Raw genomic sequence first — 53,104 nt, forward strand, 5'->3', positions numbered from 1 at the left:
CGCAGCCCCTTCTGGCCTCTTCACGCGCAGTGAGGGGGATGAACATCCTCACGTAAATTCAGCCGGCCTTTCTCACGGGCCGGTGCCGCTCCGCGCGATGTCGCGGCAGCGGTCCATCAGGAAGAGGTTTGAACCTATGAAGAAATCCGTATTTCTCGGCACCGTGGCCCTTGCCGGCCTGGCGTCCGTGGCCGCTTCGGCTGCGACGCTGGACGACGTCAAGGCCCGTGGCACGCTGAATTGCGGCGTCACCACCGGCGTTCCGGGCTTTGCCGAGCCCGATTCCGACGGCGTGTGGCAGGGCTTCGACGTGGCCGTGTGCCGCGCGGTCGCCGCTGCTGTCCTCGGGGACGCGGACGCCGTGACCTTCGTGCCGACCACCGGCAAGACGCGCTTCACGGCGCTGGCCTCCGGCGAGATCGACATGCTGGCCCGGAACACGACCTGGACCTTCTCGCGCGACACGGACCTCAAGTTCGATTTCGTCGGCGTGAACTACTATGACGGTCAGGGCTTCATGGTCCCCGCCGATCTCGGCGTGTCGTCTGCCACCGAACTCGACGGCGCCACGGTCTGCATCCAGACCGGCACCACGACCGAGCTGAACCTCGCGGACTTCTTCCGCGTGAACGGCATGTCCTACGAGCCCGTGCCGATCGAGACCGGCGCCGAGGCCGTGCAGCAGTTCCTGGCCGGTGCCTGCGACGTCTACACCACCGACCGTTCGGCCCTGGCCGCGCAGCGTGCGGGCTTCGAGACGCCCGACGACAGCGTGATCCTGCCCGAGGTGGTCTCCAAGGAGCCGCTCGGTCCCCTCGTGCGCCACGGCGACAGCGAGTGGGCGGACATCGTCCGCTGGACGCTCAACGCGCTGATCTCGGCCGAAGAGCTGGGCGTGACCCAAGGCAATGTCGAGGACATGGCCGCTGCACCGGGCGACAACCCGGAGATCAACCGTCTCCTGGGCACCGAGGGTGAACTGGGCGCCATGATCGGCCTCGACCCCGCATGGGCCAAGAACGCCATCGCGGCCGTCGGCAACTACGGCGAGGTGTTCGACACGAATATCGGCGAGTCCACGGCCATCGGCCTGGCCCGCGGCCTGAACGCCCAATACACCGAAGGCGGGCTGATCTACTCGCCGCCCTTCCGGTAAGACATCGACCTGAAAGGGCGCGGCGCAGGTCGCGCCCTTTCTTCTTCCACAGACGACTAGAAACCCGCGGGTGCGGGAAACGGGGCGACATATGACCCCGACGGGCCGCAGGGGTCCAAGTGCCCGCCGGGACACGGGGAAAGCCAATGACGACGATAACCGATCCGCCGAAGGCGGAAGGATTCCGTTTCGGGCAGCTGATCAACGACACGCGGTACCGGAGCTACACGTTCCAGTTTATCGCCCTGGTCCTGCTGTTCGTGTTCTTCGGTTGGATGATCCGCAACGCGATCAACAATCCCGTTCTGCAGCAGGTCGGCATCAGCTTCGACTTCCTCCAGGCCCCGGCCGGATACGACATCAACCAGCAGCCGATCGAGTACACGTCGCAATCGACGCATCTGCGCGCCACCATCGTCGGCGCGATCAACACGATCATCGTGGCGCTCCTGGCCTGCGTGACCGCGACGATCTTCGGCGTGATCGCGGGCGTGCTGCGCCTGTCGAACAACTGGATCATCTCCAAGCTGATGGCCGTCTATGTCGAGATGTTCCGCAACATCCCGGTTCTGATCTGGATCATCATCATCTTCACCGTCGCGGCGAACACCTTCCCCGCGATCTCCGATTTCCGGCTGCCGCGCGACGGCTCCGACCCCGAGCGGTCGCTGCTCTTCGGGATGTTCGCGGCGACCAACCAGGGCGTCTTCATTCCGCGCCTGACCTTCAGCGGTCAGGGCTGGCTGATCGCGGCGATCGTCGCGGCGTCGATCCTCGGCGTGTTCGGATGGCGCAGCTACGCGCGCAAGCAACTCTATGATCATGGCCGCGAAGTTCCGACGTTCCTGCCGTCGCTCGCCATCCTGATCTTGCCTGTCGTGCTTGCGCAGCTTGTGCTGGGCTTCCCCGTCGGCCTGGAGAATCCCGAGATGGGCCGCTTCCGCTTCGAGGGCGGCTTCCTGCTGCGACCGTCGCTGATCGCGCTGTGGTTCGCGCTGTCGATCTATACGGGCGCCTTCATCGCCGAGAACGTCCGCGCGGGCATCCTCGCGGTGTCCAAGGGCCAGACCGAGGCGGCCGCCGCGCTGGGCCTGCGTCCCGGCCGGATCATGTCACTGGTGGTTCTGCCGCAGGCGCTGCGGGTCATCATCCCGCCGCTGATCTCGCAATATCTCAACATCACCAAGAACACGTCGCTCGCCATCGCGGTGGGGTACATGGACCTGACGGGGACGCTGGGGGGCATCACGCTGAACCAGACGGGCCGGGCGCTGGAATGCATCCTGCTCCTGATGGCGTTCTACCTGACGTTCAGCCTCGCCATCTCGGCGATCATGAACGTGTACAACAATTCCGTGGCCCTGAAGGAGCGCTGAGATGTCCGACGCACACGCACATTCCGTCGCCTTCGTCCGCGAGAGCGAGATCCCACCGGCACCGCCGCCGGTGGCCGAGACCGGGGTCGTCAAGTGGGTTCGCGAGAACCTCTTCTCGGGCTGGTTCAACACGATCATGACCATCCTCGGCGTCCTGGTCGTCTGGTACCTTCTGTCGGGACTGGTCCCGTGGATCGTGAACGGCACCTGGACCGGCGAGGACATCCGCGATTGCCGCGAGCAGTTGCAGGGCAGCGGCGGGGGCTGCTTCGCGGTCCTCACCGAGCGCTGGCCGCAGCTTCTGTTCGGGTTCCAGTATCCCGATTACCTGCGCTGGCGGCCGTCTCTGGCCTTCGCACTCCTGTTCCTCGCGGTGCCGCCGGTCCTGTTCTTCAAGCTGCCGCGCTGGACGCTGATCGCGACCGCCATCTACCCGTTCCTCGCCTACTGGCTGATCTGGGGCGGCACGGCGCTGTCGCCGATCTTCGTCGCTCTGGGCATCGCGCTGGGCTACATGATCTTCACCCGCGTCGAGCGTCAGGGCTTCGTGCTCGGGCTCCTGGCCGGGGTGGCGACCTTCCTCCTGACGCTCTGGGTCGGGGGCTTCGTCATCGACGCCGGACGCGACTTCCTGGCGATCGAGGCCGTGCCGTCGCGCCAGATGGGTGGGTTCATGCTCAACATGATCCTCGGCGTCGTTTGCGTGTCGCTGTCGCTGCCGATCGGGATCGTGCTGGCGCTGGGGCGGCAATCGCGCCTGCCCATCGTCAAGGGCTTCTGCGTCATCTTCATCGAGTTCATCCGCGGCGTGCCGCTGATCACGCTGCTCTTCGTGGCGAACGTGGTGCTGGCCTACTTCCTGCCGCCGAACTCGAACTTCGACCTGATCGTACGGGTGATCATCATGATCACGGCCTTCTCCTCGGCCTATATCGCCGAGGTGATCCGGGGCGGTCTCGCCGCCCTGCCGAAGGGGCAGTACGAGGCGGCGGATTCGCTCGGGCTCGACTATCCGCAGGCGATGCGGCTGATCATCCTGCCGCAGGCGCTTAAGATCTCGATCCCCGGCATCGTGAATGTCGCGGTCGGTCTCTTCAAGGACACGACGCTGGTCTCGGTCATCTCGATGTTCGACCTGGTCGGCATGATCCGGGGCCCGATCCTCAGCTCGACCGACTGGACGGGCGTCTATTGGGAGCTCTGGGCCGCGGCCTGCGTGCTGTTCTTCGTCGTCTGCTACGGCATCTCGCAATACTCGCAATGGCTCGAACGCCAGCTGCGCACCGATCATCGATAGGAGGCCGACATGGCTGCATTGGACACCAACCCGCAGGGCATGACCGTCTCCGACGAGGTGGCGATCGATATCCAGAACATGAACAAGTGGTACGGCTCGTTCCACGTGCTGCGCGACATCGACCTGACGGTGCAACGGGGCGAGCGGATCGTCATCTGCGGACCTTCGGGGTCGGGCAAGTCGACGCTGATCCGTTGCATCAACGCGCTCGAGGAGCATCAACAGGGGTCGATCGTGGTCGACGGCACGCCGCTCTCGTCGGATCTCAAGAATATCGACAAGATCCGGTCCGAGGTCGGAATGTGCTTTCAGCACTTCAACCTGTTCCCGCATCTGACGATCATGGAGAACTGCACGCTGGCGCCGATCTGGGTTCGCAAGATCCCCAAGCGCGAGGCCGAAGAGACGGCGATGCACTTCCTCGAGAAGGTCAAGATCCCCGAGCAGGCCGACAAGTATCCCGGCCAGCTTTCGGGGGGCCAGCAGCAGCGGGTCGCCATCGCGCGCTCGCTCTGCATGCGGCCGCGCATCATGCTCTTCGACGAGCCGACTTCGGCGCTCGATCCCGAGATGATCAAGGAGGTGCTGGACACCATGATCCAACTCGCCGAGGAGGGGATGACCATGCTCTGCGTGACCCACGAGATGGGCTTCGCCCGTCAGGTCGCCAACCGCGTCATCTTCATGGATGCAGGCCAGATCGTCGAACAGAACGAGCCGGAGGCCTTCTTCAACCACCCGCAGAACGAGCGCACCAAGCTCTTCCTGAGCCAGATCCTCGGGCACTGAGCCCTACGCCGCCGGGACGCCCCGGCGCCGACCAGACCGCGCGGGCGCTTCGGGACACCGGGGCGCCCGCTGCCGTTCGGGGGTCGGAGAGCTGGCTTGCGGGAGGGGCTTCGGGCGCGGGTGATGCGCTGGGCCCGCCGGGGTGCCGAACGACGCGAAGCGCCCGTCCGCGCGCGTCAGGTCCGGCCGACGCCCATCAGCGCGGCGGCCCGCTCCTCGCGCGTCAGAACCTTCGGGGTCACGGTCGGCGTGGTGCCATCGGCCTCGAAGAACGGGCTGTCCTTCCAGTGGCCATTCAGGTTCTTGGCGGCCATCCGCACGAGCATCTTGCCGACCATCTTCGGCATCCCCTTGTGCGTCGCCTTGCCGTCCGGGGCGGGGATGAAGGCCTCGGCCACGACGGGGCCCGCCTCGGTCGCATCATCCAGCCGGTCGGCATTCACGCCGACATGCACGAAGCGCGCCTTGGTCGGCGTGAAGAACAGCGGCGTGTCGCAGCAGGTCGCGTACCAGCGGAGCGCGCCCTTGGGCGACAGGCGCATGATGCGAAGGTTCTCGCCGCCCTGGGTGATGCGGATGCGGTCCTGCGCCGTCTGCAGGATCTCGACCTTCTCGGGATCGGCGAGGCCCAGATGGGTGTAGGCGGACCGGCAATCCGCGCAGTGGCACGCGATATGGGTGTAGTCGGCAGGCGAGACCTCGGCCACAACGCCCCGGAGTTCGCCGCAGCGACAGGCGAAGCCGAGATCGGGCATCAGACCGCGACGTTGGGCGAGGGCGGCGGGACGTCGGCGGTCTCGACCGCGCGCAGCTTCGGCTTGCGGCGCTTGGGCGCGGCCTTGCCGGAATTGGCGTCGATGAAGTCGAGCACGAGGGGCCGGATGTTCCGCCGCCACGAGCCGCCCGCGAAGATGCCGTAATGCCCGGCCTCGGGCTCCAGATAGCTGGCCTTCTTGTCGTCGGGCAGGCCGGTCAGCAGATCGAGCGCCGCGACGCATTGGCCGGGGGCCGAGATGTCGTCCTTGCCACCCTCGACCGTCTTGACGGCGACGCGGGTGATCTTGCCGATATCGACCTGGTGGCCGTCGACGGTGAAGCGGTTCTGCGCGATCTCGAGTCCCTTGAAGATGCGCTCGACCGTCGAGAGGTAGAACTCGGCGGTCATGTCCATCACGGCGAGGTATTCGTCGTAGAACTTGTTGTGCCGGTCGTGATCGCTGGCCGTGCCTTCGGCAACGTTCATCACCTGGTCGGCGAAGGCCTTGGAATGGGTCTCGGCGTTCATCGACATGAAGGACGCGAGTTGCAGCAGGCCCGGATAGACCATCCGCCCGACGCCCGGATATTTGAAGCCGACCCGCTGGACCATCGACTGCTCGAGCTGGCCCATCGTGACGCGGCGGCCGAAATCGGTGACGTCGGTGGCGGCGGCATCGGGGTCGATGGGACCACCGATCAGCGTGAGGGTCGAGGGCTGGGCGTCGGGGTCCTGCTCGGCCAAGAGGGCCGTCGCGGCCAAGGTCAGGGGGGCGGGCTGGCAGACGGCGATGACGTTGATGTCGGGGCCGAGCGCCTTCATGAAATCGACGAGGTAGAGGGTGTAATCCTCGACGTCGAACTTGCCGGCGCTGACGGGGATGTCGCGGGCGTTGTGCCAGTCGGTGATGTAGACATCCGCGTCAGGCAGGAGCGAGACCACCGTGCTGCGCAGGAGCGTGGCGTAATGGCCCGACATCGGTGCGACGAGCATGATGCGGCGGGCCATCGGCGCGCGACCCTGCACGTTGAAGCGGATCAGGTCTCCGAAGGGACGCGAGACCTCGGTCTCGACGGCGACGATGTGGTCGCGCCCGTCTTCGCCGGTCAGGGGCGGGATGTTCCAGTCGGGTTTGACGATCATGCGCTCGAAGCTGCGCTCGGTGACCTCGCCCCAGGCGGCCATCCACTGGAAGGCGGGGTTCGGGATCAGCGCGAAGGCCGGATAGCTGGCCATCGTGCGAGCCGTGGCCCCCAGCCATGCGTTCGTGTTTCGGGCGGCTTCCATCATGTCGTAGGCGGCCATGAAGCGCATGGGGTATTCCCTCGAAGAACGGCGCGGCATGGATTTGGACCCTGCCGCATTGGGTCCGCAGACCCAACGTGCTAGGTCTTGCGGTGTTAGCATGTGCAGCATGAACGCGGAAGGCAAGCGATGACGAGCGAAGATGGTGCGAATGCAACGAAGCGTGACGAAACGGACGGGGGCGCGCTGGAGCGCATGAACGCCAATCTCGCGCGCATGGACGAGCTGACCAAGCGGCTGGTCGGTGCGTTGTCGCAGCGGCAATCCTCGGACCAGGGATTGCAGGGGCCGGGACCGGAGCTCTACGCCAAGGCGATGGCGGCCTACTGGGCCGAGCTGGCCAATAATCCCGGCAAGCTGATCGAACGGCAGGTCGGCTATTGGGGGCAGGCGCTGCGCCACGCGATGGAGGCGCAGGGCGCGCTGGCCCAGGGCAAGCCCGCCCCGGCGCCGGACGACCTGCCGAAGGACCGCCGCTTCGCCAACCCGCTCTGGGACGAACATCCCTACTACAACTTCCTCAAGCAGCAGTACCAGATTAGCGCCTCGGCCATCCGTGACACGGTATCGGAGCTGGGGGGGCTGGACGCGGCCGACAAGCGGCGGGTCGAGTTCTTCAGCCAGCAGATCGTCGATCTCTTCGCGCCGACCAACTTCCTCGCGACCAACCCCGAGGCGATGCAGCGCGCCGTCGAGACCGAGGGCGAAAGCCTCGTGAAGGGGCTGGAAAACCTCGTACGGGACATCGAGGCCAATCACGGCGACTGGCTGGTGACCCTGTCTGACCCGGACGCGTTCCAGGTCGGCGGAAACATCGCGGCTACCGAAGGGTCGGTCGTGTTCCGCAACCGGATGTTCGAGCTGATCCAGTATGCGCCGACGACGAAGCAGGTCCATGCGCGGCCGATCGTTCTGTTTCCGCCCTGGATCAACAAGTTCTACGTCCTCGACCTGAAACCGCAGAACAGCCTCATCAAATGGATCGTGGACCAGGGCTACACGCTCTTCGTGGTGAGCTGGGTGAACCCCGATGCGAGCTATGCGGATGTGGGCCTCGAGGACTACGTGACGGACGGCTACCTGACCGCGATCGACGTCGCCCGCGAGATCACGAAGCAGGACCAGGTCAACGCGATCGGTTACTGCATCGCCGGGACCACGCTGGCCGCGACGCTGGCGCTGATGGCGCGGCGGGGCGATACCTCGGTGGCGTCCGCGACCTTCTTCACGACGCTCGCGGATTTCAGCGATCCGGGCGAGATGGGCGTGTTCCTCGACGACGATTTCGTCGACGGGATCGAACGCGAGAGCAAGCAGAAGGGCTATCTCGACAAGTTCTTCATGGGGCGGACGTTCAGCTACCTGCGGTCCAACGATCTCGTCTACGGACCCGCGATCAAGTCCTACATGCTGGGTGAGGCGCCGCCCGCCTTCGACCTGCTCTACTGGAACGGCGACGGCACCAACCTGCCCGGCCCGATGGTCACCGAATACCTCCGCAAGCTCTGCCTCGCCAACGAACTGGCGACGACGGGCTTCTCGCTTCTGGGCGAGGACGGGCTGACGCTCGGGGACGTGACGGTGCCGCTGGCCGCGATTGCCTGCGAGACGGACCACATCGCCCAGTGGAAGGGCGCGTGGCACACGGTCGACAAGATGGGCTCGGACGACAAGACGTTCATCCTCTCCGAGAGCGGGCATATCGCAGGCATCGTGAACCCGCCCTCGAAGAAGAAATACGGCCACTACATCAACGACGAGGGGCTGGAGGCCGAGACGCCCGAGGACTGGCTCGAGAAGGCCGTCTACCACGAAGGCTCCTGGTGGCCGCGCTGGGAGGAATGGGTGCGGCCGCGTTCGGGCAAGAAGGTCGCGGCGCGCAAGCCCGGCGGACCGAACCACCCTGTGATCGAGGCCGCGCCGGGCCAATACGTGAAGTCAAAGGACCGCGCGGCCTGAGGGCTGGCGCGGGCCGAGTCGCGTGGCGAGATGTTCGTTTGGCGGATGTTTTTCGGTCGGGCGATCGGTAGGATGCATTGGCGTTGGGCGGTCAGCCGGACTCGAAACCTAAGAAAAATCTATTAAAGACAACGCTTTATAAGCGTTCAGCTCGCGAGGCAGGCGTCTGGGCGGCGTCCGGTAAAGACGTCCGAAATTTTATGCTGCAGTGCAGCAATCCACCCTTGCAATGCCGCGATGCAGCATGTATATCCTTTCGCAGACGCAGCATGGACCGGTTCGAAGATCGGTCGCTGGCGCCAGAGACACGCGAGGAGAACCACATGATGACCAAGACGCAAGATTTCACCAAGTACATGTCCGACATGATGGGCATGATGCCGGTTGACACCGGTGCGATGACCGAAGCCTTCAAGACGCAGGCCGCCTTCGCCGAGAAGATGTCCGCCGTGGCCCTGAACGCCGCCGAGCAGTCGGCCGAGATCAGCCACAAGTGGACCCGCGAGACCCTGAACAAGATGGCGCCCGTCGCCACCGTCAAGGACGAGCCGGCCGACTACGCCAAGTCCTTCACCGATTTCGCTTCGGCCTCCGCCGAAGTGGCTGCCGAGAACATGGCCGCCTTCGCCGAGATCGCCAAGAAGGTCCAGATGGACACCGTCGAGCTGATGATGGCCGCCGGCAAGGAAGCCCAGGAAGACGCCACCGTGGCCGTCAAGAAGGCGACCGCGCAGGCCACCTCGGCCACGAAGAAGGCCGCGTCCAAGTAAGGACGTCGCCGGTCGAACGACCGTGAGGGGCGGGTCCGCGAGGGCCCGCCCTTTCTGCGTCCGCATCATGGAGCCCTCCGCCTTACGAAGCGGCAAGGTCCGGGTCGGACCTTTTCGTTTGCGCTGCGCTGCGGAACCGCTACGCTGCACTGCACCCAACGGAGGTCGAGCGATGTCGGATGACACGAAGCCGCTGCTCATCAAGCGCTACGCGAGCCGACGGCTCTACAACACCGAGACCAGCGACTACGTCACGCTCGAGGACATCGCGGGCTTCATCCGCGCGGGGCGCGAGGTGCAGATCGTGGACCTCAAGTCGGGCGACGACCTGACGCGATCCTACCTCCTCCAGATCATTGCCGAGCACGAGTCCAAGGGCGACAGCGTGCTGCCGCTGGGCGTGCTGACCGACCTCGTCCGCTCCTATACCGGGGCGGCGCAATCGGTGGTGCCCGACTTCCTCGCCTCCAGCTTCGAGATGCTGCGCTCGGGCCAGTCGAAGATGCTCGAGAACATGACGGCGATAAATCCGATCGCGCAGATGCCTGGCTTCAAGGCCATGCAGGAGCAGCAGAAGGCGTTCTTCAAGGCGATGACCGGCGGTTGGACCGCCCCGGTCGAGGGCGGCGCAGCACCCGGCGAGCTGCCCGCCGAGGGCAGCGACGCGGCACCGCAATCGAAGGAAGAGCTCGACGCGATCCGCAAGCAGCTGGCCGAGATGCAGGCGATGCTGTCGAAGATGAACAAGTAGGCCGGGACGCGGCGGCCTACTGCGCGGGGACGTAGCGCTCCATCACGATGCGCACGGGGCCGCTCTGGCCGTCGCCGACCATCCGCAGCGCGAGAAGGTACTCGCCGGGAAAGAGCTTGGTGACGAGCTGCGCGTCGAGCCCGTTCGGCCCGTCATCGTTGCGCCCCATGTCGCGGCCCGCCCGGTCGAAGAGGCTGACCGCCGGGTCGAGCCCGTTGCCCAGTGCCTCGATCAGCACCAGCCCGCCCTGCGCCACATTCAGGCTGAACCAGACGGCCTCCGTGGTCGCCTGCGCCTCGGTCACGAGTACGGTCTCCAAGATACCGATCTCGCGGATCGGCGTGTCGTCCGAGGGGCCGGGGGCCATGTTGCCCGCCGCGATCTCGCGCCGCCGCTCGGCATCGGGATCGAAGGACAGGATCTCGACGAACACGTCGTTTTCCGAGCCGTTCAGGTCCTCCACCTCGAGGCAGTATTCGCCCGGCGGCAGCGGGTCCGTCATGTCGATCCGGCTGTTGAGCCCATCGGCATCGTCGTTCTCGGCCAGAAGCCGGCCCGTCCCGTCGCGCAGCCGCAGCACCGGATCGCCCGTCTCGCTCACCCCGGTCAGCGTCAGCGAGAGCGGCTCGGCCAGCGACAGCGCCCAGGCCGGGGTCACGCCCGTCGGCCCGCCCGCCGACAGCCCGTCGGCGAGATCGGCGGCGGTGATCCTTTCGGCCAGTACGGCGATGTCGGGCGCACCGCAGCCGCCCGACGCCTCGCCCTGATAGGCCGGGGTCGTCTCGGCCGGAGCGGTCATGGCCGCCTGGTCGGCGCGTCCGACCCGGAGATCGACCTCGGTCACGCCGGATTCGTAGCTCCGGGCGGCGAGGCAATAGGACCCCGGCTCCAGCGACATCTCGGCCCGCGCGGCGAAGTCGCCGCCGCCGTCGTCATCCTCGCCGACCTGCGTCCCGGCGGCGTCGAACACGGTCACGTACGGATCACCTTCGGGGCGGGCGGCGACCTCGACCCGGATCTCCGCGGGAGCCGACAGGGTGAACATGCGCACGAGATGGCCCGCGATGGGAACCGCGCCGCTGCCATCGAAGGGCGCGTCGGCGGTGGCGATGTCGGAGCCGTCTGCGGTGCCGCCGAGCCATTCCCCCACGAGGCTGATCCCGCCGCAGATCGGCGCCTCCTGCGCCTGCGCGGGCAGGGCGGCGGCAAGGAGAAGGGCGGCGGCGAGGCGGGGCATCAGGTGTCTCCGGCGGTGATTGGGGCTGTGGGCCGAGCCTAGGCCCGGGCCGGGGTGCGGTCCAGTGGGCCGAGGCGCGTCGACCGGGACCGGACCGGTGGGGCATGATGTGTTGGCCTTGTCGGCGATCGTCAGGGTCATGGCCGGGGGGCGCGAACCTAGGCAGGCGCCCGCCGCTAGAAGAACGCGATCCGGCAATCGGTCAGGGGATAGGTGCGACCGTCATCAACAGTGAAGCGGCGGCCCGCGATCTTCGCAAGCGACCAGCCATGGTGTCGCGCCCCGGCGGCGATATCCTTCCGCCAACCGTCGACATCTAGATTGGTCACGAGACAGTGATAGACGACGCCGTCCGGTGTCTCGACCGAGCAGCCATGCTCCGACGCCCCGCCCTCGCGCGCATGGATCGGATCGCTTGTCGTCGTCAGCTTGGTGAACGCGTCGCGGGGCGTCTCGCCGGGCGGGACTTCGAAGAAGATGTACTCATTGCGTGGCGTGTCCGTCATGCGACGGAGGCGCGGATCGAGCGGCGCTCGACCGGTCAGGCCCCGCAGCCATTCCAAGAGCCCGTTCACGGCGCATTCCCGCGCCGCGCGGCGGCGTACGATCCGACGGTCGGATCGGAACGGCGGCGTGTGGGGGACGGGTCGAGGATCATCGTCATCCGTCGCACGTGTGGTTCACATGAAAAGGGGCGACCCGCAGGCCGCCCCCGTCCGATATCGCGAGCGTCGCGGTTCACTCCAGCGCGGCGTCGGTGATCACGCTGGTCCACGCGCCCTCGGGCTGGGCGGTGATGACCGGGTCGGAGCCGCCGGCCAGCAAGGTGTCGACGGTGCGCTGAAAATCGGCCTCGTCGAGCGCGCCGTTCGAGCCGGCGGTGAGCTTGGCGATCTCGCCCATCATGCGAAGCTGGTGGGCTTCGGACTGGGCGCCCGTCTCGTCGTTGTCGAGCACGATGCCCGCGGCCTCCTCGGGGTTCTCCTCGGCGTATTTCCAGCCCTTCATCGAGGCGCGCACGAACTTGGTCATCTTCTCGACGAAGGCCGGGTCCTCGAGGTTCTCTTCCAGCACGTAGATGCCGTCCTCGAGGGTCGCGACGCCCATGTCCTCGTATTTGAAGGTCACGAGCTCGTCTTCGGAGATGCCGGCATCGAGGACCTGGCCGTATTCGTTGTAGGTCATGGTCGAGATGCAGTCGGCTTGACGCTGGAGCAGGGGATCGACGTTGAAGCCCTGCTTGAGGACGGTGACGCCGTCATCGCCGCCCTCGGTCGGGATGCCTTCCTGCGACATCCAGCTGAGGAACGGGAACTCGTTGCCGAAGAACCAGACGCCGATGGTCTTGCCGCGGAAGTCCTGAGGGCCTTCGATGCCCGTGTCCTTCCAGCAGGTCAGCATCAGGCCGCTCGTCTTGAAGGGCTGGGCAATGTTGACGACCGGCAGACCCTTTTCGCGTGCCGAAAGCGCCGAGGGCATCCAGTTGAGCATGGCGTCCGCGCCGCCGCCGGCGAGGACCTGCGGCGGGGCGATGTCGGGGCCACCCGGAAGGATCGTGACGTCGAGCCCTTCCTCTTCGTAGAAGCCCTTGTCGAGTGCCACGTAGTAGCCCGCGAACTGGGCCTGCGTGACCCATTGCAGCTGCAGCGTGACCGTGTTGTCGGCATGGGCGTCGGCGAAGGCCGCGCCGGTGGCCGCGCATACGATGGCGGCCGAAGCGATGAGATGTTTCAAGTCGTCGTCTCCCTGTTATCAGGCGGGGGTGTCCCGCCCGGCCCGCCTTTAGCGACGGGATCTCTGCGAAGGATGCCAGAAGGTCATCCGTTTTTCCAACATGGCGATGAGGCCGTAGCTGAGGCTTCCGACCAGCGCCGCGACGGTGATGGAGGCCCAGACCATCGGAAGGTTCAAGCGACCGACCTCGGTCGAGATGCGGAAGCCCATGCCGACGGTCGGACTGCCGAAGAATTCCGCGACGATGGCGCCGATCAGGGCGAGGGTGGTCGCGATCTTGAGGCCGTTGAAGATGAAGGGCAGGGCCGATTGCAGGCGCAGGTGGCGCAGCGTCTGGCCCGGCGTCGCACCATAGGTGCGCATCAGGTCGCGCTGCATGGCCGAGTTGTCCGAGAGGCCCGCGACCGTGTTCACGAGGACAGGGAAGAACACCATCACCACGACGACCGCCGCCTTCGATTCCCAGCCGAAGCCGAACCACATCACGAGGATCGGCGCGGTTCCGACGATGGGAAGCGCGGCGACGAAGTTGCCCACCGGCAGGAGGCCGCGGCGCAGCAGGTCCGAGCGCGCCACGAGAAGCGCCGCGCCGATGGCCGCGCCGCAACCGATCAGCCAGCCGGTCAGCGCGCCCTTGAGGACGGTCTGCACGAAATCGGCCCAGAGGATCGGCAGGTTCGCGGCGATGGCACCCGCGATGAGGCTGGGCGCGGGCAGGATGACCGTCGGCACGTCGAAGAGGCGGACCGTCGCCTCCCAGAGGACGAGAAGCGTGACGCCGAAGAGGACGGGCGCCACGAGGTCGGCCGCGCGGCCGCCATGGCGCACGAGGGCCACGTTGGCCGCCCAGAAGAGCGCCCAGAGTGCCAGCAGGACGGAGACCCGGAGGTCCACAAGGAGCGCCAGCCCGGCGAGAATGAGGAGGGCAGAGGGCCCGCGGGGGAAGGTGGCGAGGCTCATCGCGCGATGCCCATGCGGCGGAGCGTCAGTCGCTCGATCCCCGCGATCAGCATCACGAGAAGGGCGGCGACGATCGCCGCGCCGAAGAGGGCCGACCAGATCTGGACCGTCTGGCCATAGTAGCTACCGGCCAGAAGCCGCGCGCCGAGGCCGCGCACGGCTCCGGTCGGCAGCTCGCCGATGATCGCGCCCACGAGGGCCGCGGCGACGGCGATCTTGAGCGAGGCGAAGAGATAGGGAAGCGAGGTCGGCAGGCGGAGCGACAGAAGCGTGCGCCCGGCCCCCGCGTTCCATGTCCGCATCAGGTCGAGATCGGCAGCCGAAGGCGCGCGGAGGCCCTTCACCATGCCGACGGTGACCGGAAAGAACGACAGGTAGGCCGAGATGATGGCCTTCGGGATCAGCCCCTGGATGCCGATGGAATTCAGCACCACGATGATCATCGGCGCGATGGCGAGTATCGGGATCGTCTGGGACGCGATGGCCCAAGGCATCACGCTGACATCCATGACGCGGCTGTGGACGATGCCGATGGCCAGGAAAATTCCCGCGAGCGAGCCGATGGCGAAGCCCAGGAGCGTCGGCCCGAGCGTGATGCCAGCATGGAAGACGAGGCTGCGCCGCGACGTGATTTCCTGTCCGACGGTCGTGTTCCAGAGTTCGGTGACGACCTGGTGCGGGGCGGGCAGGCGGGGCCGTTCCTGCGCGAAGGCGCGGGCGGTCGCGGGCCCCGGATTGGCCAGCGCGATGGCGAGACCCGCCATGTCGCGGCGCTCGGCCGCGGTGGCGGGCGAGACGGCGATCCCCGCCCGCTCGGCCTCGAGGGCGGATTGCTGGGCGTTCATCGGGATGCAGGCCGCGTACCAGAGCGCGAGAAGCGCTGCGATCACCACGAGGACGGGCAGGGTGCCATGGGCCATGCGCCGCACGATCAGCGCCACGCGGCCCGACCGGCCGATGGCGGCGCCGGGCGCGGAAAGGGGCGCGTCGGTCATGCGGGACGCTCCTGTGCGTGCCGCATCATCGCGACCACTCCATGCGGATTTCGGGGACGCCGTCCTCACCGGGCAGGTCCGTGGCGGTGATGCGGAAGCCTTCGCGTTCGTAGAACCGATGGGCGGCGGCGTTGGGCGCGTGGCTGTTGAGTTGGAGCCGGTCGCGGTCGGCCTTGACCCGGTCGATCAGGGCGCGACCGGTGCCGTGGCCGGGCCGGTCGGCGTAGAGGCCGACGATGTGGTCCTCCTCCGCGCGCATCGAAAGATAGCCGGCGATGGCGCCATCCGACTCGGCGACCCAGGCTTCGCGCCGGGGGAAGCCGTCGCGCATCAGCGCCTCGAGCTCGGCCTCGCTCGGGCCATCGGGCATCCAGTCGGTCGCGTCGATCCAGCGCGCGACGATGGCGGCGCAGGCGGGCGCGTCCCCGGCAATGGCGCGGCGCAGCTTCATGAGGCCGACCCGTGGCGCTTCCAGATCCGCCAGAGCGATGACAGCACCACGAAGCCCGCGAGCGCGCCGGTCAGCGGGTTCACGAGGTCGTCGAAGCGCGGCGCGAAGAGGAACCAGAGCGCGACCGCGATCGCGACGAGATCCGCGACGGTGGGCCAGGGCAGGTTCATGCCGCCTCCATCCCCTCGCGCAGGCCCTCGCGGACGCGGTGGGCGATGGCGAGGAATTCGGGGCTGTCGCGGATGTCGAGCGGGCGCTCCTTCGGGAGCGGCGAGTCGATGATGTCGGTGATCCGGCCGGGGCGCGGGGACATGACGACGATCTTGGTCGACAGGTAGACCGCCTCGGGGATCGAATGGGTCACGAAGAGCGTGGTCTTCGTGGTGCGCGCCCAGAGGGCGAGGAGTTCCTCGTTCAGGCGGTCGCGGACGATCTCGTCCAGCGCGCCGAAGGGCTCGTCCATCAGCAGGATCGGCGCGTCGAAGGCGAGGGCGCGGGCGATGGACGCGCGCTGCTGCATGCCGCCCGAGAGCTGCCAGGGATACTTATTGGCGAAACTGCCGAGCTCGACCAGCTCCAGCACCTCCTCCATCCGCGCGGTGCGGTCGGCCTTGGAATACCCCATGATCTCGAGCGGCAGGGTGACGTTCTTCCCGATGGTCCGCCACGGGTAAAGCCCGGCGGCCTGGAACACATACCCGTAAGCCCGCGCTTTCCGTGCCTTGTCCGGGGTCATCCCGTTGACGGTAAGCGTGCCGCCTGTGGGGGTTTCGAGGGCTGCCACGCAACGCAGGAAGGTCGTCTTGCCGCAGCCCGAGGGGCCGATGAAGGAGACGAACTCACCCTCGGAGACGTCGAGCGAGACGTCCTTGAGGGCATGGACGGGGCCGTCGCCGGTCTGGAAGGTCAGGTCAAGGGACTGGGCGGAGATTGTGGTCATGTCAGAAGTTGAACGACAACCGGCGCAACAGTTATGGCATTTGCTGCAAGTGACGAGCTAGTTATAAGCCTTCCGAGCATTGTATTCACTCTCTCTTTGTATTCCTTTGAAGTCTCCCCGTCCTTGAAGTGTGTTTCATGAAGTTCAACAAATTTTGAGAATAGAATTCTATAGTGATCCCAGAAATCCATCTCGCCGTGTGTCTCGTAACTATCAATGAGGTTCGATAAATGGTCAATGTGAATGGATATAAGACGTTTCGCCCTTGGAGAAAGGTTTCCATTAGATCTAGATAGTTCGGCTAGTTGCTTAGCAACTTCAAAAGCGCCCAAAAGATTTTTCGCATCGGACCTGCCGAAATGCTGGGACTCAAGTCGCTCTGATAAGTCGTCGATCGAATCTAAGTTCACTTGGCTGAAATAACTACCGAATGCCTGATTAACACTTCTTTTAAATGCGGGAGCATCAAAAATTTTTTGAATCTCGTCTATTCTGCGAAATGCGATCTGACGAACAGATTCTCTGCTTAAATCGAGAACACTCGCATCGTGTCTTAGGCGATCAAGTCGATAATTAAAAGCCTTAATCAGATCAAGAGATGTCGGATAGCCAAGCGTTGACGCTATTTGTGGCAGCGCGTCGGTCATCGGCGTGGAGCCAATGGTAGTATTTTGATACGTGCCGGCCGTAGTATCTAGCATCTCGTCGATCATAGTACGTACAGCGTCTGCCGAATTTAAGTTCCTAGACATTTTTCTGGTATCAAACCCCCGCCGGAATGTTCATCGGGTCGCGCTCGATCTTCCTCGGCGTATTCAGCGCCTTCCACTTGCTGAGCGCCTGGCTCGCGCTTGCAAACGGCGCGCGTTTCACGAACTTGCCTCGGCCCGGTTGCGGCTGCGAATTCTGCCCATGCGCCCAGATGACGTCACCGCGGCTGAGGGTGTAGCGGGGGGCGGCTTTCAGCTCCATGCCCTCGAAGACATTGTAGTCGATGATCGATTTCTGCGTGCTGACCGAGACGGTGCGGTGGATCGACGGGTCCCAGACCACCAGATCCGCATCGCCGCCCACCGCGACGCCGCCCTTCATGGGGTAGATGTTGAGGATCTTGGCGATGTTGGTGGAGGTCACCGCGACGAACTCCTCGGGCGTGAGGCGGCCCGTTTCGACCCCGCGTGTCCAGAGCATCGCCATCCGCTCCTCGAGGCCGCCGGTGCCGTTGGGAATGAGGGTGAAGTTGTCGACGCCCATGCGCTTCTGTTCGTCCGAGAAGGCCGCGTGGTCGGTGGCGACGACCTGCAGGGAGCCGGAGGCGAGACCCGCCCAGAGGCTGTCCTGGTGGTCCTTGGACCGGAACGGCGGCGACATCACCCGACGCGCCGCGTATTGCCAGTCCTTGTCGAAATACTCGCTCTCATCCAGCGTCAGGTGCTGGATCAGCGGCTCGCCATAGACGCGCATCCCCTTTTGGCGGGCGCGTCGGATGGCCTCGTGCGCCTGCTCGCAGGAGACGTGGACGATATAGAGCGGCGTGCCGGCGGCATCGGCGATCATGATGGCGCGGTTGGCGGCCTCGCCCTCGACCTCGGGGGGGCGGCTGTAGGCGTGGCCCTCGGGGCCGGTGATCCCGTCGGCCAGCAGCTTCTCCTGCATGGCGGCGACGATGTCCCCATTCTCGGCATGGACGAGGGGCAGGGCGCCCAGTTCGGCGCAGCGGCGGAAGGACGCGAACATCTCGTCGTCCTCGACCATCAGCGCGCCCTTGTAGGCCATGAAGTGCTTGAACGTGTTGATGCCGCGCTCCTTCACGACGGCCTCCATCTCGGTCCAGATGCCCTCGTTCCAGCCGGTAATCGCCATGTGGTAGGAGATGTCGCAGCAGATCTGGTCGCGGCTCTTGCGGTCCCATTCGTCGATGGCGTTCAGGAGCGAGCCATCCTCGCCGGGTAGGCAGAAATCCACGAGCATCGTCGTCCCGCCCGCGGCGGCGGCAAATGTGCCGCTTTCGAAGGTCTCGTGGGCCGTCGTGCCCATGAAGGGCATCTCCAGATGGGTGTGCGGGTCGATGCCGCCGGGGATGACATAGGCGTCGCTGGCGTCGATCGTCTCGTCGCCATTCAGGTTCTCGCCGATCTCGGCGATGCGCTCGCCCTCGATCAGGATATCGGCCTTCCACTGGCGGTCGGCGGTGACGATGGTGCCGTTCTTGATGACCTTGGACATGGGAGACCTCCGGATTTCAGGCGGGTGGGTAAAGGCGCGCGGGCGCGCGTCAGAGACAGATCGGGGTGCCCTCGATATCGGTCAGGGGGCGGGCGCCCGCGCCATCATCGACATACCAGCAGCCCGATTGCAGGCTGAGCGCCTCGCGACCGGCACCGGGCGGCAGGTTGCGCTCGACCTCGGGGGGCAGGATCTCGGGGATGGGCAGGGTGCCGCCGCCGAGACCGCCGGCCGCGGGGCCGCAGGCGACGGGAAGAAGGAGAAGCGGAAGAAGGAAGCGATGCATTCGGGATGGTCCGTGGTCAGAGGCAGTATTGCGTCCCGCGCGGGATCAGCACGGGGTAGATCAGGCCCTGGTAGGCGTAGCCATAGCAGTTGTCGGCGACGCGCACGTCCTGGGCGGTGACACCCCGCGGCAGCAGACGGCTTACGGCGAAGGGCACGGGCGCCGATGTGGGACCGTAGGTCTGCGGGTCCGGCACGGGGGTCTGCGCGGTGGGCAGGCAGGCGGCGAGGGTCAGGAGCGCGAGGGCGGCGAGGGCGCGGATCATTGGCGGTACTCCGGTTCCTCGGTGTCGAGGATGCGTTTCATCTGTTCGAAATGGGCGGTGCGCTCGGTCGGATCGACCTCCCAACCGCGGGCCGTCTCCTCGGCGAGGTCATCCGGCATGATCGCGAGCGGCTGGCCGGTCGAATAGGCCAGCACTATCGTCCGCGCGGCCCGCTCGAGGTGATACATCGTGTCATAGGCCTCGGCCGCGGTCGCGCCCAGCGTGGTCACGCCGTGATTGCCCATCAGGACGGCGGCGTGGTTGCCGAAGCTGCGCGCGATCCGGTCGCCCTCGGAGGCGTCATGGGCGATGCCGCCGAAATCGAGATCGTAGGCGAGGCGGTTGTGAAACCGCGCAGTGACCTGGTCGATGGGCTTGATCCGGGGATCCTTCAGCCCGGCCAGCGCGGTGAGGTAAGGCGGGTGCAGGTGCAGGGCCACGCGGGCCTGCGGCAGCGCGCGGTGCAGCGCGGCGTGGATCGTCCAGGCGGTCGGGTCGGGCGCGTCGGGGCGATCCATCGTGCTGGGATCGTCGGCATCGACCAGCAGCAGGTCCGAGGCCCGCACGGTCGAGAAATGCACCCAGCGGGGGTTCACGAGGAACCGGCGTCCGTCGTCCGACACGGCGGCCGAGAAATGGTTGGCGACCGCCTCGTGCCAGTCGTGGCGCGCCGCAAGGCGCAGGCAGGCGGCGAGGTCGATGCGGAGCTGGGTCTCGTCGGCGCGCGGCTGGTCGAGCATCAGTCCGGATCCTTCCGCGAGGCCTGCCAGCGCAGGAACAGCCAGTAGAGCAGGGTGGCGACCACTGTGGTCACGAAGGCCGAGGCGAAGGCCGCGGTCGTCAATCCGCCCGCGCGGTAGGCGTCGAAGCCGAGATTCACCACGAAGAAAATGCCCGCGAAGAGGGCGAGCGCGCGCATGAGCGGCGTCATCGGCGCGGCCCTCCGAGGCGGCGGGTCACGACACGACCTCCGCCGTCTCGACCACCGCGTGCAACAGAACGTCGGCCCCAGCGCGGGCCCAGTCCTTGGTGATCTCCTCGGCCTCGTTGTGGCTGAGGCCGTCGACGCAGGGGCACATGATCATCGCCGTGGGGCAGACGCGGTTGATCCAGCAGGCGTCGTGACCGGCCCCCGAGATGATGTCCATATGGCTGTAGCCGAGGCGTTCGGCGGCCGAGCGGACGGCACTGACGCAGCCCTCGTCGAAGGTCACGGGATCGAACCCGCCGACCTTCTCGAATGCGATCTCGAGGCCCATCTCGTTCACGATCCTCTGGCCTTCGCTGCGCAGCCGCGCCTCCATATCCTCGATTACCGACAGATCGGGCGAGCGGAAATCGACGGTGAAGATCGCGCGGCCGGGAATGACGTTGCGGGAATTCGGGTGGACCTCGATATGGCCCGCGGCGCCGACGGCGTGGGGCGCGTGCGACAGCGCGATCGCCTCGACGGCCTCAAGGATGCGCGCCATCCCGAGGCCCGCGTTCTTGCGCATCGGCATCGGGGTCGAGCCGGTATGCGCGTCCTTGCCGGTAACGGTCACCTGCGTCCAGCTCAGGCCTTGCCCGTGGGTGACGACGCCGATGTCGCGGCCCTCGGCCTCGAGGATGGGGCCCTGCTCGATGTGGAGTTCGAAGAAGGCGTGCATGTCGTCGCGCCGCGCGCCCACCTCCTCGTCGCCGCGCCAGCCGATGCGGTCCAGCTCGTCGCCAAAGCGGTGGCCCTCGGCATCGGTCTTGTCCTCGGCCCAGTCTTGCGTGTGCACACCCGCGAACACACCCGAGGCCAGCATCGCGGGGGCAAAGCGCGTGCCCTCCTCGTTGGTCCAGTTGGTGGCGACGATGGGGTGCCTTGTGCGAATGTTGAGGTCGTTGAGCGTGCGGATCAACTCGAGCCCGCCCAGCACGCCCAGGACGCCGTCATACTTCCCACCGGTCGGCTGGGTATCGAGATGCGAGCCGACATAGACGGCCGGCAGATCTTCGGTTCCTTCGCGGCGGGCGAACATGTTGCCGATGGCGTCGACGCCCATCGTGCAGCCAGCATCCTCGCACCAACGCTGGAACAGGTGGCGGCCTTCGGAATCGGCGTCCGTCAGGGTCTGGCGGTTGTTGCCGCCCGCGACGCCGGGGCCGATCTTGGCCATCTCCATCAGGCTGTCCCAGAGGCGGTCCGGGTCGATGCGGAGATTCTGTCCTGCGGCTGCCATGTATCCCCCGATATTTGACCGTTCGGTAAAAGCGACGCTATCACGGGTCGGAGGGCAGTCAACCGGCCCGCGCCGCCCGGCGGCACGATCCGGCGGATGCCCGGTTTCGAGGCGGCGGGGAAGGGCCCCGGCATGAGGAGCGGGCATCGATGGCGGACGGGGATACCCGGATACAGAAGGACCGGCGCGCGCGGATCCTCGATGCCGGGCTCGATGTGTTCGCCGCCGAGGGCTTCCGCGGGGCGACGCTGGACGGGATCGCCTCGGCGGCCGGCTTGTCCAAACCGAACCTTCTTTACTATTTCGCGGGTAAGGACGCGGTCTACACCGCGTTGCTCGACCAGTTGCTCGACACGTGGCTCGACCCGCTGCGCGCGCTCGATCCCGGCGGTGTGCCGCTGGACGAGATGTTGGGCTACGTGCGGCGCAAGCTGGTGTTGGCGCGCGACTTCCCGCGTGAAAGTCGGCTCTTCGCGGGCGAGATCCTGCGCGGCGCACCGGTCATGGGGGCGGCGCTCGCGGGCGATCTTCGGCGGCTGGTGGACGACCGCGCCGGGGTGATCGGCGGATGGATGGAGGCGGGGCGATTGGCGCAATCGGACCCGCATCACCTCATCTTCTCGATCTGGGCGCTGACCCAGCACTACGCGGATTTCGACGTGCAGGTGCGTGCGGTACTGGGCGATAATCGCGATCCCTGGGCCGAGGCGGAGCGCGAAGTAGAGCGCCACTTCAAGCGGGTTCTTGCGGCCTGAATACTGTTATCCGCCAGCGCGTTGGAGATTGACGTTCATGTGGTCACGCTCACCACATGACACGCTGGCCCCCCTGCCTCCGACAGCTACGCAGACAGACTCGCCAAGATCTCGCGGATAGGAGCCGTTCGCCGGCACGGCCCCGCAACACGCGGGGCCATGCGCGGCTGTCGGTCACTCCGCCGCGGCGGCGGCCGGGTTGTTGGGGTGGGTCGTCCAGTTGGCGTATTCGGGCTCGACGACCTTCTGGGTGCGCGGATCGATCGTTCCGGGCTCCATGGCAACCATGTCGATGCAATCCTCGACAGGGCAGACATCGACGCAGAGATTGCAGGCGACGCATTCCTCGTCGATCACCGTGAAGGTCCGGTCCGCCGACATCGCGATGGCCTGGTGCGAGGTATCCTCGCAGGCGGCGTAGCAACGACCGCAGGAAATGCACAGATCCTGATCGATCTTGGCCTTCGCGACGTAATTGAGGTTGAGATATTGCCAGTCGGTCACGTTCGGAACGGCTGCGCCCCGGAAATCCTCGATCGTCTCATAGCCTTTTTCCGACATGTAGCGTTCGAGGCCGGCGGTCATCTCCTTGATGATGCCGAAGCCGTAGGTCATCGCCGCCGTGCAGACCTGGACGTTGCCGCAGGACATGGCGATGTACTCGGCCGCGTCGCGCCAGGTCGTGATTCCGCCGATCCCCGAAATGGGCAGACCCGCCGTTTCGGGGTCTCGCGCGATCTCGGACACCATAGACAGGGCGATGGGCTTCACGGCGGGGCCGCAATAGCCGCCATGGCTGCCTTTACCGTCGATCGAGGGCTCGGGCGAGAAGCTGTCGAGATCGACCGAGGTGATCGAGTTGATCGTGTTGATCAGCGAGACGGCATCGGCGCCGCCGCGCTTGGCCGCCGCCGCGGGCTTGCGGATATCGGTGATGTTGGGCGTCAGCTTCACGATGACGGGCATCCGGCTGTACTGCTTGCACCAGCGGGTGACCATCTCGATGTATTCGGGAACCTGGCCCACGGCCGCACCCATGCCGCGCTCGGACATTCCGTGCGGACAGCCGAAGTTCAGCTCGATCCCGTCGGCACCGGTCTCCTCGACGCGGGGCAGGATGGCGCGCCAGGCCGCCTCCTCGCAGGGGACCATGATCGAGGCCACCAGCGCGCGGTCGGGGTAGTCGCGCTTGACGGCCTTCATCTCGTCGAGATTGGTCTGCAGCGGCCGGTCGGTGATCAGCTCAATGTTGTTGAGCCCCAGAAGCCGCCGGTCGGCACCGTAGATCGCGCCATAGCGGGGACCGTTGACGTTGACGACGGGCGGGCCTTCGGCGCCCAGCGTCTTCCAGACCACGCCGCCCCAACCGGCGTCGAAGGCGCGGCGGACGTTGTATTCCTTGTCGGTCGGCGGCGCGGAGGCGAGCCAGAACGGATTGGGGGACTTGATGCCCACGAAGTCGGTTTGAAGGCTCGCCATGGGGTCTCCTCAGGGGCTGAGCGACGCCACGTCCACACCCGCCCCTTCCAGGCGGCTGGTCGCGGCGGCGCGGGTCTCGTCGTCGAAATCGTCCGGGTGGGCCAGCACGATGGCCTCGGCGGTGAGCGTGGGCTCGCCGCGCTCCATCAGCTCGTCGAAGCGCTCGGACGGGCCGGGCTTGGAGACGAGCTTGCCGATGGCCGGGGCCGCGCCGACCTTTTCGATATCGCGGCGCAGGTAGCTCAGGCGGATGGTCTTGCCGGCGGCCTCGCGCTTGATCTGCTCGACGGCGTGAATCATCTGCCAGGTCGCGTTCTCGACCGAGCCCTCCTCGCCCTCGGACTGCACGGCGGCGAGGCGGCGGAAGGCGGCGGCGCGCACGGGTTCGACCCCGAGGCGTTCGGCATTGGCCATCAGGTTTCGGAGACCGTCGGGGTCGTCCATCGTGGCCACGCGGGCGAGGGCGGCCGCGTCGCGCTTGGCGATCGCGGCCTCGGTCGGGGCGGCTTTGGCGGGGGGGGGCTTGGTTTTGCTCATTCGCGACTCTCGGACAGTGCCGCGTGGATGTCCATGGCTGCATCGCGCCCTTCGGCGACGGCGGTAACGGTCAGATCCTCGCCGCCCGAAGCGCAATCGCCGCCCGCCCAGACGCCGGTGACGCTGGTCCGGCCGGCCCCGGTGACGGCGATCTTGCCGCCATCGAGCGACAGGCCGTCGACGGCTTCGAGTTTCTGGCCGATGGCCCGGAAGAGCTGGTCGGCGGGCAGGCGGATCGTCTCGCCCGTGGGGGCCATGTCCGGGCCGACATAGGCCAGTTCCACCTCGCGCAACCGGTCGTCGCCGTGCAGCGCGTGGGGGATCAGGCCGAAGACGAGGCGGACGCCGTGGCTGGCCGCGAGATCCTGCTCCCAGCGGCTCGCGGGCATCTTCGCGCGGTCGCGGCGATAGGCGATCGTGACGGTCTCGGCCCCCAGAAGCTTGGCCTGCACGGCCGCATCCACTGCCGTCATCCCGCCGCCGATGACGACGACATGGCGCCCGATGGGCAGCTGCGTCAGATCGTCCTGCTGGCGCAGGGCCGCGATGAAGTCGACGGCATTCTCGGCGCCGGTCAGGTTCTCGCCTTCGAGCCCGAGCGCGCCGACGCCCGCAAGGCCGATCCCGAGAAACACCGCGTCATGCGCGTCGCGCAGACCTTCGAGCGTCAGGCCGTCGCCGATGGACTTGCCGGTCTCGACGGTGATGCCGCCGATCTTCAGCAGCCAATCGACCTCGGCTTGGGCATAGCCGTCGGGGGTCTTGTATTGCGCGATGCCGTATTCGTTCAGCCCGCCGGGCTTCGGTCGCGCGTCGTACATGGTGACGTCGTGGCCGTGCATCGCCAGCCGGTGCGCGCAGGCAAGACCCGCGGGCCCCGCGCCGACGACCGCCACGGTTTTGCCGGTGGCGGGGGCGCGGGTGAAGGGATGCTCGCCCGCCGCCATCATGCTGTCTGTGGCGTAGCGTTGCAGGCGGCCGATCTCGACCGGCTTGCCCTCGGCGACTTCGCGGACGCAGACTTCCTCGCAGAGCGTTTCGGTCGGGCAGACGCGGGCGCACATGCCGCCGAGGATGTTCTGGTCGAAGATCGTCTTGGCCGAAGCCTCGGGCATTCCCGTCGCGATCTGGCGAATGAAGAGCGGGATGTCGATATCGGTGGGGCAGGCCGTCACGCAGGGCGCGTCGTGACAGAAATAGCAACGGTCCGCGGCGACCAGCGCCTCGTGATCCGAGAGCGCGGGATGCAGGTCGTCGAAATTCGCCGCCAGGTCTTCGGCCCCCAGCCGTCCAGCCCGGATTCCGTCCAGTCGCATCGCCTCGGTCATGTCGCGCCCTCGCATGAATTCACTGGACAGAGTGCCACGGCTTCATTTTTTATCAACTGGTAAAATTTCAGCAGTTTGGAGACGGCCATGCCTAAGGGATACTGGATCGCGCATGTCACGGTGACGGACCCCGAGCCCTATGCGCTCTACGCCAAGGGCGCGACGGAGGCCTTCGCCAAGCATGGCGCCAAGGTCCTGGCGCGCGGCGGCACGGTCGTGGGCCTCGAAGGCGAGAGCCGACCGCGCAACGTCATCATCGAGTTCGAGAGCCTTGCCGCGGCGCAGGCCTGCTACGACTCGCCTGAATATCAGGCGGCGCGGGCGCATCGCGATGGGGCGGGGGACGCGCAGATCATGCTGCTCGAGGGCGCGGACTGAGGCCACCGGCCTTCCCTTCGCACCCGCAGCATCTATGATCCCTTCCGACACGCCATGACAGGAGGGGCCGATGGGCACCGGGACCGAGGGCCTCAAGGGCAAGACCGCGATCGTCACGGGATCGAATTCCGGCATCGGGCTGGGCATCGCGCGGAGCTTCGCCGAAGCCGGGCTGACGGTCGTGCTGAATTCCTACACCGATAGCGAGGACGATCACGCGCTGGCCCGCGACATGGCCGAGGAATTCGGGACCGAGGTGCGCTACATCTCGGCGGACCTGTCGGACGGTGATGCCGCCCGGCGGCTGGTGCGGGAGGCTGGCGCCTGCGACGTGCTGGTGAACAACGCGGGCATCCAGCACGTGGCCGGCATCGAGGAGTTCCCGGCGGCGAAGTGGGACGCAATCATCGCGATCAACATGTCGTCTGCGTTCCACACGACCGCCGAAGCGCTGCCGATGATGCGCAAGGCCGGCTGGGGCCGGGTCATCAACGTCGCTTCCGCCCACGGGCTGACGGCGTCGCCCTACAAGTCGGCTTATGTCGCGGCCAAGCACGGCGTGGTCGGCATGACCAAGGTCGTGGCGCTGGAGACGGCGGAGGAGCCGATCACGGCCAACGCGATCTGTCCCGGCTACGTGATGACACCGCTCGTCGAGAGCCAGATCCCCGACACGATGGAGAAATACGGCATGGACCGCGAGACGGCGATCCGCGACGTGCTGCTGACGCGCCAGCCGTCGAAGGAATTCGCGACGACGGACCAGCTCGGCGGGACGGCGCTGTTCCTCTGCTCGGACCACGCGGCCCAGATCACCGGCACGACCATCAGCGTGGATGGCGGCTGGACCGCCTTGTGAGCGGCGGGCCGGCCGATGATGCGCCGCCGCCGAACGCGCTGGAGATCGAGGACGCGGCGCTGGACGGCATGACCATCGACGGCATCCGGGTGACGGACCTATTGGAGCGGTGGCGCAATGGCTGAGGCGAAGCGGATCAACCTGGCCTTGCAGGGTGGCGGCGCGCATGGCGCGTTCACCTGGGGCGTGCTCGACGCGATCCTGTCGGACGACCGGATCGAGATCGCGGGCATCTCGGGGACGAGCGCGGGCGCGCTGAACGGGGCGGCCGTGAAATGCGGGCTGGCGCGGGGGTCGCGCGCGCTGGCGATGGAGACGCTGGAGGAGGTCTGGACGCAGGTCGGCGCGGTCACCGACGAGCGCCTGACGGGCTGGTTCTCGGCCTGGTCGCCGATGGCGGTCAGCTACGCGATCGAGATGTCACCGCTCTACCAGGCGGCCGACGGCATGAGCCGTGCGATCTCGCCCTATATGGGCGCCGATTTCGGGCAGCGGTCGCTGGCGCGGATCGTCGCGGGCCTGAGCTTCGAGAACATCTGTTCGGACCGGGGGCCGCAATTCCACGTCTGCGCGACCAACGTGCGGACGGGGAAGATCCGCCTCTTCACACGGGACGCCATCACGCCCGACGCGATCCTCGCCTCGGCCTGCCTGCCGACGCTCTTCCCGGCGGTGGAAATCGAAGGCGAGCATTACTGGGACGGCGGCTACACCGGCAACCCGGCGCTGTTTCCGCTCTTCGAGGCGGACCTGCCGCGCGACATCCTGATCGTGAACATCAACCCGCTGGAGCGGCCGGACCTACCGGTCACCGCGCGCGATATCCAGAACCGGATCAACGAGATCAGCTTCAACACCTCCCTCCTGCGCGAGTTGCGCGCGATCGAGTTCGTGCAGCGCCTCGTCCGGACGGGCCGCGTGCCCGAGGGGGCGATGAAGGACGTCCTGATCCACATGATCGCCGATGACGGGCTGATGCGGCAGCTTTCGGTTGCCACGAAAACCGTGCCCAACCCGACCGTCATGCACCAGCTTCGCGTCGCGGGGCGTGACGCCGCCGAGACCTTCCTCGGGCGCGAGTTCGATGCGCTGGGCACGGGCTCGACGGTCGATCTTGCGGCGATGTTCGCCTGAGGTCCGAGGAACCCGCCGGGGCAGGGGGCGTTGATCCTGCGCCACGCACAACTCGAATGGAGATCCGCCATGAGCCGCCAGCAGTTCCAGGACGACTGGAGACCCTTCCGCGATGCCCTGCTCAGCCGTTATCCCACGCTGACGGACGGCGACCTGTCGGATGCCGACGGCTCGACCGCCGCGCTGGCCAAGACCATCGCCGGCAAGGACGGCATCGAGCCCGCCGAGGCCCAGCAGCGGCTGCATGAATTCCTCGACGGCCCGATGCCGGCGGATGCCTATGCCGCGCCGATCCACGACAACGCCGCCGTCATGGACAGCGGCGACTACGTGCCCGCGGGCGAGGACCCGCTGGCCGACGACCGCCGCTTCGGGGACGACAACGTTCCGTCCACGCCGATGGGGCGGGACCGGTGAGGGCCCCGGTCCTCGCCGCGCTGGCGATCGCCCTGGCCGTTCCCGCATCGGCGCATGAACGTCCCGGCCAGCGCCTGACCCACGAGCCCGCGATCTACTGGAACGGCGGCCCGACGGCCAAGCGCGCGGGCGATGGGCGCATCCGCCTTGTCTATCACGGGCACCGCGTCGCGGCCGTGCTCGGGGTGAACCAGTTCGACATGTACCAGCGCGAGTACAAGCGCTGCCTTGCCCAACTCGCCATGATCGGACCGATCGGGCACCACCAGATCGCCCGTGCGCGGCACCACGCCTTCCACGAAGTCGTGCGCGCCTATCCCGCGATCCGAGTGAATGCGATCGACCTCGAGCCGTTGCGCGGCGGGCGGTTGGCCACCGATCTGTGGTATTGATCGGCGGTTATTCGCCCGAACGCGCCGTGACCCATAAAATCGTCGCGTCCTCGGGGGACGTGCTGACGACGTTGTGGCCCATCGTGGCATCGTAATAGGCACTGTCGCCGCGCTTCATGTCGACCGGTTCGTAGAATTCGGTGAAGAGGCGGATGGTGCCCGTCAGGACCAGCAGGAACTCCTCGCCGTCGTGGCGCACCCAGCCGTCGAACTCTTCGAAGTCGCGCGCGCGGATACAGGCACGGTAGGGCAGCATCGCCTTGCGGGTCAGCGAACCGGCCAGCAACTCGTGTTCGTAGGTAGTGGTCAGGTGCGCCTGACCTTCGCCCGCCTTCGTCACGTCCCGTCGCCCGTTCACCTGGCCGCGCGTCGGCGGTGTGAAGAGCTGCGGAATGCCGATCTCCAACCCCGTCGCAAGCTTCTTGAGCGCATCGTAAGTCGGTGACATCTGGCCATTTTCGATCTTCGAGAGGGTCGAACGCGCCAGACCTGCCTGCCGCGCCGCCTGCTCCAGTGTCCAGCCCCGCGAGGTGCGCAGATCGCGCACCCGCGAGCCCAGATCGAGCGGTTCGGGCGCGGTACGCGCTTCGCCCTCGCGCGCGAGCTGGATCAGGGACGGGATCTCGGTCATGGGCGGGGTCTAGGCTCAGGCCCTTCGCGCGGCAAGGCGGCGCGGCGTCGCGTCACGCTGGACGATGCCGTTCGGGGGTGCGAAAAAAAAACGCCCGCACAAGGCGGGCGTCAAGTCATTGAGGCAGGTTTCATACAGGCAAGAAACCTATCGAGCAGTGCTTGTTTTATAGACGTTAACGTCACCGAGTCCAAGCAAAAGTTTTGCACTGGGATTCCGGGCCGGATAGGGTCTGGGCCAAGGAAACATGGGCTTCTGAGGCGGATCGAGACAATGCTAAGCAAATGGTTCACCGGGGCACCAGATCGCACCCGTCCGGGCACCCGCGCATCATGCGTGCGAATGGCGGTCGCAGCCCTTGTTTTACAGGCCGGAGCGGCGATGGCCGACGGGCACGGGATCGCCCTCTACGGTGACCCTGCGCTGCCCGCCGATTTCACCCACCTGCCGCATGTCAATCCGGACGCGCCGAAGGGGGGCGCGTTCTCGGACGGGCAGGTCGGCAGCTTCGACAGTCTCAACCCGCATATCCAGCAAGGGCGGGTCCCGTGGCAGCTGCGATTCCTCGCCTACGAATCCCTCATGGGCCGCTCCTATGGCGAGCCGTTCACGCTCTACGGCCTGCTGGCCGAGCGGGTCGAGGTCTCCGATGACGCGACGCAGGTGACCTACACCTTGAACCCCGCCGCCCGCTTCGCCGACGGCGCGCCTGTCACGGTCGAGGATGTCATCTGGTCGCACGAAATCCTGGGTCAGGAGGGGGCGAACGGACGCTACCGCACCGCGTTCTCGAAGGTTACGGGTGTCGAGGCGGTGGGCGAGCGGGGCGTGCGGTTCACCATCGATGCGCCCGACCGCGAGCTTCTGATGGTCCTCGGGATGCGTCCGATCATGAAGAAGGCGCAGTTCGAGGGGCGCGAGGAGGCGTTCTTCACCTCCGGCACCGACACCGTCCCGATGACCTCGGCGCCCTATCAGATCACCGATTTCGATGCCGGACGCTATGTCGAGCTGACGCGCGACCCGGATTACTGGGGCGCCGATCTGCCATTCCGGCGCGGCACCAACAATGTCGACACGATCCGCATGGAGTTCTTTGGCGACGCGACCGCCCATTTCGAGGCGTTCAAGGCGGGCGAGTTGTCGACCATGCGCGAGACCAATGCCGCGAAATGGGGCCGGGAATACGACTTCCCGCGCGTCCAGTCCGGCGAGGTCGTCCTGTCGGAGATTCCGCACCAAAGGCCGACGGGGATGACCGGCCTCGTGATGAACACGCGGCGCGCGCCTTTCGACGACTGGCGCGTGCGCGAGGCGCTGATCCAGGCTTTCAACTTCGAATACATCAACGGCGTCATCAACGGGGGCACCCAGCCGCGCATCACCTCCTATTTCGCCAACTCGCCGCTGGGGATGCTGCAGGGTCCGGCCGAGGGGCGCGTGGCCGAACTTCTCGCGCCGATGGCCGACAGCCTGCTGCCCGGCACGATTGAGGGGTATACGCTGCCCGAAGGCGACGGTCAGGCGGCGAACCGGCGGGGCTTGCGCGCGGCGACCCGGCTTCTGGAGGAGGCGGGCTATGTGGTCGAGGACGGCGTGCTGACCGGCCCGGACGGCCCCGTCGCCTTCGAGATCCTGCTGCCGCAGGGCTCGTCCGAAGTGCAATCGATCGTCGATATCTACATCGAGGGGCTGAAGCGGCTGGGGATCGCGCCGACCGTCGCCTCGATCGACAGCGCCCAGTTCAAGGAGCGCCAGACCGCCTACGATTTCGATATGATCTGGTACATCTGGGGCCTGTCGCTCAGCCCCGGCAACGAGCAGCTGGCCTATTGGGGCCCGGACGGGGTCGAGACGCCGGGCACGCGCAACCTGATGGGCGCGGACGATCCGGCGATCAAGGCGATGATCGACGCGATGCTCGGGTCCGAGACGCAGGAGGACTACGTCGCGGCCGTGCGCGCGCTGGACCGCGTTCTGACGGCGGGGCGCTACGTGATCCCGAGCTGGCACAATCCGGTCAGCTGGATCGCGCACGAGGCGTCGCTTACCTATCCCGCCGACCGCCTGCCGATCTATGGCGACTGGATCGGGTTCCAGCCCGACCTGTGGTGGTTCGAGGAGTGATCGGGCGGGGCGGCGGTCAGGTCCAATGGGGCAGGTTGCCGCCCGGCAGCGCGGCGCGCGCGGCGAGAAGGCGGTCGTAGGGGAGCGATTGCGCCGCGCAGGCGCCTTCGACCCAATCGTCCTGCATCAGTATGAAATCGAGCACGGCGCCCAGGAAATCGGCATCCTCGGCGGCTGCGACGATTTGCGCGCGCTCCGCGCCGGTCGTGGCCTGGAAGGTATCGAGGAGCTCGGCCCCGACCAGCCATTCAAGGGCCCGAAGCGCCACGACCTCCGCCTGCTCCTGTCGCATCCCGGCCACTCCCTCCATTTGGAAACGGTTTATTAACTTTCACGGTCCATTAAGGAAGGTGACCCGACCGGTAAACATTGCGAGACATCCAACCCATGACAGGGCGCATTCTCATCGTCGACGACGTGGCCACGAACCGCATCGTGATGAAAGTGAAGCTTGCGGCCGCGCGCTACGACGTGGTGCCCGCGGCGAGCGGCGCCGAGGCGTTGAAGATCGCGCGCGATGGCGGCATCGACATCGTGATCATGGACATGATGATGCCTGGCCTTACGGGCGCGGAGACCTGCCGGATGCTGCGCGCCGATCCCGCGACCGCGGCGATCCCCGTGATCCTCGTGACGGCCGTCGACGATAGCGAGGCTCGGATGGAGGGGCTGTCTGCGGGCGCGGACGATTTCCTGTCGAAGCCGGTGGACGAGATCGCCCTTCTGGCGCGCGTGCGCTCGCTTCTGAGGACACGCGAGGAGGAGCGCGACTACGAGGCGCGGGGCGGCGCCCTGCTGGAAATGGCGGGCGACGACATGCACCGGGGCTTCGGCGAGCGGGCGCAGGCGGGCTTCGCCGTCGCGCCGGCCGGACCGGCCGAGGGGCGCATCGCGCTGATCGGCGGCGCCGAGGCCGGATGGCTCTTGTCGCAGCGCGACCGTCTCCGCCCGCTCTTTCGCGAGGAGGTCTCGGTGATCGACCGCGACCGCGCGCTGGCGCTGACGCCCGAGCGCGCGCCCGACCTCTTCCTGATCGACGCCGATATGGGCAAGCGCAACGAAGGCCTGCGCCTGATGTCCGAGCTGCGCTCGCGGCAGGCGACGCGCCACGCGGCCTTCATCGTGCTGCTGCCCGCAGGCGACAGCGAGCGGGCTGCCACCGCGCTCGACATGGGGGCCGCTGACGTGGCCTATCACCCGTTCCCCGTCGACGAGGTGGCGATGCGGGTGCGCACGCAGCTCTCGCGCAAGCGCCGCGCCGACCGGATGCGCGACACGCTCGACACCGGGCTGCGGCTGGCGGTGATCGACCCGCTGACGGGTCTGCACAATCGCCGCTACGCCTTGCACCATCTCGACCGCGTGGCGATGCGCTGCCGGGCGCAGGGCATCAAGGCGGGCGTCATCCTGATGGATATCGACCACTTCAAGGCGGTCAACGACACCCATGGCCACCCGGCCGGCGACCGCGTGCTGTCGCGGGTGGCCCAGATCCTGGCCGACAGTCTGCGCGGCGAGGATCTCGTCTGCCGGATCGGGGGCGAGGAGTTCCTCGCGGTGCTGCCCGATGCGGGCCCCGACCAGGTGCGCGCCGTGGCCGAGCGCCTGCGGGCCGCCATCGCCGATATCCGCGTGACCTTGCCCGAGGGGGGCACGCTGGGCGTGACGATGTCGCTGGGCGTGGCGATGCTGACCGATCGCGACGATGCCGGGACGGACGCGCTGACCCGCGTGGACCGCGCGCTCTATGCGGCCAAGCATGACGGGCGGAACCGGGTGCGGGTCGCCGCCGACTGACGCCTTGATCGAACGGGCCCGCGTCAGCCTTGCGGGCGACGACGGCTCATGCGCGCGGCCAATTCGGCGCGCGCTTCGGGCGTCATGCCTGCCACGGCATCGGCGAACGCCTCGAACCCCCGATCCGTGAGCCGGCCCTGCAGCGCCTGCCGCGCGCGCATCGCATCCAGAAGCGCGGCCCGATCGAACGGATCGGCCACCAGCGCGGCCCGCAGTTCGCTCTGGGCGGCGCGCATCGCCGCGCGGTCGGCGCGGATCGCGGGATCGTCACGCAGCGCACGCCCCATGGCCCGGCGCGTCGGCGCATCGAGCCCGCGGGCGATGGCCCCGATCTCGGACCGGCCCGTGCCGCCGTCGCGACCCGGCGGCCCGCCGGATAGACGCGCACCCACGACCGCTCCCGCCACCACGAGGTTCAAAGCCAGCGACAGCCCGAGCGCGATCTTGAGGCTGCGCGGGCTCATGCCTCGTCCCCGAGAAGCGGGCCGGCGAAGACGTCGTCGAGCACCGCCTCCTGCGCCACGAGGCCCGGAACGACGTCCCACACCGCCTCGGGCTGGGTGCCGCCGATCCAGAGGCCGGTCAGCGCGGCGGCCGAGAGCCCCGCAAGACCGGGCCAGATGCGCCACCACGGGGCCGGGCGCAGGGGGGCGGGACGTGCCGCGGCGGCGTCGGCGAGGATGCGGGACCGAAGCGCGCGGGGCATCGGCGTGGTCGTCTCGCGCAGCGCGGCGAGGGCATCGTCGAGATCACGGGTCATCGCGGGTCCTCCGTCCTCAGTAACTCGGCCAGGCGGCGCTTGCCGCGGGCGGTCAGGCTCTCGACCGCCTCGACGCCGCAGCCCATCATCGCGGCGATGTCGGGGTTGGAATAGCCCTCGACATGCCGCAGCACCACCGCCTGCCGCTGGCGATCGGGCAGCGCGGCGAGCGCCGCGTCCAGTGCGGACGCCCCCTCGGCGGCGATCATCCGTGCGGCGACCGAGGGGACCGGGTCCGGCGCGTCGTAGCCGTCCGGCAGGCCCGTCAGGCGCGCGGCGCGCCGGTGGCGGTCGATGGCGAGGTTCGCCGCGACCCGACCGAGCCAGGTCGAGACCTGCGCCGCGCCGCCCGCATCCCACTCGCCGGCCTTCTTCCAGAGGCGCAGGAACGCCTCCTGCACGATGTCCTCGGCCTCGGCGGTGTCGCCGCCCGTCATCCGGCGTACGAAGGCCATCAGGCGCGGCCCCTGCCGGTCGAGCAGGGTCGCGGCCGCGCGGCCGTCGCCCGCGGCGAAGCGGGCCAGCAGCGCGGCGTCGTCATCGGTGTCATCCATCCCGTCCCCATCGGCGGCGGCACGGGGATCGCCCCGCGCCGCCCTCGGGTCTTCAATTGCCGCGCGCGCCGCGCCGGTCGACCATCGCGGCCCACTCAGCGGCGTCGATCGCGCCGTCGCCATTGGCGTCCGCCCGCTCGAACATGCGCGCGCCGCGATCGCCGCGGCGACCTTCGCGCCCTTCGCGCCCGGCCGTCAACTCGGCCTGCGAGAGCGCGCCGTCGCCATCGGTGTCGAGCCGTTCGATCATCCGACCCGCGCGGGATGCGGCGCGGTCGCCCGCCGCCGCGACAAGTTCGGCCTCGGTCACGGTGCCGTCGCCGTTCGTGTCCGTCTGCGCGAAGCGTTGGGCGCCGCGCGACGTGCGGAACGTCTCGAGCTCGGCCGGGGTGATCGTGCCGCTGCCATCGGCGTCGAGCTGCTGGAACGTCGGGCGCTGGCGGTCTTCGCCGCGGGCCTCGGCGGCGAGGGGGGCGGCCAGCGCGGCGGCGAGGGCGAGGAGGGTCAGGGTCTTGGTCATAAGGTGTCCTTCTGGGTTCTACGCACCGCCCATCTGCGGCGCGCTCCCCTGTCACACGGGGGAACGTTCGGGTTCCGTCGCACGTTTTTTCGCGATGTTGCCGCACCCCCCTGTGAGACCGGATATGACAGGGCTAGGGTGCGCCGCGAGGAGACCGCCATGACCGACACGATGCCCGGCACCACCACTGACCGCGAGATGAAGCGCGCGCTCTGGCGCGGCTGGCGGCGGCGCTGCCCGAATTGCGGGGAGGGGGCGATGATGGACGGCTACCTGGCCGTGAACGACGCCTGCCCGCATTGCGGCGAGGCGCTGCACCATCACCGCGCCGATGACGGCCCGCCCTACCTGACGCTGCTGATCGTCGGGCATATCGTCGGGCCCGCGATGCTCTGGGGCTATATCGCCTACGAACCGACGCCGCTGGTGTTCATCGCGGTGTTCGGTCTCGCCTCGATCCTGATGTCGCTGTGGTTCCTGCCGCGCCTCAAGGGGTTCCTCGTGGCGATGCAATGGGCCACGCGGATGGGCGGGTTCGGCCGCGCCGACCCCGCCGCGTGACGGACGCCCAGCCGATCCGCGATGCCGCGACGGTCATCGTCCTGCGCGAGACGGGGGCGGGGCCGGCGGTCCTGATGGGCCAGCGCGGCGCGTCGGCCGCGTTCATGCCGTCGAAATATGTCTTTCCCGGCGGGGCCGTGGATGCGGGCGATGGCGATGTGACCTTTGCGCGCCCGTTGGTCGGCCCGGTGCGCGCGGCGCTGACGCGGCGCGCGGCGACCGCGCCCGAGGCGCTCGCCGGGGCCGCGCTGCGCGAGCTGGCCGAGGAGACGGGGCAGGTCATCGCGGGCGCGGGGCCGGGCTGCGGCTGGCCGGGCTTCACGGATCGCGCCCCCGACGCCCATCCGCTGCGCTTCGTGTTCCGCGCGATCACGCCGCCCGCGCGGCCACGCCGCTTCGATGCGCGGTTCTTTCTCGCTATGGCGGATGCGCTGGTGACGGATCCGGACGATTTCTCGGCGGCCGAGGACGAGTTGAGCCATCTGCACTGGGTGCCGCTGGCCGAGGCGCGGGCGCTGGACATGCCCTTCATCACCGAGGTCGTGCTGGCCGAGATCGCGGCCATCACCGACGGGACGGACGTGCCCGGCGTGCCGTTCTTCGACAATTCGGGCGCGGCCTCGACCTTCCACCGCCTCTAGGTCTGGAGAAGGATCAACCCGACCACGCTGACCGTCAGAAGGACGATGCCCGCCAGTTCCTTGCGGGTCTGCCGCTCGCCCAGGATCAGCCACGAGATCCCCATCGACAGGATGAGCTCGACCTGCCCCACCGCGTTCACGTAGGCCGCTGTCTGCAGGGTGTAGGCCGTGAACCAGCCCAGCGAACCCGCCATCGACGTGGCCCCCACCAGCGTCGTCACGCGCCAGCGGGTGAAGACCGCGCGCAGCATGTCACGCTCGCGCCAGGCCATCCATGCGATCAGCATCGCCGATTGCAGCACCGTCACGAGGCCCAGCGTCACCGTCGCCCGCAGGATCGGCAGGTCCGACATGACCGCGAGCGACGCGCCGCGATAGCCGACCGCCGAGACCGAGAAGAACGCGCCGGACGCGAGGCCCAGCAACGTCGCGCGGTTGCCCAGCTTCCAGCCGCCATCCGCCGGGACCGAGAGGAGCACGACGCCGAGGAACCCGATGGCCATCGCGGCAAAACTGGCCCAGGTGACGGTCTCGCCCAAGACGATGAAGCCCGTGACCACGGTCATCAGAACCGTCGTCTTCGAGAACGCCATCCCGACCGCGAAATTGCGATGCGCGAAGAGGGCGACGACGCACATGGTCGCGAGGATCTGGCAGAGGCCGCCCGCGATGGCATAGCCCCAGAACGAGGGCGCGATGGGCGGCAGGGAGAGGCCCGTGAGCGAGGTCCAGACCGCCAGCGCGCCTGCGATGACGAAGGGTGGCCAGATGAACCGCGCCAGCGTCGACGCCGCCGGTGAGAGACCCGCCTGGGCCAGCCGCTTCTGCAACAGGAAGCGAAGCGCCTGGACCGTGGCGGCGAAGAGGGTGGCGACGAGCCAGAGCGACATGCGCGCATCTGGCACGGGGCGATTCACATAGGCCAGAACAATGTGCCGACGGGTGGTCGCCAGGACGGGGATGATGCAGTGAAACGGGGGCGAGTCGTTCGGAAATCGTGGACAGGGCCCGGCCGTTTTGCCACATTCCCGCCACAAATCCGCTCTAGGTTCGTCTTAATTCTGCTGGAGTCCTGCCCGAATGTCGCTTGAAGACGCCGTTTCCGCCACATTTTCGTCTTTTCGGGAATTCGGGGCGCGTCTGGTGGACGGGGTGGACGGCGTGTCCCGGTTCGAGACGATGTGCCTGACGTTGGGGCTGGGGGGCCTCGCGACGGCGCTGGGCGTGACGGTCGCGCAGGCGATGTTGCCCTCGGTGATCGACACCGAGGCGGCGCTGCGGCGTGCGGTTGTCGATGCGGGCTTCGAGGCGTCGGTTTGCCCCGACGGATGGGCCGCCGATCATGCGCTTCTTCTGACGATGACCGAGCCGGAGATCTTCGCGTGGTATCTGCGCGAATCCTTCTCTCTGACGGATCGCGAGGTCATTACCGGTGTTGGGGTCTACCTGCAGAACGCGAGCGACTTCCGCATGATCCAGGGACCCGCGCTGACGCGGAACCAGATCCTGCTCTGCATCGCCGAGAGCCGTCGCCTGACGGTCGATCCGATCGAGCGTATCCCGCCCTTCCTGCGCGGCGTCTGATCGCCGCCGCCTCTGGCGGTCCGGGATAGTTCAATGTTAAAGCATCTGCGGCAGACCGCCCGCAGGAGAGCCCGATGAGCGACCGGACCGACGACCAGAACGCGGCCCTTCGACAGGCGGCACTGGACTATCACCGTCTGCCCCGTCCCGGAAAGCTCGAGATCCGCGCGACCAAGCCTTTGGCCAACGGTCGCGACCTCGCACGGGCCTATTCTCCCGGCGTGGCAGAGGCATCGGTGGCGATCCGCGACGATCCCGCGACGGCCGAGGATTATACCGCGCGAGGCAATCTCGTGGCCGTGGTGACCAACGGCTCGGCCGTGCTGGGCCTCGGCAATATCGGCGCGCTGGCCTCGAAGCCGGTGATGGAGGGCAAGGCGGTCCTCTTCAAGACGTTCGCCAATATCGACTGCTTCGACATCGAGCTCGACTGCGCCGATCCCGAGAAGCTGGCCGACATCGTCTGCGCGCTGGAGCCGACCTTCGGGGCGATCAATCTCGAGGACATCAAGGCGCCCGACTGCTTCATCGTCGAGAAGCTGTGCCGCGAACGGATGAACATCCCCGTCTTCCACGACGACCAGCACGGCACGGCCATCGTCGTGGGCGCGGCGGCACTCAACGCGCTGCGCCTGACGGATCGGGACTGGGCCGAGATCAAGGTCGTCTCGACGGGCGGCGGGGCGGCGGGGATCGCATGCCTCAACATGCTGGTGTCGCTCGGGGTGCGGCGCGAGAACGTCTGGCTCTGCGACCTGCACGGGCTCGTCCACGAGGGCCGCGACGCGGACATGACGCCGCAAAAGGCCGCCTTCGCCCAGCCCGGCGGCGCGCGGGGCCTGGCCGAGGTAATCGAGGGCGCGGACCTCTTCCTCGGGCTTTCCGGCCCCGGCGTCCTGACGCCCGAGATGGTGGGCCGGATGGCGCCGCGCCCGATCATCTTCGCGCTGGCCAACCCGAACCCCGAAATCGCCTATGCCGACGCCAAGGCCACCGCCCCCGACGCGATCATCGCCACGGGGCGCAGCGATCATCCCAACCAGGTCAACAACGTCCTGTGCTTCCCGTTCATCTTCCGCGGCGCGCTGGACGTGGGCGCGACCGAGATCAACGAGGCGATGAAGATCGGCTGCGTCGAGGGGATCGCGGCGCTGGCGCGGGCCACCACCTCCGCCGAGGCCGCCGCCGCCTACCAGGAGGAGCAGCTGACCTTCGGCACCGACTACCTGATCCCGAAGCCCTTCGATCCGCGCCTGATGGGCGTCGTCGCTTCGGCGGTAGCGGAGGCCGCGATGGAGAGCGGCGTCGCGCGCCGCCCGATCGAGGACATGAAAGCCTACAAGGCAAAGCTCGACGCCAGCGTCTTCAAGTCGTCCATGATCATGCGCCCCGTCTTCGCCGCCGCCCGCGAGGCCGAGCGTCGCATCGTCTTCGCCGAGGGCGAGGACGAGCGCGTGCTGCGCGCCGCGCAGGCCATGATGGAGGAGACCACCGACATCCCCATCCTGATCGGCCGCCCGGACGTGATCGCCACCCGTGCGGCCCGCGCGGGTCTCACGATCGAGCCCGGGCGCGACGTCGAGATCGTCAATCCCGAGAGCGACCCGCGCTACCGCGACTACTGGGAGACCTATCACGCGCTGATGGCCCGGCGGGGCATCGCCCCCGACCTCGCCCGCGCGGTGATGCGGACCAACACGACCGCGATCGGCGCCGTCATGGTCAGCCGCGACGAGGCGGACTCGCTGATCTGCGGCACCTTCGGGCAATTCCTCTGGCACCTGCGCTACATCACCGAGGTGCTGGGGCAGGGCGGCCTCCATGCGGTCGGCGCGCTCAGCCTCATCATCCAGGAGGAGGGGCCGCTCTTCATCGCGGACACCCATGTCCACGCCCAGCCGACGCCCGACCAGGTGGCCGAGACGGTCATCGCCTGCGCCCGCCACGTCCGCCGCTTCGGGGTCGAGCCCCGGATCGCGCTCTGTTCGGCCTCGCAATTCGGCAACCTCGCCTCGGCCAGCGGCCAGACGATGCGCGACGCGATGACGTTGCTCGACGCGATGGCGCTCGACTTCCAGTACGAAGGCGAGATGAACGTGGACGCCGCGCTCGACCCCGAGCTCCGCGCCCGCTTCCTCGCCGATTGCCGGATGGACGGCGCGGCCAATGTGCTGGTCTTCGCTTCGACCGACGCGGCGGGCGCCACGCGCAACATCCTCAAGGCCCGCGCCGGCGGGCTCGAAGTCGGCCCCCTCCTGATGGGCATGGGAAACAAGGCCCATATCGTGACCCCCTCGATCACGGCGCGGGGGTTGTTGAACGTCTCGGCGTTGGCGGGCACGCCGGTGGCGCATTACGGGTGAGGGGGAAGGGGAAGGGGCGAGGCAGGTGGGGGAAGGCCGCTATGCGGACGAAACTGCCGTCCGTTCTATCTGCACGAAAGACCGTTCCCAGTCCGAAGCGGACACGGCCTTCGTCGCGTCTGGCAGCTTTCGGCTTCTACCTGAGAGCTTAGTTGTAGCGTTTTCTTAGTTCCTCCGTCCAAGTGTTCCAAAGGTTGCACTTGGTCAAAATCAGAAATCTTGCGATTTGCTGAACGTTGTAGACCTCGTAAGGCCCGAGACGGCTGGACTCTGAAGAAAAAGCGTGGGCAGTCATTTTGCTGCGCAAGAACTCGCTGAAATTGATCGCGTCGGGCACCGAAATCTGACGATCTCGGACCTCAACACCATCCGAAGTTTCCGAAGGCTGGTTGAGCATTTCATATACCGGCACTTCGGATTGATCACCACGGGCCACCCAATCAATGGTTCTTTCCGGATCAATACCAGCATTTCGCAAACGTGCCTTGAATGGATCCAAAACCTTCGGGTTCCACACAAAAGTCCCATTTCCAACCGATCGCGGCACCTCTCGGCTCGCTTTTACGCCGAGATCAAGTTCTTCGATTGCCGAATATGCAAGGTTTATCGCCACTGACGTTCCTACGTGCGAGGTAAAATTGTCGGTATGTTTATCAAACACTTGCCCGTAACGAGGGTGCATTGACCACGGCGTCACGCACCCGGTTTCGTAGCTCTGTGCCAACTTGTGAATGGCATATAAAAGCTTCTTGTTGCGCCAAGCTTCAGCAGCGATGGCGACCGCAACTGGCAGCGTTTGACGGTAGGTGAACCATTGAAAGAGGCCATCGCTCCGAAAAAGCTTCTCAAAGGTTATCTCCCGATCTGCTTCGTCTTCAGATAGTTCGAACCCGGAAGTAGGTGGGTTTTTAATAACCGGGAACCCCTCAAGAATGACATTCGCTGAGCAGACCAATTGAACAATATTGTCAGCCTCGGTTTGCTCTGTTTCGAGCAGAAGCAATCTACCGACTTGTTGTCCTTCGCGTCGGACACCTATGCCCCTTAACGCACTGGCTTGGGATATTTCGCTGATACCTCCTCTTTCGGAGAAGGCAAATCGCATTGATGGGTCAGGAATGTCCCGTGTGGACCAGTTCGCAGTAGCGCAAATTGAATGGATCAAATCAACTTCACAGGGTCGAAACACAAGGAAGCTACAATACTCTGGCATTGGTCCCCCGTGAAATATGTACGATCTGTAATCGTTCGGCCCAACCTTGCAGAGACCGCTCTTTGCGCATAGCAGACGTTAGATCATGGCGCAGCATCCGATAAAATGGGCTCGAAGCGGACCTCCGCCCCTCCCTACCGCAACCCCCGCGCTTTCATCTCTGCCCGGTACACCGTCCTGAGATGCACCGCGTCCGGGCCGTCGACCAGCCGAAGCGTGCGGATGTGGCCGTAGAGCCTCGCAAGCTCGGTATCCTGGCTGACGCCCGCCGCGCCGTGGAGCTGGATCGCCATGTCGCAGACGTCCTGCGCCACGCGGGGGACCAGAACCTTGGCGGCGCTGATGGCGGGGGCGGCGGCCTTCATGTCTCCTGTCGCGGCATGGGCCGCGTCCATCTCGGCGGCGGCGCGCAGCGTGGTCAGGCGCGCGGTGTCGATCATCATGCGGGCCTCGGCGATGCGCTCGGCATTGCCGCCCAGGTCCAGGAGGTCGCGCCCGAAGGCCACGCGGGACGCGCCGCGCGCGACGGCGAGGGCGAGCGCCTTCTCGGCCATCCCGATGGCGCGCATGCAGTGGTGGATGCGCCCCGGCCCGAGGCGGCCTTGCGCGATCTCGAAGCCGCGCCCGGGCCCGAGCAGCATCGCATCGGCCGGCACGCGGACGTCGGTGTAGCGGACATGCATGTGGCCATGCGGCGCCTCGTCGTCGCCGAAGACCTGCATCCCGCGCAGGATCTCGACGCCGGGGGTCGCGGTGGGCACGACGAGCATGGAATGGGAGCCGTGGCGGGGGCCGTCGGGGTCGGAGCGGGCGAGCACGATATGGACCGCGCAGCGCGGATCGCCCGCGCCCGTCGCCCACCACTTCTCGCCGTTCAGCACCCAGTCGCCGCCGTCGCGGTCACAGCGCATCTCGATATTCGTGGCATCGGATGAGGCGACCTGCGGCTCGGTCATCAGGTAGGCCGAGCGGATCTCGCCCGCCATCAGGGGCGCCAGCCAGCGGTCGCGCATCTCGTCCGTGCCGTAGCGGGCGAAGACCTCCATGTTGCCGGTGTCGGGCGCGTTGCAGTTGAAGACCTCGGGGGCCAGCCAGGACCGTCCCATCTCCTCGGCGATCCAGGCGTAGTCGACCGTGCCGATGCCCGGCCCGCCGTCGAGATGGGTCTGCCAGAGGTTCCAGAGGCCCCGCGCGCGCGCCTCGGCCTTCAGCCCTTCGAGGATCTCCGTCTGGCGCGGCGCATGGCTCCAGCGGTCGCCCCCCGCGCCGGTTGCGGCGTGGTACTCGGCGTCCATCGGCGCGATCTCGTCGCGCACCATCGCGGCCACCGCGTCGCGCAGCTCGCGCCCGCGCGCGCTAAGTCCAAGGTCCATCGCACGTCCTCCCGTCGGGGCACAGTTGCCAAGCCGCGCGCGGCGCGCAACCCTCGGCGGATGGACGGTTTGCCCGACACGCTTGCGCCTTGGCTTTCGGCCCGCCTTCCGGGGCGGCCCCGGATCACGGGCGCGCGGCGCTTCGGCACGGGCCAGTCGAACCCGACCTGGGCGCTGGAGACGGATGCGGGCCCGCTGGTGCTGCGCGCCAAGCCGCCGGGGCGGCTGCTGCCGAAGGCGCATATGATCGAGCGGGAGTACCGCGTGATGGCCGCGCTGGCCGGGTCCGAGGTGCCGGTGCCCGCGATGCATCTTCTGGTCGAGGAGGAGAACCCGCTCGGGCGCGCCTTCTTCGTGATGGCGCATTTGGACGGGCGGATCTTCTGGGATCCCGCCTTGCCGGACGCGCCGGACCGGGCTGCGATCTACGCGGCGATGGGCGATGTGCTGGGCGCACTGGGACAGGTCGATCCCGGCGCGGTGGGCCTCGGGACCTATGGGCGTGCCGAGGGGTTCTTCGCGCGGCAGGTCGCGATCTGGACGGCGGCCTATGCCGCGTCGGTCGAGGTGCCGGACCCGGATATGCGAGCGCTGGGCGATTGGCTGGCCGCAAGGGAGGTCGCCGACGCGCCCCCCGCGCTGGTCCATGGGGATTTCCGGCTCGACAACATGATCTTCCATCCCTCCGAGCCGCGCGTGATCGGCCTGCTCGACTGGGAGCTGTCGACGCTGGGCCACCCGACCGCCGACCTCGCCTATCAGGTGATGCAGTGGCAACTGCCCCATGACGGCCCGCTCCGGGGCCTCGGCGGCGTCGACCGCGCGGATCTGGGGTTGCCGACGGATGCGGCGCATGTAGCACGGGTCCGGGGCGACGTGCCCGACGATTGGGAGGCATGGCTGGCGCTCTCGGCCTACCGGCTGGCGTCGATCCTTGCGGGCGTGGGCGCGCGGGCGGCGGTGGGGAATGCATCGAACCCCGAGCAAGGGCGGCGCTACGGCGCGATGGTCCCCGACCTCGTGCGGTTGGGCCTCGGCTGGACCTAGAGGGTCGTGCGCGGCGCGCCGGTGCGGTGCGCCATCCGCGCCATCACGTCGACGCCCATCTGCGCCATCAGCCCGATCGTGTCGTTGGGCAGCCAGTTCTCCGCGATCAGGTTGTCCGCATCGAAGCGATAGAAATCCATCACCCGGAAGCGCAGCGTCCGGCCGGTCGGCGCGATGCCCATGTACTCCGCACCCGTGTGCACGACCTCCACATCGCCGCCGGTAACCGCGAAGGGTCCGTCCGAGAGGCGGATGAAATGCCCGGCCCCCTGCGCCTGCGGAAAGGCGCGGCGATAGGGGATCTGGTGATGCGCGCGGAAGCCCGCGACGCCCCGGCAGGCACCGATGCCGCCGCCCGCCCAATACATGAAGTCGGGATGCCAGTGGTGCATCGGGATCGACGTGATGTCGCCGCCCCGGAAGGCGTTGAGCCCCGCATGCATGTCGAGCACGCGGTCGAGGCTCCCGGTCTCCTCGGACGGGGCCAAACGAACACCGTCGCCGCCGCGGGGCGCGGGCCAGTGAAACGGCGCGCCGAGCGGGGGCGACATCGGCCAGACGCCCGCCTGCATCATCAGTTGGGCGATGTCCCAGACGAGCCACGAGGCGCGCACGCGGCCATCCTCGATGGCATGGGCCTCGCCATAATTGAGCGACACGACGCCGCCGGTGGGCGGGATGCCCGCAAACGGTTCGCGGAAGGTGCCGACATAGCTTCCGCAGCAGGCAACGAGACGGTCGGGGCGCGGCTCGGCCCAGCGGTCATCCTCGTGATTGGCACCGGCCAGGAAGATGTCGTCGCGCCGCTCGAGATCGGGGAGCGCGCGGCGAAGCTGGGCGAAGAGATCGACGAGCCCCGAGCCATCCAACCGGCCGAACGGCGCCGATGCCTCGGCGCGGGCATCCGGCGCGACCGCCGTATCGTCGCCTCGGGTCAGTCTCTCGAGCGTCGCGAGGGCGGCGTGCCGGTCTGGGGTCGAGAAGGGGGTCATCGAGGCCTCTTTGCATACGATTGCAAAATGCTTGCCGCAGGGGTGTTCGCCTGTCTAGGGTGATCGTCAGACAAGTCCGGGGGACGTCATGGCCGAGATCACACTCAAGCAGGTCACGAAGCGGTGGGGCGATTTCGTCGGGGTCCACGAATTCGATCTGGATATCCGCGACCGGGAGTTTCTCGTCCTGCTGGGCCCGTCGGGCTGCGGCAAGACGACGACGATGCGGATGATCGCCGGGCTCGAGGATCCGACCTCGGGCGATATCGTCATCGACGGCGCACGGGTGAACGACCTCGACCCCAAGGACCGCGATGTCGCGATGGTGTTCCAGTCCTACGGGCTCTACCCGAACATGGACGTCTACGAGAACATCCGCTTTCCGCTGAAGGTCCGCAAGATCCCCGAGGCCGAGCATGACGAGCGTGTGCGCCGGGCCTCGGCCATGGTCGAGCTGGACGATTTCCTGCATCGCAAGCCCGCCGCCTTGTCGGGTGGCCAGCGACAGCGCGTGGCACTGGCCCGCGCCATCGTGCGGACGCCGAAGGTCTTCCTGATGGACGAGCCCTTGTCGAACCTCGACGCCAAGCTGCGCGTCTCGACGCGGGCGCAGATCAAGAACCTCAGCCACGAGCTGCAGGTCACGACGATCTACGTCACCCACGACCAGATCGAGGCGATGACGCTGGCCGACCGCGTGGTCGTGATGAAGGCCGGCATCGTCCAGCAGGTCGGCACCCCGACCGATATCTACGACAACCCCGCCAACACGTTCGTCGCGGGTTTCATCGGCAGCCCCGCGATGAACCTGATGGAGGGCGAGGTGGTCGACGGCGTGTTCCAGGCGCCGGGCATCGAGATCCCCGGCTTTCCGGGCATCAAGGGGCCGGTGACCTGCGGCTTCCGCGCCGAGGATGCCTCGGTTGCCGAGACCGGGGGCGAGCTTTCGGCGCCGGTCTACTCGATGGAGCTCTTGGGGGACTCGACGATGGTGACCGTTCGCGCGGGCGGCGGCCTCGTCGCGGTGAAGGCCCCGAAGGAATTCCGCACCACCATCAAGGCGCCCTTTGCCGCCCATGTGCCTGCCGCGATCTGCCATCTCTTCGATTCCAAGACCGGCGAGCGTGTCCCCCGCTGAATTCGACGTCCTCGTGCTGGGCGGCGGGGCCGCGGGTGCCACGCTCGCGGGCGAGCTTTCGCGCCTGTCGCCGGACCTTTCCATCGCCATCGTTGAAGCGGGTCCGAGCGATCGTCACCCCTTCGTGCGGATGCCGTTCGGTCTGGTGGCGCTGATGGGGTCGCGCCGGGACTGGGCGTTCCGCTCGGCGCCGCAGGCCGCCCTCGGCGGGCGCCGCGTGGCGATCCCGCGGGGCCGGATGCTCGGCGGCTCGGCCTCGATCAACTCGATGGTCTGGTTCCGGGGCCGGGCGGATGATTTCGATCATTGGGGGCCGGGCTGGGGCCGGGACGACGTGATGCCCGCCTTCGACGCAGTCGAGAGCGCGATGCGCCCCGCGCCGATCGCCGATCCCCACCCGCTGAGTGCCGCGCTGGCCGGGGTGCATCCCGGCCCGCCGACGCCCGAGCGGGTGTCGGCGGGTCCGTTCATCTGCAATCTCGAGCGGGGGCGCCGACGCTCGCCGGTCGACGCCTTCCTGAAGGGCGCGCGCGTCACCGTCTTGACCGGCCGCGTGGTCGACCGCCTGACCGTCTCGGACGGCCGCGCGACGGGCGTCATTCTGGCGGATGGCACGCGCATCGCGGCGCGTGCGGGCGTGGTACTCTCGGCCGGGGCGATCGGGTCGCCAACGCTGCTCCTGCGGTCCGGGATCGGGCCGGGCGGGGCGGTCGCCGACCTGCCGGCCGTCGGCGCGAACCTGCACGACCACCCCGCCATCGCCGTCCACCACGAGGGCCGGGGGTCCGGGCGCGGCCTGACGCTGGCGCAACTGCCGGGCTGGGCCGTGGCACCCTTGCGCTGGGCGTGGCGTGGGACGGGGCCGCTCGCGTCGAACACCGTCGAGGCCGGGGCTTTCCTCTCCACCGATGGCGCCTCGCGACCGGACGTGCAGGTGCATTTCATTCCGGCGCGCCTCGGCCATGCGGGCCGCGCGATCGGTTGGGGCGCCGGGTACTACGCCGATGTCTGCGTGATGCAGCCGCGGTCGCGCGGACGGCTGACGCTGGACGGTGCGGGGCAGCCGGTCATCGACCTCGAGCTGCTCACGGACGACCGGGACCGGGCGACGCTGCGGGCGGGGCTGCGCGCGCTCCGGCGCCTGCTCGCGGCCGCGCCCTTCGGGACGCGCCGCGCGCCCGAGGTCTTCCCCGCCACCGGCGACGACGACGCGGCCCTCGACGCCCATATCGACGCCCGCGCAGGCACGGCCTATCACCCCGTCGGGACCTGCGCGATCGGCGCGGTGACGGATGCGGCGCTGGCGGTGCGGGGCGTGGACGGCCTCTGGGTGGCGGATGCGTCGGTCATGCCGCGCATCACTTCGGCCAACACGAACGCCCCGTCGATCATGATCGGATACCGCGCGGCCCGGATGGTCGCCCAAGCCCTAAGAGGATGAGAGATGACCGGAGCCCGCCCCGAACAGGCGATCCTGACCCGCGACACGGACCTGTCGAAGACCGAGGCCACCCGCGCCGTGATCGAGGGCATGGTCGACGGCCTGAACGACCACCGCATCGCCGATATCGGCGAGTTCTTCTCGGAGACGTTCCGCTGGATGGGCAACCGGGGCTGCGGCACCAAGACCGGGCTGCGGGAGTTCCAGGCCAACTGGCAGGCGCCGTTCCAGGCGGCCTTCGGCGACAAGGTCTGCATCGACGAGGCGCGGCTCTACATGGGCGAATGGGCCGCGGCCTTCGGGCGGCAGGAGGCGACCCATCGCGGCACGTTCATGGGCGTGGAGGCAACGGGCAAACGGGTCGAGATCCGGTACATGGATTTCTGGAAGGTGGTGGACGGCAAGATCGTCGACAACTGGGTGATGGTCGATTTTCCACACGTGCTCGCCCAGCTCGGGGTGGACGTGTTCGACGGCGCGGGGTGGGAGGCGTTCGACAGGGGCGATGCAGTGCCGCCCACGCCGCCATCGGCCTGATGGCCTAGCCCGCCGCGCTGGCCCGACGGATGGGCGTCAGCCGCGCCAGCGCCATCGGAAGCGCGCCCTCGGCCGAGGGCTTCGACAGGGTGATCGAGCCGGGATAGGCGTGGCCCATCACGCGCGGATCGGCATGGCCGGAATGGAACACGATGGGGATGCCCCGCTCGGCGAGACGATCGGCGGCGGGAAAGATGTCGCCATCGGACAGACGCACGTCGAGCACCGCGGCATCGACGATCTGATCGGCGCAGGCGCGGGCCTCGGAGACGGTGCTGGCCGCGACCACGGTCGCGCCCGCATCCTCGAGCTGCATCTGAATGTCCATCTGGATCAGGAATTCGTCCTCGACGAGCAGGATGGTGCGCCCGTGGAGCGGTCGTTCAGTCGTTGTCATCATTCGGTCCGTTGCGGTGTCTGACGTCGCCCGTGAAGTCTGACCGATGCGCGCCCGCCTTGTCAAATGACATCAACGGGCGCGGGGCCCGGCCTCCGTCACGTCAGGAAGACGCCAAGGACCACCATCATCAGGCCGATGGTGGAGATCGCGAGCGCCCCGAGGTTCAGCGCCACGAGCTTGCGCAACCGCGCCTCCATCGCCGCGCCCTCGAGCCCCTCGCGCCGCGCGCGCAGGGCCACGGCGATGCACCATCCGAGCCCCGCGAGCCCGGTGACCGCCAGCGCCGCACCGATCCAGACCAAGGCCGCCATGCCGCATCCTCCCGCGTTGCATCATCCCGCCCCGGGCGCTACCGAAGGCATCCGAGCAGGACAAGAGGAGCAGACCCCATGGCCGACCTTAAAGTCGTCGACGACGGACCCACCGACACCTACCGCGTCACCGCCGACGAGCTGCGTCAGTTCATCGAGCGGATCGAGCGTCTGGAGCAGGAAAAGAAGGACATCGCCGAGCAGTCCAAGGAGGTCTATGCCGAGGCCAAGGGGCGCGGCTACGACACCAAGGTGATGCGCAAGGTCATCGCGCTGCGCAAGCGCGAGCCCGACGACATCGCCGAGGAAGAGGCCGTGCTCGACATGTACAAGGAAGCGCTCGGGATGACCTGAGCGGGTCGCGGTGCGCGACCCGCGCACCGGTCGAATGAGGGCGCGCGGCGCGCCACCCGTCTAGGGCTGGATGAAGGTGATGTCGTCGCGGGCCCGGATACGCTCGAGGTCGGCCTCGTAGAGCGCCGAGAGACCCGCGATCATCTCCTCCGACCAGCCGGGCAGGGCGATTTCCTGGTCGATCTTCGCCTCGTCGGCATATTTGCCCAGAAACGCCGTCATCACCTTGCGATGGGTCGAGAGATCCGGCGCGGGATTGTCGCGGAGATAGGTTTCGAGCCGGTGGAAGCCGGTCGCCGTCATCACGTCGCGCAGGATCGCATCCTCGCCGTCGAGCGGGGTCTCGACATCGGCGGTCTCGCGCAGGATCTCGGGCCAGAGGAGCGGCAGGTCCTCGTTGCACCAAACCGTCAGCGGCACCTCGGGACAGGCGTCGCGAATGGCCGCGAGCGGGGTGGACCACGTCATGCGCGACAGGTCCTGACCCGCGATGAACGCCTCGAACGTATCGACGCTCGACGCTTCGAACAGCGCGGGCACGAAGGTCGCGGGATTGCGGATCGCGATGAAGAACGCGACCGAATGCCCCGGAAAGAGATCGCGCAGCGTCTCGGCCCGTCGCCCCGCATCGGCATAGAGCGTCGTGCCCGCAAGCACCTTGGCATAGGTCCCGAGAAATCCCTCGTAGCTCAGGATCATGCGGCGGGCCCCCTCGGGGTCCGCGACCCCGTCCAGCAGCTCGTCGACCAGGGTCGGACCGCCGCCGGGCATCAGGCTCCCGCCGCGCGCCTGCATCGCCTTTCGGATCGCGGGCCGCACCCGACCGGCCGACGGCACGACGACCCCGTCCGCGGCCAGCGCGTCGGCGTTCCGGGCCAGTGTCTTGAGCAGGAGGTCGTCATCGGTGCAATGCGCCCCGAGATGTATGGCGATGTCCAAGGGGCCGACGTCCTTCCGCTGCGATCGGCGGGACGATAGCCGTGCCCCGCTGGACAGGCAAACGGCAATGGCCTAGGCCCGATCCCATGTCCGACGGAAACGCTCAGGTTCCTCCGCTTCGCTGGTACCGGCCCGACCCGTGGTCGGTGGGCGCGCTGGTCGTGGCCGCGCTTGTGATGGTTCCGATCCTCGCGGTCGTCTGGCTGGCCTTCAACCCGACGGACAACATCTGGCCCCACCTGATGTCGACCGTCCTGCCGCGCTATCTGGGCAATACGCTGGTGCTGATGACGGGCGTCGGCGTCCTCGCGGCGATGATCGGGACGGGGACCGCGTGGCTCGTCGCGATGCACGAGTTTCCCGGCCGCCGCTGGCTCTCTTGGGCGCTGCTGATGCCGCTCGCGATCCCGGCCTATGTCGGGGCCTACGCGCTGGTCGATTTCCTCGACTACGCAGGGCCCGTGCAGACCGCACTCCGGGGCGCGATGGGCTGGACCAGTGCCGCCGACTACGCCTTTCCCGATATCCGCTCGATGCCTGCCGCGATCCTCGTGATCGGCTTGTCGCTCTATCCCTATGTGTACCTCCTGGCCCGTGCGGCCTTCTCCGAGCAGTCGGGTGCGGGGTTCGAGGTCGCCCGCGCGCTGGGGGCGGGACCCTGGGCGCGGTTTCTGCGCGTCGGCCTGCCGCTGGCCCGGCCCGCCGTCGCCGCGGGCACCGCCGTCGCCATGATGGAGGCGGTCAACGATTTCGGCACGGTCGATTTCTTCGGGGTCCAGACGCTGACAACGGGGATCTTCTCGGTCTGGCTCTCGGGCGGGAACGCGGGCGGCGCGGCGCAAATCGCTTGCGTGATCCTCGTGCTGATCGCGGGGCTCGTCGCCATCGAGCGCGCCTCCCGCCGCCGCCGCCGCTTCTGGCAGGCCGCGCGCGCCCAACGCCCGGTCACGCGGACGACCATGACGCGCAAGGCAGGCTGGGTCGCGACGCTGGCCTGCCTTCTGCCTTTCGGCGCAGGCTTCGCGTTTCCCGCGGGCGTGATGGCGTGGCACGCACTGACGCGGACCGAGAACTGGCTCGCCCCCGGTCTGGCCGAAGCCGTCGCGAACACCGTCCTCGTTGCGGGCTCGGCCGCCCTTCTGACCGTGGGGCTGGCGCTCTTCATGGTCTACGGCGTGCGGATGGCGGGGCGCACCGTGCCCCGTCTCCTGATGCCGATCACGGGGGTCGGGTACGCCGCCCCCGGCGCGGTGCTGGGCCTCGGGGTGCTGATCCCGCTCGCCGCGCTCGACAACCGTGTGGCCGACGCGATCCTCGCCGTGACCGGCCACGATCCGGGCCTGATCCTGACCGGCGGTATCGGCGCGCTGGTCTTCGCGTACACGGTCCGCTTCTTCGCGATCGGGCAGGGGGCGGCGGATGCCGCATTGGGCCGCATCCCGCCCTCGCTGCCGCTGGCGGCCCGGTCGCTCGGACGCGGGCCGGGCGGCACATTGCGCGCGATCCACCTGCCGCTGATGCGCGGCTCGGTGGCGATGGCGCTGCTCCTCGTCTTCGTCGATGCGGTCAAGGAACTGCCCGCCACGCTCCTCCTGCGACCCTTCGGCTTCGACACGCTGGCCACGCGGGTCCACGATCAGGCGTCGCTCGAGCGCCTCGAAGCCGCCGCCCCGGCGGCGCTTGTCATCACCCTCGTCGGCCTCGTCGCCGTCCTCTTGCTGGCCCGCGCCGACGCCGCTAGATGAGCGTCAGTGCCCCTATAGCTCAGCTGGTAGAGCAACTGATTTGTAATCAGTAGGTCCGCGGTTCGAGTCCGTGTGGGGGCACCATCTTTCTAGCAAAATCAGCATCTTAAGTGTTGTAGTGCTGTCTTGGTTGTTCCGAAACGGGTGCGTGAAAGCACTGCGGAAGCAGTTGTTCACGTGTCGTTTTTGCCACATCGGAAGGATGGCTCTGACACAGGCCCCTAAAGCCTGTTTCCACAGGAGAGGGCCGGTCGCGGTTACGGCGGTGAGCGGTCATTGGATCGAGCCGCCGGGACTGGTGGGGATGCTGGTGGGCAGTCATTGGAACGGAGTGCGACAATGAAGGTGGACCGAGAGATCGAGGGGATGCCGAAGATGGACCAGGCTGTGGACGTGGAACAAGGCGTGTGGGTCACCGACTTCATGCAGACGTCGAGTTACATGGAGGGCTTCACCTGCGAAGGCGCTGCGGATGGGATCTCCGCGCCAGTCGGGCTTTCGGATGCAGGCGAAGAGATCCCGGCCGAACGATTCCCACCGGCCATGTGGATCGGCGGCTCCTTCAAAGAGCCGAAGAAGCTCAAGCACATCTTCTCCGCCGGTGGCCTCTTCGCGGTCTCAGGCGCCTTCGCCGAGATCCTGCGGCGTCACGACTTGGGCCAGAACGCGCTGTACCCGGTGACGTTCCTGAGTAAGGACCGCACGACGGCCTATGAGGGTGAGTATTTTTTCCTGAACATCTGCGAACAGAAGAGCGGGTTCGATCCCGAGAGGTCTTCGAACTTCCGAGACTATCGAGAGCGTCCTTCGCCGCGTCTTGGTGGAACGCCCCTGATCCTGGATCACGGGGACATCGCGGTCTCCGCCTCCGTCCTCGACGGTCCCGATCTCTGGATGGATCCCACTTTGGCGACATCTCACTTCTACAAGGGCGAGCTCGCGCGCGAGCTGCTTGCCAAGAAGATGTTTCACTCGAGCGGGACCGAGAGCCTCTCCATCGCCCGCTGCCGGGTGATCGACGCGGACGGTACAGTCATTGGGGGAGATGCATAATGGCTATTAGCCTCCGCTCTCCGTTCAGCTTCGACATTCACCACATTTCCCCACGCGAACCAGAAGCAACCGGCTTAATACGTGGCCCGTCCCCCGCTGAGGTCGAACACGGCCGCTGTCGTGAAGGCGTTCTGGGGCGAGACGCACCACGCGATCATGTCGGCGGCCTCGGTGACCTCGAGGAAGCGCTGGCGCGGGATCTTCGAGAGCATGTAGTCGATATGCTCCTGGCTCATCTGGTCGAAAATCGGCGTGCGTGCGGCGGCGGGGGTGACGCAGT

61 protein-coding genes and 1 tRNA gene (1 of these 62 running past the window's edge) are annotated in these 53,104 nt (G+C 67.5%); 28 read left to right on the plus strand and 34 right to left on the minus strand.

The genetic code is table 11. The features are described 5' to 3' along the window. The first annotated feature begins 136 nt into the window (after positions 1 to 136). The 4 genes from Q0833_RS04145 (at position 137) to Q0833_RS04160 (ending at position 4,618) form a co-directional block, all read left to right on the plus strand. On the plus strand, positions 137 to 1,156 hold the full coding sequence (locus tag Q0833_RS04145; RefSeq protein ID WP_298430556.1) for an amino acid ABC transporter substrate-binding protein: 1,020 nt from the start codon (positions 137 to 139) through the stop codon (positions 1,154 to 1,156). 146 nt (positions 1,157 to 1,302) lie between these two features. Continuing rightward, on the plus strand, positions 1,303 to 2,532 hold the full coding sequence (locus Q0833_RS04150) for an ABC transporter permease subunit (RefSeq protein WP_298430558.1): 1,230 nt from the start codon (positions 1,303 to 1,305) through the stop codon (positions 2,530 to 2,532). Between the two features lies 1 nt (position 2,533). Then, positions 2,534 to 3,829 (plus strand): amino acid ABC transporter permease, encoded by a 1,296-nt coding sequence (locus Q0833_RS04155; RefSeq protein WP_298430560.1) that lies wholly within the window; start codon positions 2,534 to 2,536, stop codon positions 3,827 to 3,829. 9 nt (positions 3,830 to 3,838) lie between these two features. Beyond that, on the plus strand, positions 3,839 to 4,618 hold the full coding sequence (locus tag Q0833_RS04160; protein ID WP_298430562.1) for an amino acid ABC transporter ATP-binding protein: 780 nt from the start codon (positions 3,839 to 3,841) through the stop codon (positions 4,616 to 4,618). A gap of 176 nt (positions 4,619 to 4,794) precedes the next feature. Here the strand turns inward: Q0833_RS04160 and Q0833_RS04165 are convergent, their stop codons facing one another. Both Q0833_RS04165 and phaZ read right to left on the minus strand, forming a co-directional pair. Continuing rightward, positions 4,795 to 5,373, minus strand: a complete 579-nt coding sequence (locus Q0833_RS04165) for a DUF6151 family protein (RefSeq protein WP_298430563.1) — start codon at positions 5,371 to 5,373, stop codon at positions 4,795 to 4,797. Beyond that, positions 5,373 to 6,689 (minus strand): polyhydroxyalkanoate depolymerase, encoded by a 1,317-nt coding sequence (gene phaZ, locus Q0833_RS04170; protein ID WP_298430565.1) that lies wholly within the window; start codon positions 6,687 to 6,689, stop codon positions 5,373 to 5,375. The genes Q0833_RS04165 and phaZ overlap by 1 nt, the downstream gene beginning before the upstream one ends. Before the next feature lie 120 nt (positions 6,690 to 6,809). Between phaZ and phaC the strand changes: the two genes are divergently transcribed. From phaC to phaR, 3 genes are all read left to right on the plus strand, one after another. Beyond that, positions 6,810 to 8,639 (plus strand): class I poly(R)-hydroxyalkanoic acid synthase, encoded by a 1,830-nt coding sequence (gene phaC / locus Q0833_RS04175; RefSeq protein ID WP_298430567.1) that lies wholly within the window; start codon positions 6,810 to 6,812, stop codon positions 8,637 to 8,639. A gap of 326 nt (positions 8,640 to 8,965) precedes the next feature. Further along, positions 8,966 to 9,409 (plus strand): phasin, PhaP, encoded by a 444-nt coding sequence (locus Q0833_RS04180; RefSeq protein WP_298430569.1) that lies wholly within the window; start codon positions 8,966 to 8,968, stop codon positions 9,407 to 9,409. Between the two features lie 172 nt (positions 9,410 to 9,581). Further along, positions 9,582 to 10,160, plus strand: coding sequence for a polyhydroxyalkanoate synthesis repressor PhaR (phaR, locus tag Q0833_RS04185; protein ID WP_298430571.1), 579 nt, complete (start codon positions 9,582 to 9,584; stop codon positions 10,158 to 10,160). Between the two features lie 16 nt (positions 10,161 to 10,176). On the opposite strand, the gene Q0833_RS04190 is transcribed toward phaR, so the two are convergent. From Q0833_RS04190 to Q0833_RS04260, 15 genes are all read right to left on the minus strand, one after another. Further along, positions 10,177 to 11,397 carry a hypothetical protein gene (locus Q0833_RS04190; protein ID WP_298430573.1) on the minus strand — a complete coding sequence of 407 codons (1,221 nt, stop codon included), beginning with the start codon at positions 11,395 to 11,397 and terminating at the stop codon, positions 10,177 to 10,179. Positions 11,398 to 11,573: 176 nt separating this feature from the next. Further along, on the minus strand, positions 11,574 to 11,903 hold the full coding sequence (locus Q0833_RS04195; RefSeq protein ID WP_298430575.1) for a hypothetical protein: 330 nt from the start codon (positions 11,901 to 11,903) through the stop codon (positions 11,574 to 11,576). A gap of 232 nt (positions 11,904 to 12,135) precedes the next feature. Then, entirely contained in the window at positions 12,136 to 13,131 is a 996-nt protein-coding gene (locus tag Q0833_RS04200; protein ID WP_298430577.1) for an ABC transporter substrate-binding protein, read from the minus strand. 48 nt (positions 13,132 to 13,179) lie between these two features. After that, a complete protein-coding gene (locus Q0833_RS04205) occupies positions 13,180 to 14,091 on the minus strand; it encodes an ABC transporter permease (protein WP_298430579.1) in 912 nt (303 codons plus the stop codon). Continuing rightward, complete coding sequence (locus tag Q0833_RS04210; protein ID WP_298434967.1) at positions 14,088 to 15,011, minus strand: ABC transporter permease; 924 nt, start codon at positions 15,009 to 15,011, stop codon at positions 14,088 to 14,090. The genes Q0833_RS04205 and Q0833_RS04210 overlap by 4 nt, the downstream gene beginning before the upstream one ends. Before the next feature lie 100 nt (positions 15,012 to 15,111). Further along, positions 15,112 to 15,537 carry a GNAT family N-acetyltransferase gene (locus Q0833_RS04215; protein ID WP_298430581.1) on the minus strand — a complete coding sequence of 142 codons (426 nt, stop codon included), beginning with the start codon at positions 15,535 to 15,537 and terminating at the stop codon, positions 15,112 to 15,114. Then, the gene (locus tag Q0833_RS04220; RefSeq protein WP_298430583.1) at positions 15,534 to 15,707 is read right to left on the minus strand and encodes a hypothetical protein; all 174 of its coding nucleotides are present in this window, start codon (positions 15,705 to 15,707) and stop codon (positions 15,534 to 15,536) included. Before Q0833_RS04220 ends, Q0833_RS04215 begins: the two co-directional genes overlap by 4 nt. After that, complete coding sequence (locus Q0833_RS04225) at positions 15,704 to 16,477, minus strand: ABC transporter ATP-binding protein (protein ID WP_298430585.1); 774 nt, start codon at positions 16,475 to 16,477, stop codon at positions 15,704 to 15,706. The genes Q0833_RS04220 and Q0833_RS04225 overlap by 4 nt, the downstream gene beginning before the upstream one ends. Next, positions 16,474 to 17,190 (minus strand): hypothetical protein, encoded by a 717-nt coding sequence (locus tag Q0833_RS04230; protein WP_298430587.1) that lies wholly within the window; start codon positions 17,188 to 17,190, stop codon positions 16,474 to 16,476. The genes Q0833_RS04225 and Q0833_RS04230 overlap by 4 nt, the downstream gene beginning before the upstream one ends. Before the next feature lie 49 nt (positions 17,191 to 17,239). Further along, the gene (gene hydA / locus Q0833_RS04235) at positions 17,240 to 18,703 is read right to left on the minus strand and encodes a dihydropyrimidinase (protein ID WP_298430589.1); all 1,464 of its coding nucleotides are present in this window, start codon (positions 18,701 to 18,703) and stop codon (positions 17,240 to 17,242) included. A gap of 49 nt (positions 18,704 to 18,752) precedes the next feature. Then, positions 18,753 to 18,989 carry a hypothetical protein gene (locus tag Q0833_RS04240; protein WP_298430591.1) on the minus strand — a complete coding sequence of 79 codons (237 nt, stop codon included), beginning with the start codon at positions 18,987 to 18,989 and terminating at the stop codon, positions 18,753 to 18,755. A 16-nt stretch (positions 18,990 to 19,005) separates the two neighbouring features. Next, positions 19,006 to 19,254, minus strand: coding sequence for a hypothetical protein (locus Q0833_RS04245; protein ID WP_298430593.1), 249 nt, complete (start codon positions 19,252 to 19,254; stop codon positions 19,006 to 19,008). Next, complete coding sequence (locus Q0833_RS04250) at positions 19,251 to 19,994, minus strand: class II aldolase/adducin family protein (RefSeq protein WP_298430596.1); 744 nt, start codon at positions 19,992 to 19,994, stop codon at positions 19,251 to 19,253. Before Q0833_RS04250 ends, Q0833_RS04245 begins: the two co-directional genes overlap by 4 nt. Next, on the minus strand, positions 19,994 to 20,185 hold the full coding sequence (locus tag Q0833_RS04255) for a hypothetical protein (protein WP_298430598.1): 192 nt from the start codon (positions 20,183 to 20,185) through the stop codon (positions 19,994 to 19,996). Before Q0833_RS04255 ends, Q0833_RS04250 begins: the two co-directional genes overlap by 1 nt. Before the next feature lie 25 nt (positions 20,186 to 20,210). Next, positions 20,211 to 21,464, minus strand: coding sequence for a Zn-dependent hydrolase (locus tag Q0833_RS04260; protein WP_298430600.1), 1,254 nt, complete (start codon positions 21,462 to 21,464; stop codon positions 20,211 to 20,213). A 149-nt stretch (positions 21,465 to 21,613) separates the two neighbouring features. Here Q0833_RS04260 and Q0833_RS04265 point away from each other — a divergent pair, with 149 nt between their 5' ends. Then, entirely contained in the window at positions 21,614 to 22,219 is a 606-nt protein-coding gene (locus tag Q0833_RS04265) for a TetR family transcriptional regulator C-terminal domain-containing protein (protein ID WP_298430601.1), read from the plus strand. A gap of 174 nt (positions 22,220 to 22,393) precedes the next feature. Here Q0833_RS04265 and preA read toward each other — a convergent pair whose 3' ends face one another. From preA to Q0833_RS04280, 3 genes are read right to left on the minus strand one after another with little or no spacing between them, the layout of a single operon-like run. Then, positions 22,394 to 23,698: an NAD-dependent dihydropyrimidine dehydrogenase subunit PreA gene (gene preA, locus Q0833_RS04270; RefSeq protein WP_298430603.1), complete on the minus strand. Its 1,305-nt coding sequence runs from the start codon at positions 23,696 to 23,698 to the stop codon at positions 22,394 to 22,396. A 9-nt stretch (positions 23,699 to 23,707) separates the two neighbouring features. Next, on the minus strand, positions 23,708 to 24,235 hold the full coding sequence (locus Q0833_RS04275; RefSeq protein ID WP_298430605.1) for a hypothetical protein: 528 nt from the start codon (positions 24,233 to 24,235) through the stop codon (positions 23,708 to 23,710). Then, positions 24,232 to 25,563 (minus strand): NAD(P)-dependent oxidoreductase, encoded by a 1,332-nt coding sequence (locus Q0833_RS04280; protein ID WP_298430607.1) that lies wholly within the window; start codon positions 25,561 to 25,563, stop codon positions 24,232 to 24,234. Before Q0833_RS04280 ends, Q0833_RS04275 begins: the two co-directional genes overlap by 4 nt. Positions 25,564 to 25,650: 87 nt before the next feature. On the opposite strand from Q0833_RS04280, the gene Q0833_RS04285 reads away from it, so the two are divergent. The 6 genes from Q0833_RS04285 (at position 25,651) to Q0833_RS04310 (ending at position 28,743) form a co-directional block, all read left to right on the plus strand. Then, the gene (locus tag Q0833_RS04285; RefSeq protein WP_298430609.1) at positions 25,651 to 25,941 is read left to right on the plus strand and encodes a DUF1330 domain-containing protein; all 291 of its coding nucleotides are present in this window, start codon (positions 25,651 to 25,653) and stop codon (positions 25,939 to 25,941) included. A 70-nt stretch (positions 25,942 to 26,011) separates the two neighbouring features. After that, entirely contained in the window at positions 26,012 to 26,800 is a 789-nt protein-coding gene (locus Q0833_RS04290; protein ID WP_298430611.1) for a 3-hydroxybutyrate dehydrogenase, read from the plus strand. Then, positions 26,797 to 26,925: a hypothetical protein gene (locus Q0833_RS04295; RefSeq protein WP_298430613.1), complete on the plus strand. Its 129-nt coding sequence runs from the start codon at positions 26,797 to 26,799 to the stop codon at positions 26,923 to 26,925. The genes Q0833_RS04290 and Q0833_RS04295 overlap by 4 nt, the downstream gene beginning before the upstream one ends. Beyond that, positions 26,918 to 27,934, plus strand: coding sequence for a patatin-like phospholipase family protein (locus Q0833_RS04300; protein ID WP_298430615.1), 1,017 nt, complete (start codon positions 26,918 to 26,920; stop codon positions 27,932 to 27,934). Before Q0833_RS04295 ends, Q0833_RS04300 begins: the two co-directional genes overlap by 8 nt. A gap of 69 nt (positions 27,935 to 28,003) precedes the next feature. Further along, complete coding sequence (locus Q0833_RS04305; protein ID WP_298430617.1) at positions 28,004 to 28,351, plus strand: hypothetical protein; 348 nt, start codon at positions 28,004 to 28,006, stop codon at positions 28,349 to 28,351. After that, positions 28,348 to 28,743 (plus strand): hypothetical protein, encoded by a 396-nt coding sequence (locus Q0833_RS04310; RefSeq protein ID WP_298430619.1) that lies wholly within the window; start codon positions 28,348 to 28,350, stop codon positions 28,741 to 28,743. The genes Q0833_RS04305 and Q0833_RS04310 overlap by 4 nt, the downstream gene beginning before the upstream one ends. Before the next feature lie 7 nt (positions 28,744 to 28,750). On the opposite strand, the gene Q0833_RS04315 is transcribed toward Q0833_RS04310, so the two are convergent. Continuing rightward, positions 28,751 to 29,374, minus strand: a complete 624-nt coding sequence (locus Q0833_RS04315; protein WP_298430621.1) for a helix-turn-helix domain-containing protein — start codon at positions 29,372 to 29,374, stop codon at positions 28,751 to 28,753. 342 nt (positions 29,375 to 29,716) lie between these two features. On the opposite strand from Q0833_RS04315, the gene Q0833_RS04320 reads away from it, so the two are divergent. After that, a complete protein-coding gene (locus tag Q0833_RS04320; RefSeq protein WP_298430623.1) occupies positions 29,717 to 31,501 on the plus strand; it encodes an extracellular solute-binding protein in 1,785 nt (594 codons plus the stop codon). A gap of 16 nt (positions 31,502 to 31,517) precedes the next feature. Here Q0833_RS04320 and Q0833_RS04325 read toward each other — a convergent pair whose 3' ends face one another. Next, positions 31,518 to 31,793 (minus strand): DUF3572 family protein, encoded by a 276-nt coding sequence (locus Q0833_RS04325; protein ID WP_298430625.1) that lies wholly within the window; start codon positions 31,791 to 31,793, stop codon positions 31,518 to 31,520. Between the two features lie 95 nt (positions 31,794 to 31,888). On the opposite strand from Q0833_RS04325, the gene Q0833_RS04330 reads away from it, so the two are divergent. Further along, positions 31,889 to 33,298, plus strand: coding sequence for a diguanylate cyclase (locus Q0833_RS04330; protein ID WP_298430628.1), 1,410 nt, complete (start codon positions 31,889 to 31,891; stop codon positions 33,296 to 33,298). A gap of 23 nt (positions 33,299 to 33,321) precedes the next feature. Here Q0833_RS04330 and Q0833_RS04335 read toward each other — a convergent pair whose 3' ends face one another. The 4 genes from Q0833_RS04335 to Q0833_RS04350 are packed head-to-tail and all read right to left on the minus strand — an operon-like array spanning position 33,322 to position 35,132. After that, entirely contained in the window at positions 33,322 to 33,762 is a 441-nt protein-coding gene (locus Q0833_RS04335; RefSeq protein WP_298430630.1) for a periplasmic heavy metal sensor, read from the minus strand. Beyond that, complete coding sequence (locus Q0833_RS04340) at positions 33,759 to 34,058, minus strand: hypothetical protein (RefSeq protein ID WP_298430632.1); 300 nt, start codon at positions 34,056 to 34,058, stop codon at positions 33,759 to 33,761. The genes Q0833_RS04335 and Q0833_RS04340 overlap by 4 nt, the downstream gene beginning before the upstream one ends. Then, positions 34,055 to 34,612, minus strand: a complete 558-nt coding sequence (locus tag Q0833_RS04345) for a sigma-70 family RNA polymerase sigma factor (protein WP_298430634.1) — start codon at positions 34,610 to 34,612, stop codon at positions 34,055 to 34,057. The genes Q0833_RS04340 and Q0833_RS04345 overlap by 4 nt, the downstream gene beginning before the upstream one ends. Before the next feature lie 52 nt (positions 34,613 to 34,664). Next, positions 34,665 to 35,132: a calcium-binding protein gene (locus Q0833_RS04350; protein ID WP_298430636.1), complete on the minus strand. Its 468-nt coding sequence runs from the start codon at positions 35,130 to 35,132 to the stop codon at positions 34,665 to 34,667. Between the two features lie 159 nt (positions 35,133 to 35,291). On the opposite strand from Q0833_RS04350, the gene Q0833_RS04355 reads away from it, so the two are divergent. Both Q0833_RS04355 and Q0833_RS04360 read left to right on the plus strand, forming a co-directional pair. Next, positions 35,292 to 35,693: a DUF983 domain-containing protein gene (locus tag Q0833_RS04355; RefSeq protein ID WP_298430638.1), complete on the plus strand. Its 402-nt coding sequence runs from the start codon at positions 35,292 to 35,294 to the stop codon at positions 35,691 to 35,693. Continuing rightward, positions 35,690 to 36,334: an NUDIX hydrolase gene (locus tag Q0833_RS04360; protein WP_298430639.1), complete on the plus strand. Its 645-nt coding sequence runs from the start codon at positions 35,690 to 35,692 to the stop codon at positions 36,332 to 36,334. Before Q0833_RS04355 ends, Q0833_RS04360 begins: the two co-directional genes overlap by 4 nt. Here the strand turns inward: Q0833_RS04360 and Q0833_RS04365 are convergent. Then, complete coding sequence (locus Q0833_RS04365; RefSeq protein ID WP_298430641.1) at positions 36,331 to 37,224, minus strand: DMT family transporter; 894 nt, start codon at positions 37,222 to 37,224, stop codon at positions 36,331 to 36,333. The two genes, Q0833_RS04360 and Q0833_RS04365, sit on opposite strands and share 4 nt — an antisense overlap. Before the next feature lie 253 nt (positions 37,225 to 37,477). Between Q0833_RS04365 and Q0833_RS04370 the strand changes: the two genes are divergently transcribed. Then, a complete protein-coding gene (locus Q0833_RS04370; RefSeq protein ID WP_298430643.1) occupies positions 37,478 to 37,918 on the plus strand; it encodes a hypothetical protein in 441 nt (146 codons plus the stop codon). 74 nt (positions 37,919 to 37,992) lie between these two features. Further along, on the plus strand, positions 37,993 to 40,281 hold the full coding sequence (locus Q0833_RS04375; protein WP_298430645.1) for an NADP-dependent malic enzyme: 2,289 nt from the start codon (positions 37,993 to 37,995) through the stop codon (positions 40,279 to 40,281). 148 nt (positions 40,282 to 40,429) lie between these two features. On the opposite strand, the gene Q0833_RS04380 is transcribed toward Q0833_RS04375, so the two are convergent. Together Q0833_RS04380 and Q0833_RS04385 are read right to left on the minus strand one after the other, a co-directional pair. Next, a complete protein-coding gene (locus Q0833_RS04380; protein ID WP_298430649.1) occupies positions 40,430 to 41,284 on the minus strand; it encodes a hypothetical protein in 855 nt (284 codons plus the stop codon). 344 nt (positions 41,285 to 41,628) lie between these two features. Next, a complete protein-coding gene (locus tag Q0833_RS04385; RefSeq protein WP_298430651.1) occupies positions 41,629 to 42,867 on the minus strand; it encodes an acyl-CoA dehydrogenase family protein in 1,239 nt (412 codons plus the stop codon). Positions 42,868 to 42,927: 60 nt separating this feature from the next. Here Q0833_RS04385 and Q0833_RS04390 point away from each other — a divergent pair, with 60 nt between their 5' ends. Beyond that, on the plus strand, positions 42,928 to 43,914 hold the full coding sequence (locus Q0833_RS04390) for a phosphotransferase family protein (RefSeq protein WP_298430653.1): 987 nt from the start codon (positions 42,928 to 42,930) through the stop codon (positions 43,912 to 43,914). Here the strand turns inward: Q0833_RS04390 and Q0833_RS04395 are convergent. Next, positions 43,911 to 44,906, minus strand: coding sequence for an ester cyclase (locus Q0833_RS04395; protein ID WP_298430655.1), 996 nt, complete (start codon positions 44,904 to 44,906; stop codon positions 43,911 to 43,913). The genes Q0833_RS04390 and Q0833_RS04395 overlap by 4 nt on opposite strands. Positions 44,907 to 44,994: 88 nt before the next feature. Here Q0833_RS04395 and Q0833_RS04400 point away from each other — a divergent pair, with 88 nt between their 5' ends. Genes Q0833_RS04400 through Q0833_RS04410 form a run of 3 tightly spaced genes read left to right on the plus strand, consistent with a single transcriptional unit; the run spans position 44,995 to position 48,022 of the window. Beyond that, on the plus strand, positions 44,995 to 46,044 hold the full coding sequence (locus tag Q0833_RS04400; RefSeq protein ID WP_298430657.1) for an ABC transporter ATP-binding protein: 1,050 nt from the start codon (positions 44,995 to 44,997) through the stop codon (positions 46,042 to 46,044). Continuing rightward, the gene (locus tag Q0833_RS04405; protein WP_298430659.1) at positions 46,031 to 47,485 is read left to right on the plus strand and encodes a GMC oxidoreductase; all 1,455 of its coding nucleotides are present in this window, start codon (positions 46,031 to 46,033) and stop codon (positions 47,483 to 47,485) included. The genes Q0833_RS04400 and Q0833_RS04405 overlap by 14 nt, the downstream gene beginning before the upstream one ends. A gap of 3 nt (positions 47,486 to 47,488) precedes the next feature. Continuing rightward, positions 47,489 to 48,022 carry an ester cyclase gene (locus tag Q0833_RS04410; protein ID WP_298430661.1) on the plus strand — a complete coding sequence of 178 codons (534 nt, stop codon included), beginning with the start codon at positions 47,489 to 47,491 and terminating at the stop codon, positions 48,020 to 48,022. Positions 48,023 to 48,026: 4 nt separating this feature from the next. Here the strand turns inward: Q0833_RS04410 and Q0833_RS04415 are convergent, their stop codons facing one another. Continuing rightward, positions 48,027 to 48,419 (minus strand): response regulator, encoded by a 393-nt coding sequence (locus Q0833_RS04415; protein ID WP_298430663.1) that lies wholly within the window; start codon positions 48,417 to 48,419, stop codon positions 48,027 to 48,029. A gap of 98 nt (positions 48,420 to 48,517) precedes the next feature. After that, positions 48,518 to 48,733, minus strand: a complete 216-nt coding sequence (locus Q0833_RS04420) for a hypothetical protein (protein WP_298430666.1) — start codon at positions 48,731 to 48,733, stop codon at positions 48,518 to 48,520. Positions 48,734 to 48,811: 78 nt separating this feature from the next. Here Q0833_RS04420 and Q0833_RS04425 point away from each other — a divergent pair, with 78 nt between their 5' ends. Continuing rightward, positions 48,812 to 49,087 (plus strand): DUF2312 domain-containing protein, encoded by a 276-nt coding sequence (locus tag Q0833_RS04425; RefSeq protein WP_298430668.1) that lies wholly within the window; start codon positions 48,812 to 48,814, stop codon positions 49,085 to 49,087. Between the two features lie 60 nt (positions 49,088 to 49,147). Here the strand turns inward: Q0833_RS04425 and Q0833_RS04430 are convergent, their stop codons facing one another. Continuing rightward, entirely contained in the window at positions 49,148 to 50,026 is an 879-nt protein-coding gene (locus Q0833_RS04430; RefSeq protein WP_298430670.1) for a hypothetical protein, read from the minus strand. An 86-nt stretch (positions 50,027 to 50,112) separates the two neighbouring features. Between Q0833_RS04430 and Q0833_RS04435 the strand changes: the two genes are divergently transcribed. From Q0833_RS04435 to Q0833_RS04445, 3 genes are all read left to right on the plus strand, one after another. Continuing rightward, positions 50,113 to 51,771 (plus strand): iron ABC transporter permease, encoded by a 1,659-nt coding sequence (locus Q0833_RS04435; protein ID WP_298430672.1) that lies wholly within the window; start codon positions 50,113 to 50,115, stop codon positions 51,769 to 51,771. A gap of 8 nt (positions 51,772 to 51,779) precedes the next feature. Beyond that, positions 51,780 to 51,855 (plus strand) — tRNA-Thr (locus tag Q0833_RS04440). A gap of 255 nt (positions 51,856 to 52,110) precedes the next feature. Continuing rightward, a complete protein-coding gene (locus tag Q0833_RS04445) occupies positions 52,111 to 52,824 on the plus strand; it encodes a hypothetical protein (RefSeq protein WP_298430673.1) in 714 nt (237 codons plus the stop codon). Positions 52,825 to 52,898: 74 nt separating this feature from the next. Here Q0833_RS04445 and Q0833_RS04450 read toward each other — a convergent pair whose 3' ends face one another. Then, positions 52,899 to 53,104 carry the end of an SDR family NAD(P)-dependent oxidoreductase gene (locus Q0833_RS04450; protein ID WP_298430674.1) on the minus strand. The gene runs 532 nt beyond the window's last position, so only the last 206 of its 738 coding nucleotides appear in the window; the start codon falls outside the window, past its right edge; the stop codon is at positions 52,899 to 52,901.

The sequence above is a fragment of the uncultured Jannaschia sp. genome, from assembly GCF_947503795.1.
Classification (GTDB): domain Bacteria; phylum Pseudomonadota; class Alphaproteobacteria; order Rhodobacterales; family Rhodobacteraceae; genus Jannaschia.

Bases quoted from the DNA above. Each gene is read 5' to 3' on its own strand.
- Q0833_RS04150 (WP_298430558.1), top strand. From the start codon at position 1,303: ATGACGACGATAACCGATCCGCCGAAGGCGGAAGGATTCCGTTTCGGG.
- Q0833_RS04245 (WP_298430593.1), bottom strand. From the start codon at position 19,254: ATGATCCGCGCCCTCGCCGCCCTCGCGCTCCTGACCCTCGCCGCCTGC.
- Q0833_RS04195 (WP_298430575.1), bottom strand. From the start codon at position 11,903: ATGACGGACACGCCACGCAATGAGTACATCTTCTTCGAAGTCCCGCCC.
- Q0833_RS04180 (WP_298430569.1), top strand. From the start codon at position 8,966: ATGACCAAGACGCAAGATTTCACCAAGTACATGTCCGACATGATGGGC.
- Q0833_RS04300 (WP_298430615.1), top strand. From the start codon at position 26,918: ATGGCTGAGGCGAAGCGGATCAACCTGGCCTTGCAGGGTGGCGGCGCG.
- Q0833_RS04230 (WP_298430587.1), bottom strand. From the start codon at position 17,190: ATGATCGACGAGATGCTAGATACTACGGCCGGCACGTATCAAAATACT.
- Q0833_RS04315 (WP_298430621.1), bottom strand. From the start codon at position 29,374: ATGACCGAGATCCCGTCCCTGATCCAGCTCGCGCGCGAGGGCGAAGCG.
- Q0833_RS04215 (WP_298430581.1), bottom strand. From the start codon at position 15,537: ATGAAGCTGCGCCGCGCCATTGCCGGGGACGCGCCCGCCTGCGCCGCC.
- Q0833_RS04190 (WP_298430573.1), bottom strand. From the start codon at position 11,397: ATGCCCCGCCTCGCCGCCGCCCTTCTCCTTGCCGCCGCCCTGCCCGCG.
- phaC (WP_298430567.1), top strand. From the start codon at position 6,810: ATGACGAGCGAAGATGGTGCGAATGCAACGAAGCGTGACGAAACGGAC.
- Q0833_RS04320 (WP_298430623.1), top strand. From the start codon at position 29,717: ATGGCGGTCGCAGCCCTTGTTTTACAGGCCGGAGCGGCGATGGCCGAC.
- Q0833_RS04220 (WP_298430583.1), bottom strand. From the start codon at position 15,707: ATGAACCTGCCCTGGCCCACCGTCGCGGATCTCGTCGCGATCGCGGTC.
- Q0833_RS04390 (WP_298430653.1), top strand. From the start codon at position 42,928: ATGGACGGTTTGCCCGACACGCTTGCGCCTTGGCTTTCGGCCCGCCTT.
- Q0833_RS04385 (WP_298430651.1), bottom strand. From the start codon at position 42,867: ATGGACCTTGGACTTAGCGCGCGCGGGCGCGAGCTGCGCGACGCGGTG.
- Q0833_RS04335 (WP_298430630.1), bottom strand. From the start codon at position 33,762: ATGAGCCCGCGCAGCCTCAAGATCGCGCTCGGGCTGTCGCTGGCTTTG.
- Q0833_RS04350 (WP_298430636.1), bottom strand. From the start codon at position 35,132: ATGACCAAGACCCTGACCCTCCTCGCCCTCGCCGCCGCGCTGGCCGCC.
- Q0833_RS04275 (WP_298430605.1), bottom strand. From the start codon at position 24,235: ATGAGCAAAACCAAGCCCCCCCCCGCCAAAGCCGCCCCGACCGAGGCC.
- Q0833_RS04145 (WP_298430556.1), top strand. From the start codon at position 137: ATGAAGAAATCCGTATTTCTCGGCACCGTGGCCCTTGCCGGCCTGGCG.
- Q0833_RS04260 (WP_298430600.1), bottom strand. From the start codon at position 21,464: ATGGCAGCCGCAGGACAGAATCTCCGCATCGACCCGGACCGCCTCTGG.
- Q0833_RS04210 (WP_298434967.1), bottom strand. From the start codon at position 15,011: ATGGCCCATGGCACCCTGCCCGTCCTCGTGGTGATCGCAGCGCTTCTC.
- Q0833_RS04165 (WP_298430563.1), bottom strand. From the start codon at position 5,373: ATGCCCGATCTCGGCTTCGCCTGTCGCTGCGGCGAACTCCGGGGCGTT.
- preA (WP_298430603.1), bottom strand. From the start codon at position 23,698: ATGGCGAGCCTTCAAACCGACTTCGTGGGCATCAAGTCCCCCAATCCG.
- Q0833_RS04445 (WP_298430673.1), top strand. From the start codon at position 52,111: ATGAAGGTGGACCGAGAGATCGAGGGGATGCCGAAGATGGACCAGGCT.
- Q0833_RS04205 (WP_298430579.1), bottom strand. From the start codon at position 14,091: ATGAGCCTCGCCACCTTCCCCCGCGGGCCCTCTGCCCTCCTCATTCTC.
- Q0833_RS04410 (WP_298430661.1), top strand. From the start codon at position 47,489: ATGACCGGAGCCCGCCCCGAACAGGCGATCCTGACCCGCGACACGGAC.
- Q0833_RS04400 (WP_298430657.1), top strand. From the start codon at position 44,995: ATGGCCGAGATCACACTCAAGCAGGTCACGAAGCGGTGGGGCGATTTC.
- phaZ (WP_298430565.1), bottom strand. From the start codon at position 6,689: ATGCGCTTCATGGCCGCCTACGACATGATGGAAGCCGCCCGAAACACG.
- Q0833_RS04305 (WP_298430617.1), top strand. From the start codon at position 28,004: ATGAGCCGCCAGCAGTTCCAGGACGACTGGAGACCCTTCCGCGATGCC.
- Q0833_RS04435 (WP_298430672.1), top strand. From the start codon at position 50,113: ATGTCCGACGGAAACGCTCAGGTTCCTCCGCTTCGCTGGTACCGGCCC.
- Q0833_RS04255 (WP_298430598.1), bottom strand. From the start codon at position 20,185: ATGACGCCGCTCATGCGCGCGCTCGCCCTCTTCGCGGGCATTTTCTTC.
- Q0833_RS04420 (WP_298430666.1), bottom strand. From the start codon at position 48,733: ATGGCGGCCTTGGTCTGGATCGGTGCGGCGCTGGCGGTCACCGGGCTC.
- Q0833_RS04155 (WP_298430560.1), top strand. From the start codon at position 2,534: ATGTCCGACGCACACGCACATTCCGTCGCCTTCGTCCGCGAGAGCGAG.
- Q0833_RS04395 (WP_298430655.1), bottom strand. From the start codon at position 44,906: ATGACCCCCTTCTCGACCCCAGACCGGCACGCCGCCCTCGCGACGCTC.
- Q0833_RS04365 (WP_298430641.1), bottom strand. From the start codon at position 37,224: ATGTCGCTCTGGCTCGTCGCCACCCTCTTCGCCGCCACGGTCCAGGCG.
- Q0833_RS04240 (WP_298430591.1), bottom strand. From the start codon at position 18,989: ATGCATCGCTTCCTTCTTCCGCTTCTCCTTCTTCCCGTCGCCTGCGGC.
- Q0833_RS04160 (WP_298430562.1), top strand. From the start codon at position 3,839: ATGGCTGCATTGGACACCAACCCGCAGGGCATGACCGTCTCCGACGAG.
- Q0833_RS04250 (WP_298430596.1), bottom strand. From the start codon at position 19,994: ATGCTCGACCAGCCGCGCGCCGACGAGACCCAGCTCCGCATCGACCTC.
- Q0833_RS04265 (WP_298430601.1), top strand. From the start codon at position 21,614: ATGGCGGACGGGGATACCCGGATACAGAAGGACCGGCGCGCGCGGATC.
- Q0833_RS04375 (WP_298430645.1), top strand. From the start codon at position 37,993: ATGAGCGACCGGACCGACGACCAGAACGCGGCCCTTCGACAGGCGGCA.
- Q0833_RS04425 (WP_298430668.1), top strand. From the start codon at position 48,812: ATGGCCGACCTTAAAGTCGTCGACGACGGACCCACCGACACCTACCGC.
- Q0833_RS04325 (WP_298430625.1), bottom strand. From the start codon at position 31,793: ATGCGACAGGAGCAGGCGGAGGTCGTGGCGCTTCGGGCCCTTGAATGG.
- Q0833_RS04345 (WP_298430634.1), bottom strand. From the start codon at position 34,612: ATGGATGACACCGATGACGACGCCGCGCTGCTGGCCCGCTTCGCCGCG.
- Q0833_RS04340 (WP_298430632.1), bottom strand. From the start codon at position 34,058: ATGACCCGTGATCTCGACGATGCCCTCGCCGCGCTGCGCGAGACGACC.
- Q0833_RS04280 (WP_298430607.1), bottom strand. From the start codon at position 25,563: ATGACCGAGGCGATGCGACTGGACGGAATCCGGGCTGGACGGCTGGGG.
- Q0833_RS04285 (WP_298430609.1), top strand. From the start codon at position 25,651: ATGCCTAAGGGATACTGGATCGCGCATGTCACGGTGACGGACCCCGAG.
- Q0833_RS04225 (WP_298430585.1), bottom strand. From the start codon at position 16,477: ATGACCACAATCTCCGCCCAGTCCCTTGACCTGACCTTCCAGACCGGC.
- phaR (WP_298430571.1), top strand. From the start codon at position 9,582: ATGTCGGATGACACGAAGCCGCTGCTCATCAAGCGCTACGCGAGCCGA.
- hydA (WP_298430589.1), bottom strand. From the start codon at position 18,703: ATGTCCAAGGTCATCAAGAACGGCACCATCGTCACCGCCGACCGCCAG.
- Q0833_RS04290 (WP_298430611.1), top strand. From the start codon at position 26,012: ATGGGCACCGGGACCGAGGGCCTCAAGGGCAAGACCGCGATCGTCACG.
- Q0833_RS04355 (WP_298430638.1), top strand. From the start codon at position 35,292: ATGACCGACACGATGCCCGGCACCACCACTGACCGCGAGATGAAGCGC.
- Q0833_RS04415 (WP_298430663.1), bottom strand. From the start codon at position 48,419: ATGACAACGACTGAACGACCGCTCCACGGGCGCACCATCCTGCTCGTC.
- Q0833_RS04330 (WP_298430628.1), top strand. From the start codon at position 31,889: ATGACAGGGCGCATTCTCATCGTCGACGACGTGGCCACGAACCGCATC.